Genomic DNA, 57671 nt, shown 5'->3' with positions numbered 1-57671 from the left:
TGTCCGTCTCCCCTAGCCTGGTCTCGAGATACTCCCGAAGTGGCTCCTCGTCGACTAGCTGGTCGAGATACTCCGAATCGTCCGGCATCACCACCAACTTCCGGTGCGGCGTATAAATAAATATGGGACACAGTCACAAGACCGGGGGACCGGCTTTGAAACCAGTCTTTTCACGCGGTTAGCGAGTCGACATCGAGTTCGATATCGTGGAGAATCGGATCATCCTCACGTGCGAACTCGTGATCGAAGAGGACGCCACAACCCGGGCAGAAGAATTGACGGAACTCCAGGTTTGGGTCACGCCCCAAGAGTTCTTCCGGTGGCTCGAACGCGGGGCCAGCATCCGTCACCGGTCCCGTCTGCATCGCCGAGTACTCTTTGTAGTTTTTCTCAGCGTCACAGAGAGATTTGCCACACTCTCGGCATGAGATGGTCTGTTCACCTTCGTCGAGATCGAGGTATTTGTGAATCTGCATTGTTATTCCTCCACAGGGATCGTACTCTCGGCGAGTCGAGATTCGATGATCTCATCCCGACGGTCTCCCGTCGCCGATTCGTCAACTGCCAATTCATCGCCGCTTTCGTCGAATACGACGCCGTAGATATCGTTCGCGACCTCTTCGCTAACGATTTCATCGGTCACGTCCTCGAGCACCTTCTCAGGATCGCGCTTCAGCGGATCACCGTATCCGGCAGTACCTGGAGAGCGCGTCTCCATGACGTCCATCGAGCCTTGAACGAATTCGGCCTTTGGTGGATACGTATTCATGTCCCCATCTACTTCCTCGATATCGTCAGGAATCTCCTGGTTCTCGAACCGATCGTGGATGTCGGATCCGTCGACGGTCCGACTCCGAATTGGTGCACCGGGATAGGCAGCGACCCCACGTGTATTTGGCGTGACACCACCGTTGCCGGCCACCACAGTCTGAATGGCCTCGGTGTTGTGAGGGACGAAACAGGCATCCATCCCACCGCCCCCACGGAATTCCCCGTGTCCTGCGGAGTCCATCGATTCCCGGCGGTACAGGTACAACATTGGGTAATCCTGCTCGTTGTTTTCGATGTTGGGCAGCGGACCTTTGGGAGAGAACAGGATACCTCCGACATCAATCCCGTCTTTGTCGGTCCGTGCGCCAAAGCCCGTCCCCATCACGTCAAGGTTCATCGTGCCAAACGGGTTACCCCACTGGTCCATACCGGCTTGTGAGAGAACGATAAGCCCAGCAAGGGGGTCCGTGATGATGTCCTCGCGGGTTTCATCCGACGCAGAGAGCATTCGAGTCATGACGTCGTAAATCAGGGCGATCGATAGCTCGATGCTCAATGTCCCGCCACAGCTGACTCCAGTAGGATATTCTGCTCGATTCAGGGTACCTGGCTCGGTCTCTATATCGATATGTCTGTAGGCCCCACTCGTGACCCACAGTTGGTCATAGAGCAGCATCGGGTTAACGACACAAGAGATCGCTGTCCGGAAGCCGGCGTAGGTAAGGTTCATCGACCCCTCGTTCTCCGCACTCCCTTCGTTGGTAAACGTAAGGGTGTCCCCTTCCTTAGTGAGTTGAAGTTGTGCAACGTAGAGGTCGTCGTCTCCCGTCTTCGATCCTTCCATGAACTCGCGAGAACGCCACGTACCATCAGGTAGCTCACGGAGTTTTTCGACGAACTCCGTCTCGGAGTCGTCAATAATGTTCTCCATCACACCTTTGATCGTCTGAGCGCCGTACTCGTCGATGAGGTCATGGATCTGCTCCTGTGTTACCTGAAGGCCTGCTACCTGAGCGTTGAAATCCAGGCCCACCATATCGGGCATTCGCGAGTGGCGCATGTACATCTGCTTGACGTCCTTGCGGACTTCGCCACCTTCCACTGCCTTAATCGGCGGAATAGGTGTCGATTCCTCAAAGACATCGTTTGCACCCGGGACGAAACTTCCCGCATTTTTTCCACCGATATCGTATTGGTGAAGCGTGTTGGCAATCCAGCAGAAAAGTTCTCCGTCTTTGAAAATCGGTGCAACGAAGAAGACATCGGGCTGGTGAGTACTGCCAACCCACGGGTCGTTCGAAATGAAAATGTCCCCCGGTTCGATGCCAGGATTATCGCTTCGGTTCTCCAGGATCCATTTCACTTGCAACTCGGCTATCGGCGAGAACAGTTGGACATACGGCCCATTGAACACCACCTCTCCGTCATGCGTCATCAGAGTCGGATTGAAGTCCTGTCCGAAGTATGCGACCGGTGATCCGGACACGTTTTCAAGCGTTTGGCCGTGTTCTTCATTGACCGTCCAGAGCCTGTGGCGAAGCACTTCGTACGTGACCGGGTCGATGTCCTTCGAATACTCAGTGTGTAAGTCGAGATCCGGATGGATGTCAAGATCATCCTCTGGAACGTACCCCTTCTGGAAGTCCTCCCAGACGTTTGAGCCGTCGTGACTTTGGTCATCAGTTGACATTGGCGGCACCTCGTGACTGCAGCGTTTCTTTTGTGTCGTGCATGTATCGTGGATTCATGATCGGATGATGATGTTGTTATACTCGTCAATTTCGCCCGAATCCGCACTGGGAACGGCGACGGTCGTATTGTTCAGCCGCATGACGGCTGGACCTTCGAAGGTCATACCAGGACCAATGTCGTCCTGATAGTACACCTTCGTGTCCATGTATCGATCTTCTGCCGGCCAGAAAATCTCCTCCGTCTCGGGATTCCCTCCGTCAGCCTTTACTCCCGATGTTTCGGCACGCAGGTTCGGCTTCGTTGTTTTGCCGTATCCGTCGACACGGAGAGTCACGAGCTCGAAGCCGGTTTGACTCGCACCGGCGCCTTCGCCGTAGAGTTGTTCGTATTTCTTTTCGAAGCGAGCTATTACCTCACCCGTGTCCTCCTCGGTCAGTTCGCCGGGTGGAACAGGGACTGTTACTTCGTGGACCTGTAAACCGTAGCTGAGGTTCGCATACCGCTCTAAGCGCATGTCCTCCTCATCGAATCCTTCCGCCTCAAGATCGCCACGGATCTCATCCTCAATGGCGGTGAACTGTTCCGTTAGTTCCTCGGGATCAAACGGTGCGAACGTTCGCATATTCGACATCTCGTTCCGGTGGAGAACGTCAGACGACGAAATACCCACTGCCGACCATACTGAGGACGAATCGCCCGTCGGAATGACGACCTCGTCGACGCTGAGGCGGTGTGCAATCGATGGCAGATACAGGGGGCCAGCACCACCGTATGCGTATATTGTAAAGTTACGCGGATCGTGACCCTTATTGATCGTCCGTTGGCTGATGAGATCCGCCATCTGGGCATTGGAGATTTCGACCACACCCCGAGCGACGTCCATGAGATCCATTCCCGTGGCTTTCATAAGGCCCCGTGCGGCCTCCTCGGCACTCTCGAGATCGAGTTCCTCACGCCCACCGAGGAAGTATTCTGGATCGATGAATCCACAGAGAACTGCAGCGTCTGTTACTGTAAACGCATCGCCGCCGTCCCCGTAACAGGCTGGCCCGGGGTCTGCACCGGCCGATTGGGGACCGACGCGCAGCCGCCCAGTATTCTCTTCGACCCACGCGATAGATCCGCCGCCGTTACCAATCGATTCGATGTCGATGTTCCGTATACTGTAATCATACTGGCGGACAACGTTGGTGGCCTTCGTTATCGGCTCCCCATCCGTAATGAGGCCGACGTCGAAACTTGTCCCACCCATGTCGCCGGCGATGATGTTCTCGTGATCCAGTGTATCTGCGAGGTAGCTACAACCGGTCATTCCGGCTGCTGGCCCCGAATCGATTGTTCTGACGGGCTCGCGGATCGCATCCGCTGCTGGAGCGACTCCCCCACCGACCTGCATCACCAGCAACGTTCCATCATATCCGCTCTCCTCGAGGCGATTGTCGATCTTTTCGATGTAATCAGAGGTGGTTGGTCCAATGAGGGCGTTTATTGCTGTGGCAGTAGTGCGCTCGTATTCACCCCAGGTGGGTGCAAGGTCACTACTACGAGTGAGGAATACATCCTCGTCGAGTTCCTCAGTGAGGATTTCCTCCATACGTTCCTCGTGTTCGGAGTTGAGGAACGACCACAAGCAACTGATCGCGACCGAGTCGACGTGTTCGTCTGCGATTGTTTTTGCTACGCCACGAGCCTGTTCCTCATTGAATTCGACTACCACTTCTCCTTTACAGTCGATGCGTTCGTTTAGTCCATGGATATTTTCCTTCGGAACTAATGGGTCTGGTTTGGTAACCTCTTGCATGTGGAGGTATTCCTCCACGGAGAGTCCACTTGTTCGTCCTGGGGCACCGCGCATCATCGAAATAACCGACTCAGCCCCGTGTGTGGTGATGAGCGATGTGTCGACATCGTCTCCTTCTAACACCGCATTTGTCCCAACCGTCGTCCCGTGGGAGACGAGCTCGGCCTCTTCTAACAGGCCTTCGATATCTGTCCCTAACTTCTCAGCCATTACTTCTAAGGAATCGAAAAATCCTTTTGAGAAGTCATTAGGGGTTGATGCCACTTTTCCATCAATAATCCCCCCCTGTTCATCAATTGCGACACCATCGGTGTGTGTTCCACCGATGTCAACGTTGACTAGATAACTCATTGTTCTTTGTTCATGATGGGTACACCTATCACACTACCCACGTATGATATTCATGAGCAATGTAATCAATCTTTCTCTAAAAATGGTTCTTATGGATGCTTTTTGGAAAGGGCACGTCACGTTCAAATAGTGTTAAACAATCACCGGTGAAAGGTAAGGAATCGCCACCTCACGAGTAGGCCAAATTCAATTCAATGATATTCGCGGACTGAATCAGCAACTCCGGAACCATATCCTCGAATTGCTTATTAATCGTCCGGTTCGTCGGACCATAAACGCTAATCGCTCCAACTACCTTGTCACTGTCTCGTCGAATAATCGGAGCGCCGACGCCACGCATCCCGTCCATGATCTCGCCTTGCTCGAGCGCATATTTCTTTTCTTTGATGGATTGAAGTTCTGCGTCTAGTTCTTCTCGTTCCGTTATCGTGTTCCTCGTCATTTTTGGAAGTCCGTGTTGTTCCACGATCGCATCGACGCGCTCTTCAGGAAGATTTGCCAGTATCGTTCTTCCAGGAGCGGTTGCATGGAGGGGAGTTTTGGTCCCGTCGTGAGCGACTATCTCAACGGCATCTTCGCCCATCACTGTCGACAGGAGGATTCCAAACCCATTTTCTTCGATCATCAGTGAGGCGTGTTCGCCCGTTTCCCTCGCAAGTTTCGCAATCTCCGGTTTCGCAGTTTCATAAATATCTAGCTGCAGTCGCCGACGAGTTCCATGTTCTAACAGACGAGTGCTCAGTGAGTATCCCTCGGAATCGTTGATCAGATAGCCAGTTTGCTTCAGCGATTGAAGATAGTCGTGAGCGGTGCTGTTTGGCATATCTGCCTCCGCTGCGACTTCTGAAACGCTAGCCTTCCCCCTCACGGATACTATCTTGAGTATTTCCGTGGTGTTCTTGACCGCTTTGATTTTCACTTTTTCGCCCATGAGTAGCGTGTAACTGCGGTTTCTAATAAACCTTATCCGGCATCGTCGTACACTTTTTCAGCGTCTATTCTTAATTATAAATTACATACCCCGACGCCTTCCACCATTTATGTGGTTTACGGATAAGTCGACACATCTGAATTTGAACATAGTTTATATTATGCTATCCGAGATTCTCGGATAGAGATCGGCGGGTTCCGCTACGGTGACTTATGACATGCGCCATATTGGTGCTGCATACGTCGATTGTGGAGAAATTGACGGACAAAACACGTTCCGTATCATTTTCAGCATTGTCGGATTTTATAAGATAAACTCTTTTTCTCAGAAAGCGTTCTTATGACGGTTTATGATCCGAAAAAATGTATGATGTGTCTTTAATCGACGGAGATTAACACAGATTGATTTCTTCTGAAGATTTGTCACAGAATGTGTCTACGGTATCATCACATATAATAGCTTATACGAAATAACCCCGCGAAGAATATCGGCACAAGTATATCGAAACTACGTCTCAACCTCGAGAAGATGAAGGCGAGTTCATCATCATTTCGATGGAAGCTAAAAGTTCACCAACAGGAGCCGGCGTAGTCAGGAATAACAACTCTATTCTTGTTATTTAGATGCTCGCATGATGTTCAATAACATCCTATATCGTGAAATGACAATCTGACGCCACATATATTATTCCGGCTATCACTATAGTCTGTTTTGTTACTATGTGCGCAGTCACGATTAGGAGCCGACGGACTACCAGGTCACCCAAATCCTAGTGGTCATTACAGAGAGGAAACCCCTGACTTTAAAACTGCTCCTCCCTTCTATCCATGTATAAATGTCAAGTGAAGGCGAGGGCGAGAACGACTTTGAATCGGACGAAACGGTGAAGCAAAAGCCCGACAGCAAAGTCGCGCAACTCATCGAGTCATACGACCTGGGGGCCTCGTTCGGCGATACGTTGGAGGAACTCTGGACGGCGGACGGCGAGAAGCGCGAAAGTCTACGAACTCTCGCGGATCGATTTAACAAACGACTGTTCGAAGCAGCAGTGTCGGACGCAGGAATGGCGACGCTCGATGGGGAAATCTCCAACATGTATCGACTGCTAACCGACGAAGACGTGAGCAGCGGTAATCGGATCGAGACTCGACGTCGACTCGAACAGAACGGAGTTAATATCACACAGTTAGAACAGGATTTTGTCACTTATCAGGCCATCCGGTCATACCTCAAAGAGCACCGTGGTGCACAGTACGATAATGACACTACACACACACGTGTGGATGGCGTTATCGATACAATTCAGCGTCTCAAATCACGAACTATATCTGTTGCCGAAAAGAGCCTTCTACAACTCCGGGATACGAATCAACTTGCTCTCGGTGAATTTCAGTTGTTCATCGATATCAACGTCTATTGTGAAGAGTGCGAGACACAGTATGGCTTCGTCGAACTTCTCCAACAGGGGGGTTGTGAATGTCAATTGGCGGATAACGAGTAAAAATCCACTATCTGTGAACGCCAAACATGTTATATTTTTGTGATGCGCGCATACTCATTCGGAAGTGCTTGGGCGTCCTCAGGGAGAAGAGCAACAACCAGATACCGCGCATAATCGGAGAAATATGAAATGAAATTTGCCAGCCGTTCCGAGTCGATGGCTTCCAACGAGTCCAACAGCATGAACGGGACTGTCTCGTGAACGTCATGGACGAGATACCCTGCCAGCGCAAATGTGAGTCCCGTAACCTCACGTTCACTCTCAGAAAGATGATCAACTGTATCTTCGTAGGTCGCGCCCGATTCCGTCGTTCTCACGACGTGGAGTTCAAATACGGCCTTTTCGGTCTTTTGGCGTCCTTCACGGACGGATTTCTGGACACGTTCGATCCAAATTCGTGCAAGATTCTCATATTCTAAAACGTCAAGAATTTGCTCCATGTGACGATTGAACTCCTCGACGGCCTCGCGCTCGATTCGTTCGATTTTGGATTTCTGAGCCTCGTAATCTTCTTGAATTTGTCCCCGACGTTCGGTGAGCGATTCCTCCTCCGCTAATCGGTCCTCAATCGTACTCAGTTGATCAGTTACATCATCGAGATCTGACTCGAGTTGCCCCAGTTCGAATTCAAACTGGTTCGCCTCCTTGTGTAAATCTAGAATCTCAGAGAAGCTCTCGTGTTCGAGAGCTTCGACTTCTTCCTCTGTAACCTCGATATCATTACTCAGTTGATCGCGCTTCTCACGCAAGTCCGTAAGTTGCGACTCCCGTTGATCGAGTTCGTCCGTAATGTCGTCGAGTTTACGGTCAAGTCGCTCACGATCGCGCTGTTGTTGTTCGCGTTCTCGCTTGTCTGCCTGCAACTGTTCCAACTCGTGATCTATTTCGCTAATCTCGTCGGTGTAGTCTTGCCGGACCGACCGTAGTGTATCCATGGTCGCATCTATGCGGTCACGTTCGACACTGCTCCCACATGTCCAGCAGACAATGGACTCGTCTTCGATCAACTGATCGGTGACGGTATCATACGAGTTATCGCCGGCCGCAAGCGCAGTACCGATGGCTGATTCCCCTCCATTGAGCATTTCCTCGTTGAACTGAATTACATCTTGGAGATCGGTGATCTTGGCCTCGAGTTTCTGTTTCCGCCGGCGCAAGCTTGAGATTTCCTGATCTAATTGCTCAGACTCGTCCATTGGCACGTCCGGTAACGCCTCACGTTCCTCCCTCAGCTCGGCTCGTTCGGTTTTAAGCGACGTGATACTTTCTTCCTGAAGATCGATATCAGAACGCACGCTTTCGAGGTCCGCTCGCAACTCACGGAGGCCATCCAGTTTCGATTCAAGTTCCTGCTTGTCTTCACGAGTTTCGTCGACGTTGGCGTCCATCGACTCGATCTTGTCCTCTTTGGTCGCAAGTTGGTCGCGCTTGTCCTCGATCTCGGCTTCGAGTTTTGATTTGCGCTTCTCAAGCGAAGGCAGGTCATTCTTGAGCGAATCGATTTCCTCGAGTTGTTCGTCGACTTTGCTGCGTTTCCGTTTGAGGCGCTCGATTTCGGCCTGGATCTCCTCGGTGTCTACCGGCCGCATAATCAACTCACGGAGATCGTTACCTTGAACTACAGCCCGTCGAGCTTCGTTCGATTCGAGCAGAAACGCGAACAGATCGGCAATCGTTGCATCATCGAGATATGGATCGCCAGCAAACGAAATAGCTCCATTTCTGTCATGAAGAGTTCGATGATACGTTTCATCCCCGAGCGAGAGCTCGACTGAGCCTTCGTTAGCATCACCCTTGAGCGTAACATCGTTGCTGCCCAAAACAGCCATTATCGTCTGCAGGAAGGAGGTGCGGTTCGTCGCATTACGACCAGTCAGGACAGCCACACCTGGGGGGATATCGACTTCGGTCTCAGAGATCCCACCGATATTTTTTGCCTGTATTTTAACCCTCTCTATCATTTCGGTATTCGACATATCTAGGCCAAGTAGGCCCGTAACCAAAAACCTGCTTATTGAGCAAGCGTTGTCTAAATAGTCTTGAAAAAGAAAGCGCAAGATTATATGCCTTATTTTCATTTGGAAATAATGTGTAGTGTCCAATACATTTTAGATATCGTGAGACAAAGGGGGGTCCGCTTGGGGAATCGAGACTGTGTTCGCTTCCTCCCTGGGCACGAACGACTGTGGTACCTCCGGTAGAAATCGTCACATAAGGCTACGCAGCGAAATTTACTGAATCTAGGGAGCGTGAGCGGTTGTTCGCCTCGAAAAACACAATTGATTCTTCGATTGATCGACGTTAAACGCTCTAATCAAGCAATCTATCATCGAGTACATTAGTTGTCCGACAGTGTTCCAGCTCCCGACGACCGTGAGAGAAAAACTCTCGTGCGGCCCATTAGAACGCTCTGCTTCCGAGGACGGCGAGACTGTTTCAGGTTGCCACTGACGATACCACTATCAGGATGAGTTGCGGATGATGAGTACACTCATATCACGAGTATCTGATTTGCCATCCATTGCAATAACAAGCTTGCTCTTGTTATTCTTCTCCGTCGTGAGCAGTTTGGCACTCACAACCTCCTTGCTGCAAGAGTTCGACGATTCTATACTGAGTACTGCAATCTTGACAGAGGACGCTGATTTCGACGAACAGTCAAAACTCGCCGAGTGATATTTGCCCCGTCTTTCGTAATTGGGTAAGGTTCTTTTCGGCGACAGACCGTGTTCGTGCTTGGAGTCGTTGGATAGCAGCAACCGTATCTTCGAGACGGGTGGTCTCACTGTTCCGGTGATACTCGGCGCCGCGGTAGTCCTTGAGATAGGACCGCATCGCCTGATAGGTAATGAAGTCTCGTTCGAGCTGAGCGATATCGAGACCGTTCTGCTCGAGTCGTTTTCGTGCTTCCGTTCTATTCCCACTGCTGACGTCGTCCGCCGTCAATAATCGATACATGTTGGAAACTTCGCCACTGAGCGTCGACATCCCTGCGTCGGTCATGGCTGTTTCGAGCAGTCGTTTATTAAACTGGTCTGCCAGCGATCACAAACTCTCCCGCGCTTCTCCATCTGCCGTCCAGGACTTTTCGAGTTGATCTCCAAACGCTGCTTCCAGCTCGTAGGACTCGATGAGCCGTGCGACTTTGCTGTCGGGCTTCTCAGCTGACGTCTCTCCTTCATTTCCATTTTCTGTTGCCATTCCTGAGTATACTTTGGAAAGGATCTTGCTTAAACCCAGAGGTTGCCTGATTTGGTAGCTAGGAGATTATTTCGCGGAGTGTACCTCTCTTATCTGTAGTAACAGCCCACCCGAATTCGGCTCTAACTCGGTATATTCTCCAAGAAGATGTGGAATAACAGACCTACGCTTGTTATTCTGTCTAACCATCGCCCGGTAAAAACTGGTGGCAGCACTTGCTGGACCGTTCGGAGACTGGTAATCACAATTCGACGGACGTCGTGGTTTCCACGACCGGGAATCGGCATCGGCCGTTGTCGATGCGACGTGCTGGACAAATTAGCGATGATGCCCTCGATTTCGGGCAGTTCGAGATAGTCGTAATGGCTGCCTCTGGGTTGTGGCCTCATACCATACATTGAGTTAATATAGCACGCTAATTTCGACTATTTCGAATTATGCCCCAACGTCATGCCTGTTCCCTGCTGAGGTAACCATAACATGAGCAGGCGGCCAGAATTTTCGTCCTCTTCGAAATAATCGGAACAATGATGTCAATTGCGCTATTAGGTGCCTAGCATGTCTTCACAACCACTCAAATCTCTCTGCCGTGCTAACCGTATCGTTGAAAGACTGGTCGAAATGAAGGCAGCATCTGTTCGCGAACTGGCCAGTGAGTTCGATATGCCGCTAAGCACTATGTACGAGTATATCAACACGCTTGAGACGATCAATTATATTACAAAGGGATCAGATGGCAGGTATCGTGTGAGCTCGTTTTTCCTCGAGATCGGTAACCAAGTTCGGCGCAACTGCGACATTTACACCGTCGCTGAGCCGGAGATCCGTCGGCTAGCTGAACAAACTGGTGAGTTTGCTGGCTTGATGATCGAAGAAGACAATCTCGGAGTGTTGTTATCGATGAAAAAGGGGGAGAAAGTGAAGCGACTCCAAGTCAATCGGACATATCCAGGGGTCAAATCACGGCTCAACACGACTTCATATGGCAAGGCGATTCTCGCCCAATTAAGTGATGAAGAAATCCGGGATGTAATTAATCAGTACGGCCTCTATCCACGGACAGAAAACACGATCACAGAACTTGAACCGCTCTTAGAGGAGATGGAACTCATTCGTCAACGCGGATACGCGCTTGACGACGAGGAGTGCTTCGACGGAATGCGTGGAATCGGCGTTCCGATCATAAGTAAGGAAGACGACCTCATCGCTGGGATCGCGCTGTACGGTCCGCCGAACAGACTCACTGACGATGTATTCTTCGAGGAATATCCCTCAGTAGTCCAAGAGTATGCGGATATCATCCAGGGAAATCTCGAATATTAATCTGCTGTTCTCCTCGATGGGTGGGTTATCCATGATCTCTGTCTAATTCTGATACGTGCGCCCGCTTGACCGCTGGTGAGTTGATGGAGTTTCCGGCGATGAGTGCCTCTTCGACAGCTTGGCGGACTTCTTCAGGACTCGCCGAACTACCCGCTCGACGGACGCTACCTATTGCGTTCGGATCGAAGGGGATATCCAGGTGCGTATACACCGGTTCGAGAACTTCGATGAGTTCCGCTCGGTCGCACGGAACGATGATGCCAGCCGTCAGCGCTGCGTTCCGGCGAATCCGTTGGGCGACGCCGACGATTTTCCCCGTTGCTGATAGTGAATGTGAACCGGGACAAAAGGCGGCATCAGGCTCACCGCGGTCGGCATTGACACCGACCGCATTGAGCGCCAACCAGAGTCGGTCAACAACTCGATTGTAGCGGTCGGTCAGTCCCGATCGCTCGTCAGCCACCGCATCGACATGTACAAAACAAATGGTCGTTCCAGTGTACGCCACCGCTCTGCCACCGACACTGCGCTCGTGGATGTCATATCCTAATTCCTTGGCAGCGTCACACGCCTGTGTGTACTGGTCGGTTCGAACGTCACGAGGACCAAAGGCCACGTGTCGATGTGGATGCCACACCCTGATAGTGGGCTCTGTCGATTCCGATAACAGTGTGTCAGTTATTGTATGGTCTATCGCAGTAGATGACGTACGACCGTGAAGCACACGCATACATGTGGCCTAGTGCCCCCTCTGAATAAGTATTGCAGGTGCCTTTCCGCCGTTCGCTGGGAACCGTCGTCCACAGAAGACGCTGTCACCGTCGCCGTAATGAGAGTTAATCGAGCTACCATATACAGAATCGTAGTTTCTTCCCCCCTTTTTGTCCCGCTTGTCCACGGAGTGTCTGGTAGCCAGATCTGGAAGTTTCTTTTCCAGGATCGTCGCGTCACTGTCCTCGCGTTTTTCAAACCTATCTATACCGGTTGGAAACTGCAATCATTAGTTGCCGATAGTAGTTTCAAGACTCTCTTTTTGACCGCTTCGGAGAACTATCGGTCCACAATGAGCCGAAACAGTTTTCAAGGTCAACGTAGCTCTTAGGCTTGATGGCAGAACTACCGGGAGAGAGCAACGTGAGTGAACAGACAAGTATCATCTGGAAAATCGTCAAGAGGATTGCGGAACTAGAGGGAGTTTCACCGACAGACCTAGGTCCCCTTCACACCGTCGATCCTGAAGCTCTTGAGCAACTGTTCCAACCAATTTCGAGGTCTGAGCGAGCCTGGGGACAGGTGGTCTTCGACTATTGTGGGTACCGTATCACAGTTCATGCAAACGATGACATCGAAGTCACACCAACCGATGATATCGAAGTCACACAAACAGACGATTAACTGAGCAAATGAATCCGCCTATCATCGCAGATTGTCTCTCTCTATGTTGGCCGACCCAGAGTTCGATAATGCCAACGAACCCGGTGCCAATTCTGCACTGTGCCGGCTGACATCATGAGCAGGAATGTAAGTCGCTGTCGATGGGATGAACCAGTTCGCTATTTTACGTCTCTCAACTGGATGCCATCGTCGACGAGGCGGCGATTACGCTCTCGTTCCAGATGCTTGGAGCGATCTTCGTGTTCGTGTAATCTAACGATGAGATTTGCCATCAAGTTCCTCCAGGCAATGACATAGATCGGCGACTGTCCCCAGGCACGGAGTTCAGGTACGTACCTGTCGTATGCTTGGAGATAGGCTTCTAACTCATCGATTGCGTCGAGCATGTAGCCGGCAGCTTCGTTTTTGTCGTCGCACTGGTCGATTGACAGTCGATTCGCTATCGAGCGCACCGGTGTCCGAACGGTTGTCGTCTTCGACAGTAGTCTGAGTTGCCGATTCCACTATCGTGATAATATCTGTGCGAACTCTTCACCGAAATCTGGGAGGTCGTCGATGATCCTTCTCCGTGCACCGAATTCACTGATAGTTGTCTGTAGTCCATCTACGACGGTCACGAAGTCGCGGTTGCGTTCGTGTTCACGGTAAGTGCCACCGTCCTGGCCACGATGCTGCGCCCCGAAATCGAGGCAACATCGGCCGACTCGTCCACATCGGGTCCCGGTCCTCGAACTCTCGCATTAAATCGAGCATCTCGGCGAGCGCGTCGTAGCTGTTCAGTTCTCCATCGGCGAATCCGTCGACAATCTGGTTGACCGTCTCTCGTGTCTTCGGATGTATGGCGATACGATCTATCACTACAGCATCGCCGCTGACGTACTGCGAGACGACGGCCTGCGTCACGCCGAAGTGGTCGGCGACCTCCTGTTGCGTGAAATCGCGGTCCGCCAATGCGCGCGCGAGTCGCATATCGGAGCGCCGGAGCGGTGGTAACACCCGCTCGACGACGATCTCGCTCGGAAATCGAAGTGAAATGAAAGTAGCCCTGCAGACAGTGCATATAAAGCCGCGCTCGGAATATAACTGGATTATATTCACAATTTATATTATTCAGGAGATCACACGTCAGGACATGAGTTTCACTGATACGCTGGAACCGCTTGCCGAACCGATGTGGGATGCCATTGTGGCCCATCCCATGGTCGAAGAACTCGGGGCAGGCTCCCTCGACGAGGAACCGTTTCGCTACTGGGTCAAGCAAGACTACGTCTACTTGATCGATTACGCTCGAGTGTTTGCCCACGGTGCGACGAAGGCTCCGACGCTCGAACAGATGGGGACGTTTGCGGAGTTGCTCGATTCGACCATCAACACCGAGATGGATCTCCACCGTGAGTACGCGTCGGAGTTTAGAATCTCGGAGTCGGAACTGGAGGCGACTGAACCGTCGCCCACGACGAGAGCGTACACCGACTTTCTCGTCCGCGTTGCGGCAACTGGAACGTTCGGCGATCTCGTGGCTGCACTCCTCCCCTGTATGTGGGGGTTCAATGAGACGGGGACGCAGCTCGCGGCGCAGGGGTTGCCCGACGACGAGCGGTATGCAGCGTGGGTCGAGATGTACGCCGGCGAGGAATTCACTGAACTCACCTCGTGGTGCAAAGACCTGCTGGACGATGTCGCAGCAGACAAAAGTGAACGCCAGCGCGAGACCTTTCGCTCCTTGTTTCGGACGTCCGCCCGGTACGAGTACCGCTTCTGGGACGCAGCCTGGCGACAGGAGGAGTGGTCGATATGACTCGCCGCGAGACCCAGACTGCGAACAGTCCCGACACCTTCGAAGCGTACGCCGAGACTCGCGACCGCGCCCGCTTCACCGACTGGCTCCGCGAGCGCGCGGAACCCGACTGGTCGAACGCGACGGGCCACCGCTTCACACGCGAACTCGGCACCGGCGAACTCGACGACGCGGTCTTTGAGCGGTATCTACGACAGGATTACGCCTTTGTCAGAACGCTCGTTGGCGTCTTTGGCCGTGCAGTCGGGGACGCGCCGACGATGGAAGCGAAGGCACGGCTCGTCGAGTTCCTCGGGACGCTCACTGCCGACGAGAACGACTTCTTCGAACGGTCGTTCGAGGCACTGAACGTCCCGAAAGCTGTGTACAGTGCTCCCGAGCGGACGGCCACGACGCTGGCTTTCGAGGATCTACTGGAACGTGCAGCCCGGGAGGGCGGCTACGCCGAGACGCTCGCGGTTCTCACCCCTGCCGAGTGGATTTACCTGGAGTGGGCGACCGCCGTCGCGGGCGAACCACCGTCGCAGTTCTATCTCCGGGAGTGGATCGACCTCCACTCCAACGAGCAGTTCGAGGCCTTCGTGACGTGGCTCCGTGACGAACTCAATCGGGAGGGAGCGGCTGCTTCGCCCCGTCAACAACAGCAAATCGAGCGACTCTTTCGACGCACCGTGTCCCTGGAAGTCGCGTTCTTCGAGGTGGCGTACGACCCCGACAATGCGAGCAGAGTGACGGGGGGTGACTGATGATGGTGACTTCGACCGTCGCACTTGGGCTGGCGATCGCGACGCTCACCGTCTTTACCGTGATTGGGATCGGGTTCTCACGAGGGCGAGTCGACTCCGTCGAGGATCTCATCACCGCTCGTAATTCGGCCACTGGCGGACGAACGACGGCGACCCTCATCGCGTCGGTGATGGGCGTCTGGATTCTCCTGTCGGCACCTGAAGCAGGTGCCCTATACGGAATCGCAGCCGTCATCGGCTACGGGATTGGCGAAGCGATCCCAATGTTTGCGTACTCGAAACTCGGTCCGCGGATCCGCGAGATCATCCCGGATGGCCATTCGCTTACAGAATACGCCTACGCACGATACGGGGGCGCGATGTATGCATTCGTCCTCACTGTGAGCGTTCTCTACATGTTTGTCTTCCTCGCTGCGGAGTTGACCGGCATCTCGCTGGCCTTCCAGTACGTGGCGGGAGTGCCCCAGTGGAAGACGGCGATTCTCGTCGGCGGGTTCGTCCTGGTGTACACTGGGTACGGTGGGCTCCGAGCGAGCATCGTCACCGACACGATACAGATGTTGCTCATCCTCCCGTTGCTCATCGCGAGTGTCGCGCTGGTGATTTTCGCACTCGGCGGTGCCAGCGGCGTGTACGAGGGAATCGTGACGACGGACCCCACGCTCCTCGATCCTGGATTCGTCCCGGGGATTCGGTTCGGCGTTGCGCTGATTTTCGCCATCCTCGGTGCGGAACTTCTCAACCAGACGTGGTGGCAACGGATCTACGCGGCTGACGGGGCTGACACAGTCGAACGCAGCTTCCGTATTGCAACCGTCGCGAACGGACTAATTCTCGTCTTGGCCACGCTTCTCGGCATCATTTCCGTAGGCAACGCCGACGTCGTCACCCAGTTTAGCAGCGAGAACTACAACGCTGGGACCGCCTTCTTCCTCCTTCTCGAAGGCGCCGTCGCGGAATGGATCGTTCTCGGTGTCCTCCTGCTCGCACTCGTGCTGGTGATGAGCACGACCGACACCCTGTTCAACGCACTGTCGAGTCTGGTGACAGCTGACCTCCCACGCCTTCTCGTGGATCCCGACGACCGGACACTGCGGATCGGTGCACGTGCGCTGACAGTCATCGTCGCTGTCGCTGCGATTGCGATCAGTCTCCGTGCTCGGAGCGTCCTTCGCCTCTTCTTCGTCGCTGACCTGCTCGGGACCGCCGTCGGGTTCCCACTCGTCTACGGCCTGTTCACCGGCCGTCTATCGGGTCGGAGTGCTCTCGCAAGTAGCCTCGTCGGCCTCGCCGTCGGGAGCGCGTTCTTCCCGTTCCCGTTCGGTCTGCATAGGACGCTTGATTCACTGCTTGGCGGTTCCCTCCCTGCACCTGATCCAACGTACCTGCTCCCCTTCGCTGGTGCATTCCTTGCTTCGACTGGAACGACACTGGTCACTGCACGGATCTCGAACGACCAATTCGATCTGGACCGCCTTTCTCATAAGATCCGGCGACTCGACGAACCCGCGACCGACGGCGGTACACAGATGGAGGCAGACACGGAGGTGACCGAGTAATGGCCGTGATTGGTCTGCCGGTCTTTTCGGGCGTTCTCTGGGGCAGTCTCGTCGGTGTCTTCCTGGTCTTTCTCTACGAGGTGTCAGTGCTCGCGCGCGATTACTACCTGGACCGAGTCTGAGTCCCAGAATCCATATCTATCTACTCTGCTGAATTGAAATACGGCGTCAGGGTAGGTGTGCGATAGCCACGAACGTGAGGCCGAAGGACTACATCTCAGAAATCAATCTTCCTTCGCACCTCCAAGCCAGATAAGTACGCGATTTACGGCTCCTAAACGAACTGGCCCACGCTACAGCTTTCCCTCTTTGACGAGTTGTAGAAAAACTATTCAACAGGACAGATAACCCAACTTTCAGGCCAGGGAAGGACTTTTGAGGATACCCAGAGAATCAGAGAGTGGCTGATACGTATGCCTGTAAGAACTGCTGAAGCAACCTGGGAAGGAACACTCACAGAGGGAGCGGGAACAGTCGCACTGGGAAGTGGTGCATTCGAGGGCAGCTATTCGTTCGGATCGCGTTTCGAGGACGCGACCGGGACGAACTCCGAGGAGTTGATCGGTGCCGGAGAGGCAGGCTGTTTCGCCATGGCGACTGCGCTCGATCTCGAAGAGGAAGGGTTCGAACCCCAGCGCGTCCACGCTACCGCTGACGTTCACATCGAAGAAGTAGACGGTGACTTCACGATCACGCAGATCGAACTAACCGCGGAGGGAGATGTGCCAGATGCCACTGAGGAAGAGTTCGTCGCTGTCGCCGAGAATGCGAAGCAGAACTGCCCAGTCTCGAAGGCACTGAGTGGTCCCGACATCGACCTCACTGCCACACTCGCGTAAACGAGTTCGACCTCGATTTTTATTTTAGCGAACCACACCGGGTTACAAGATAGTGTACAGAGAGTGAACCGGCTCTCACCAGTTTGGTTCTTTATTGTCGAGGGCGGTCGGTCTGTCCGGCTACTCGCTCGGTTTGACGAGGATCTTGATGTGGTCGCTTTCGGGATCGGCGAGGTTGTCAGCGCCGCAGTCTGGCGCGCGTTCGCGCCTGGCGTCCCGTGGTTCAGAGACGAATATCGTTCCAGCGTCGGCCGCTCGGGCACACTGGATCACGGCTAACTCGACCGGGCCAGCCCCGAAGACTGCGACCGCATCACCGGCACACAGTCCGGAGCGTCGTACGGCGTGCAACGCGACGCTCAGTGATTCGACCAGCGCCCCGTATTCGAACGGGACGTCGTCGCCGAGTGTTACAGCGTGTTCCGCATCTAAGACGACGCTCTCGGCGAATCTGCCACCGCCGCCTGAAAGCTCGAGGAATTCGACCGAGTCACAGATATGATAGTCCCCCTCCTGGCACTGGCGACACTCGCCGCAATAGAGAATCGGGTTAATCGCGACAGCGTCACTCCGTTCCAGCCCTGTCACTGACTCGTCGACTTCGGAGATGGTGCCGCTGAACTCGCGGCCCATTCTGATCGGCGCCGTCTCCTGAGACACCGTATGTGGCTCCTCGCCGGGAACGAAAATCGGTCCCGCGGTGTACTCGTGGAAATCTGAACCACAGATCCCGCACGAATCGATGTCAATACAGACCTGTCCCCCGCTCACGCTCTTCGGTTCGACGTCTTCGACACGGATATCTTTCCGGTCGTGGTACGTTGCTGCTCGCATATCGCCGTATGATTACCATGATCTATAATGGATATATGACACCATCGTGTGGTACTGCCTGAAAAATCGGTAATATTATATTGGGACCCATGTTAGTCATTGACGAAGTATGGCAGATTACACACTAGACTCCGAAGACGGGAGACTCGATGCCCTACGTCGCATGCTAACAATTCGTGAGTTCGACACGAAGGCCGGGCACTACTTCGCTGATGGTGAGATCCCTGGATTCGTCCACCTGTACATCGGGGAGGAGGCAGTCGGTGTTGGGACGTGCGCTGCGCTCGAACCGGACGATTACATCACCAGTACACACAGAGGGCACGGCCACTGCATCGCGAAGGGATTGGACCCAGACCTGATGATGGCCGAACTGTTCGGTAAAGCAAACGGCTACTGCAACGGCAAAGGCGGTTCGATGCACATCGCTGACGTCGACTCCGGCATGCTCGGTGCGAACGGGATCGTCGGTGCGGGCCCGCCGCTGGCAGCTGGTGCTGCTCTCTCTATCGATCATCAGGGTCGCGATCAGGTCGCTCTGGCATTCCTTGGCGACGGCGCAACCGCTCAGGGCCAGGTCCACGAAGCCATAAATATGGCGTCGACGTGGGACCTCCCAGCCATCTTCCTCATCGAGAACAACCAGTATGGGGAGGCGACGCCCGTCGAAAATCAACATAACATCGATCACCTCAGTGACACTGCGCAGGCGTACGATATCCCTGGAATCACCGTTAACGGGATGGACATCATCGCCGTCTATGAGGCCGTCAAAGAGGCTCGCAAGCGGACACGAGACGGTGATGGCCCGACGCTGATCGAAGCCGAGACTTACCGGTACCGCGGCCACTACGAAGGTGACGAGCAGAACTACCGGACCGACGAAGAACTCCAGAAGTGGAAGGACCGCGACCCGATCGACGCGTTCAAACAGCGACTCATCGACCGTGACGAACTCACCGAAGAGGAGTTCGAGGTGATGCAGGCCGAGGTCGAAGCGGACATCGCCGACGCTATCGAGTTCGCACAAGACGCAGACCTTCCAGCCCCCGAAGAAGCATACGACGACATGTTCAATGCATCAGTACCAGAAATTGAAAAGTTCGCAAACCGTCCACTCACTGACGGCGGTTCCAACGGAGGCGATTCCCGATGACCGCACAGGCAGAAATCGAGGGACAAGAAACGGAGACATTGACGCTGAGAGAGGCGATCCGAGAAGCGCTGCGCGAGGAGATGGCCCGCGACGACGATGTCTACATCATGGGCGAAGACGTCGGGGCGTTTGGTGGGGTTCTCGAAGTAACTGGCGACCTCTACGAACAGTTCGGTGACACACAGGTCAAGGACACACCCATCGCCGAGGCAGGGTACGTCGGAGCGGCAGTCGGAGCAGCTGCAACCGGCACCCGACCTGTCGCAGAACTCATGTTCTCCGATTTCATGGGCGTCTCGATGGAACAAATCATGAACCAGATGGCGAAAATGCGGTACATGTTCGGTGGGAAAACCGAGATGCCGGTCACCATTCGCGCAACCGAAGGTGGCGGGATGGGTGCTGCCAGTCAGCACTCCGGGACGGTCCACACCTGGATTTCGCATTTCCCTGGTCTGCTGGCTGTCGCACCGGGTACTGCCGCATCTGCGAAGGGCCTGACGAAAGCCGCCATCCGTTCGGACGACCCCGTGTTCGTCTTCGAGAACAAGATGATCTACGAGCAGCAGGGTGAGGTCCCGACTGACGAGGACTACGTTATCCCGCTTGGCGAGGCCGCAGTCGAACGCGAAGGCGAGGACGTCACCGTCGTCGCGACTCAGCGCCTCGTCGGCGAGTCGATCGACGTGGCAGAAAACCTGGCCGGTGACGTGAGCGTCGAGGTCATCGACCCACGCTCGCTGTATCCGCTCGACACCGAAACTATCGTCGAGAGTGTTCGGAAGACCGGACGAATGGTCGTCGCAGACGAGAGTCCGCTTTCGTACGGTACCCACGCTGAGATCGTCTCTCGGGTACAGGAAGAGGCGTTCTTCAGCCTCGATGCCCCCATCCAGCGTGTCGGGACGCCTGACACGCACATGCCGTTCAGCCCACAGCTGGAACACGAAGTCCTGCCCGAAGGCGAGGACGTCCAGAACGCTATCGAGAGGATCCTCTAACCACTCGTGTCCCACGTTGGACTTATCGTCAATCCGTCGGCTGGACGTGATATTCGCCGTCTCACCGGCGGTGCGAGTGTCGTCGATAACTACGCGAAGCGCAGCACGACCGTGTGCGTCCTAGACGGACTCACCCTCGTCGACCAGACGGTCAGCGTCGAGATCATGCCGGACAAGACTGGCATCGCCGCACACGCGATTGACGAAGCACCCAACGGACTGGACATCTCGGAGGTCGAGATGTTCATCCAGGAGTCGGCGGCTGACACCCGGCGTGCGGCAGCGCACTTCCGCGAGACAGCTGATGCCGTTGTCGTCCTCGGCGGTGACGGGACGAGCCGTGACACTGCGCTCGAACTCGGCGACGTCCCACTCGTGTCCGTTTCGACAGGGACGAACAACGTCGTGCCGACACCTGTCGATGGAACTGTCGCTGGCGCGGCCGCTGCTGTGATCGCGACTGGCATGGTCGACGCAGATACGGCGACCACTTGTCACGGAAAAATTGAGGTCCACGCTGACGACGTGAGCGGGGAGAAGCACTTCTCGGGGCTGGCGACTATCGGGATCACTGATCGGCCCTTTGTCGGAACACGGGCAATCGTTGACCCGACGGAACTACTCGGTGGTGTCGTCACGCGGGCGCACCCCGCAGCGATTGGCCTCACCAGTGTCGCGGGATGTGTGAACCCACTTGCCCCCGACGAACCTGGTGGTGTCGCACTCCGCCTCGGTGATCCTGACGAAACACCCCGGTCTGTCCGTGCAGTCCTCGCCCCAGGGATGACGACGACAGTCGGACTCGAGTCCTACGAGACGCTCGACTGGGATGAACCGGCAATCTTCGAGATCCAGGACGGTGTCATCGGTGCTGACGGAGAGCGTGAGATCGAACTCACCGACGCGACCGTCACGATGACCCCCACTGCGAACGGGCCGCGCCTCGTCGAGGTTGCTACCGCGCTTCAGGCAGCCTCGGAGACAGGTGGCCTCATCAGCGACAAGGTGCTGCCCGGAGATAGCTAACGTCAGCGTTCGTTTTTTCAGCGCAAGACGGTCCATTGTCGTCCGCAGTTCCATCGCCGTCTTCCTGCAGTTGTTTCATCTGTCGGTCACTTGTGTTTGGCCACAGAAACCGCAGGGAGAATCGAATTGCCAATCGACGCAGAAAACAGACCCGGTCGCTTACTCCTTGCCGCGGTACGAGCCAAGAATCAGTTCCGATGCCTGTTCGGCTCGCTCGAAGAACTGATCCAAGAACGCTTCGGCCTCGGTCCCATCGATCGCGTGCGTGTCGTAGGTCAGGCTCGCAGTGACGAGCGGCTGCAAATCGACGCCGTCGTCGGTCGGCACTGCTCGCTGGCCGGACGGATCGACTGCAAGCGCCGCGACACCGGGTTGATTGACGAGGAGGCCCTCGGACTCGGTGTCGGTCGTGTTTGCGAGGGTGAAGGAGGGTTGTTCGTCGCTATCATCGGCGTGTGCTTCGCGTGCCGCTACGATTTCAGTCAGTGACTTGTCGTCGACGTTCGGAATGACGGCCGTGCTCAGGTCGTCGGCAAACTCGGTCACGAGTGCGATATCCTGACTCTCCTGGAGCTGATGGGTCGATTCAGTGTAGGTTCCGTTCACGAGTGGCCGATCTTCGAGGGCTGCCGACGCAACGACGAGCAGCACGTCAGTGATTGTGACACGCTCTTCGAACGCCGATCGGACCGCTTCGGTCGTGTCGAGCAAGGCTGCCCCTGCGGTTGGGTCAGCAATGGCTGCAGCATGCTGGAACCGGAGCGAACCGGCCTGTCCGATTCCCGCCGCTTCACTTGCTGATGGGGCTTCGGCCGCTGTCTCGACGTCCTCGGCCGTGATCGAATCCATCGGCCCGGTGCCATCGACGGTTGTGAGGTCGACGTCGAGCTCTTCTGCTCGCTTTTTTGCCTTCGGGGAGGCTTTGACTGATTCCGCGCTGCCTCCGGAATCGTCGGCAGCTGCTTCGACGTCGTCGGCCGTGATCGATCCCATCGGTCCAGTTCCATCGACGGTTGTGAGGTCGACACCGATTTCCTCTGCTTGTTTCTGTGCTCGCGGAGACGCTTTCACCTCGATGGTTCCTCCGTTGGGTGACGCTGCTGCAGCAACTGCCTGGTCGTCGTCGAGTCTAGCGTCGGCATCCGAACCCGATTCCTCGGACGCTGCGGTGTCTTCCTCGGCCTCTCCCTCGAGTTCGGCTTCGACCTCGGCCTCGAGGTCGGAAATATCGGCGTCGGCTTCTGCGAGGATACCGATCGGTTTGCCGGGTGGGACAGCCTCGCCCACCTTGACGTAAATGCGACGAAGAATCCCGTCTTCGCGTGCTTCGACTTCACCGATACTCTTCTCGGACTCGACCTCTGTCATCTTGTCGCCTTCCGACACCTCGTCGCCCGGCTCGAATAGCCACTCCAGAACGGTCCCCTGTTCCATTTCGAGCCCCAGCTTGGGCATTTTGATAATGCTTGCCATTATATCACCTCCATGTATGGCAGTCCACAAAAGCGTATCTCTTGAGTGTCACTGTTTTCTAGTTCTTGGGTGACAAAAACAGTACTCCGCGCGGAAGTCGGAGTCCATCAGTGTTCTCGTAGGAAACCTATAGATGGTCAAAATCGCTGGTTGAACCACTCAGTGATACCACTCAAAAAAATATTTAGGTGATTATTGAGAACCAGCATCACATGAGCGGTGAAACACGTTTCAGTATATGGACGGTCGATTTTAGAAACGTCGGAGAATACCTGCGTGAGATGGGCCCGTCGTGGGTTGCCGGTGCGATAGCAGCGGGGCCAGCGACGATGGCCAGCCTCATCACTGCAGGCGCGACGTTCGGATACGATATGCTCTGGGTCGTCGTTCTCTCTGCAGTTCTCGGTGGACTGACCCAGTACTTGGCGATGCGACTGGGCTTGTTCACCGAGTCTGGTATCGTATCAGTCGTCGAATCTACGCTCGGGGAAACGTGGGCAACACTTCTCGTCATCGATGCCGTACTCGCGTCTGGACTGGCACAGCTAATCATCATGAAGACGGTTGCAGACATCTCCGCGACGGTAACCGGCATCGATGCACGGATCTGGGGCCTCGTCTGGGCAGTCACCCTCGCAGTGGGGTTAGCCGGTCGGGGCTACAGGTTTCTGGAACTACTCGCGAAAGGGCTCGTCTCAGTCGTGGTGGTCGCGTTCGTCGTGTCCCTCTTCCTCGTTCCGATCGACGCTAGGGCGGCAGCAACGGGCCTCGTTCCGACAGTACCAGGAGGGCTCAACGGAGCTTTAGTCGCCGCCGGTATCCTCGGTGGAGCGGTACACATCACCCTCATCACGATGCAGTCATACACGATGCGCGCCCGGGAGTGGACTTCGAGAAATTACGCGCTTGCTACGTTCGACATCGGCGCGTCGATGCTCGTCGCCTTCGGCGTCTATAGTCTCGCCATCTTCCTCGTCACCGCTTCAGTGCTTCACACACCGGCAGTAGAGGCGGCGACGTTGACGGCGATCCAGGCCGCACAGACGCTCGGCCCACTCGCCGGCGCGAACGCGAAGTGGCTGTTCCTGCTCGGACTGTGGGGCGCAGCAGTGTCGACGCTCGGTGGCAACACAATCGTCCCGCCGTACCTCGTTGCCGATAAACTCGGCTGGGACACTGACATTTCAGACAACAGGTACCGGGGACTTCTCGTGGCCGTGTCTCTCCTTAGCGCTGGTGGCGTCTTCGTCGGGGGTGCATTCTTCCCGTTGCTCGTGCTCGTCCTTGCCTTCGGTCTCGTCGGGACGCCCTTTGCACTACTGCTAGTTCTCCTCTTGTTGAACGATCCCGACGTCGTTCCCGAGACAAATTCCCTCTTAGCCAACCTCGGTGGGCTCGTCGTTCTCGTAATTGCGTCAGTTCTAGCCGGCTCGTTCGTCCGCGAACAGGCTGCTGGAGGCCTGTCAGACCCAGTTACCGTCTTTGTCGTCGGCTTCGCCACCGTGTTCGCGCTCGCGAGCATCGGATTGATTCTTGCCTTCGGACGGAGAAGGGGTGGGAAGTGACTGCCACTGATCTCCCCTTTCCCCGCTCGGGATCGACGGTTATCACCGGGCCGTCCAATGTAGGCGAGACGCGACTTACGGCCAGGGCGCTCGATGCCTGGGTTGAATCGAACGGTACAGAGGGCGTTGTTCTCTTCGACTTTGGCCCCGAGTTCGAACACGACGATCGGATCCTCGGTCGCCATCTGGAACGGTTTACGGAACTCTCGGACGAGAACTGACAGGGCGTTCTCGATGCACGAGCGCCACGTGCTGAAGGATCGACGACGGACGAACCTGTGCGTCTTACCGGCGGTAACGCGGAACGCGCCGCGTCACTGATTTCGCCCGCACCTGACTCGCCGGTTGCAGTATTTATCAACGAAGATATAATTTCCTCACAGCGGTGCTGTCTAGCGATCCTACAGAGCACTGCAATTAGATCGACGTCGCGGTCCTGAACGCCTTCGAAAGTGACGAACTGGGAGAGACCGACCCTGTCTCTCGGAAGGAACAAGGGGCAGTCGATACCATGTGGCAAAGCTGTAACCGGTCGATTCGCCTCGACGATACCTAATCGAACCGTCAATACAACTGCTCTGGACTGCTCTCACTGCGCGACCAAACTAGATTACTCGAGAACACTTCGGACAGCGTCACCGATCTCCTCGATTGCTTCGTGTGCACGATCTAGCTCTGGATCGTCGAGCATCGTCAGGAATCCGTGAATCATGTCGTCGTACTGCACGTGCTGGGTCGGGACGCCGGCTTCGGACAGTCGATCAGCGAATTTGCTGCCGTCGTCGCGAAGCGGGTCGAATCCACATGTGAGGACGAACGACGGCGGAAGTCCCTCGAGGTTCTGGGTGCGAAGGGGCGATGCGTAGGGATGCTGGCCGTCCAGTTCACTCCGGAGGTACCCGTTCCAGAATCGTTCCATGTCCTTTCGCGTGAGGAAATACCCCTGTGCGTTCTCCTCGTACGAGTCCGTGTTGAACGAGTAGTCCGTGGCTGGATAGGCGAGCACTTGATAGTCGATCTCTGGGCCATCCCGACCACGCGCGAGCAGTCCGACGCCGACTGTGAGGGCCCCGCCGGCGCTGTCCCCGGCGATGGCCAACGTCCCGGGTTTCGCACCGACCGACTCAGCGTTGTTCGCGACCCACTGGGTCACAGCGTAACAGTCCTCGAGTCCGGCCGGGAACCGGTGTTCGGGTGCAAGTCGGTAGTCGACGGAGATCACGACGCATTCGGTCGCGTTCGCGAGTGCCCGGCACAGTGCGTCGTGCGTATCCAGATCTCCGAGCATCCATCCACCACCGTGGAAGAACACGAGTGGCGGTAGCGGGCCATTCTCATTCGGCGTGTAAATTCGAACCAGGATGTCTTTCGCTGGTCCCGGCACGGTACGCTCCGTCACAGAGGCGACCGTATTCGGTGGCTCGTCAGGCACGCTGAGTTCACGGTATGTTTCACGGGCTTCCTGCAGGGACAGCCGGTACAGTGGCGGTAATCCCTGCTCTGAGAGGCCATGGAGATACCCTTCGACCTGGGAATTGAGCGTCGATGACATTGCTTCAGTTACTCCATTAGTCTAGAACGGTATAATTGTACCCTTCACTACGCGGTAGGGGATAGTGATATCCCCGAAAAAGGGTCACACTTTTTACGTACTCGTGTGATGGCTCTAGAAGATGGCCGCAAAATCTCCCCCAACAGAGACAGATGTATTAGTTATCGGTGCTGGCCCTGGCGGATATGTAGCTGCGATTCGAGCAGCCCAGTCTGATCTCGATGTGACGCTTGTGGAAAAAGATGCATACGGTGGGACGTGTCTCAACGTCGGCTGCATTCCCTCAAAAGCGCTTATCACAGCAACTGACGTCGCACACGAAGCCAGACACACCGAGTACATGGGCATCCGGGCTGAAATTGATGTGGACTTTTCGACGATGATGGGTTGGAAAGACGATGTTGTAACGCAACTCACTGGCGGCGTCGAGAAACTTTGCAAGGGGAACGGCGTGACGGTGGTCGACGGCACCGCGGAGTTCACGAGCGAACAGACGGTGCGAGTCACACGGAATGGAACCGAGCAGGGCTCAATTTCTTTCGCTCACGCTATCATCGCCACCGGCTCACGCCCGGTAGAACTCCCCGGGTTTGTGTTCGATGGCGACCACGTCCTCTCTTCGACACACGCGCTCGAACTCGAGCCACTCCCCGACCAGTTGCTCGTTATCGGAGCAGGGTACATTGGAATGGAACTCTCGACAGTGTTCGCCAAACTGGGTGTCGACGTAACGGTCGTCGAGATGCTCGACCAGGTCTTGCCGGGGTACGAGCGTGATATCTCCCGCGTTGTGAGACAGCGTGCCGAGGACCTCGGCATAACGTTCCGCTTTGGCGAAGGTGCCGACAGCTGGGAATCGACGAACCACGGCGTCCGGCTGTTAACCGAAACCGAAGACGGCGACCGTTCTGAGTATTCCGCTAATCGCGTCGTCGTCGCCGTCGGCCGAAAACCCGTTACCGAGACGCTCAACCTGCCGGCAGCAGGGATCGAAACTGACGACTGGGGATTCATCCCAACTGACGACCAGGCACGGACGGCCGTCGAGCACGTGTTCGCGGTCGGTGACGTTGCTGGCGAACCGTTGCTCGCGCACAAAGCGAGTAAAGAGGGCGAAGTCGCAGCGGACGTTATCGCCGGCGAACCTGCGACGCTCACCACCCAGGCAATCCCAGCTGCGGTGTTCACTGATCCCGAAATCTGTACGGTCGGGATGACCGAAGCCGAAGCGGAAGAAGCAGGCCACGAACCCGTCGTTGGGCGCATGCCCATGCGGGCATCGGGACGTGCGCTCACGCTCGGCGAGACCGATGGATTCGTGCGAATCGTCGCGAACGGGAACTCAGAGACCATCCTCGGTGCACAGATGGTCTGTCCCGACGCCTCGGAGCTCATCGCTGAGCTTGCGCTGGCTATCGAAATGGAAGCCACTCTCGCAGATGTCGCCACGACGGTTCACACGCATCCGACACTCAACGAGGCCGTTATGGAGGCGGTTGCGAACGCTCGCGGTGAAGCCATCCATACGCTCAACCGATGAATCACGGCAGTATTCCTGCTGGCACATCTCTCGTCGGATCCCGCTGCACTCGAAACAGTGTAGGCGACGACTCTTACCGAAAGTGTTCGTGATCACGGTTCTCTGGTGACCGTGCATATCTTTTTTACCTTCCTCTTCTAGCCAGTTACGTATGAGCCGTTCTCGGAAGCCAGCCTGGTTAAAGATGCGACCGCCGGCTGGTGAACGCTTCACCGACATCAAGTCCACACTCCGCGAACACGATCTCCACACGGTCTGTGAAGAAGCGAACTGTCCCAATCTGGGCGATTGCTGGAGCGGTCGCGATGGTCCTGGTACCGCGACCTTCATGCTGATGGGTGACCGTTGCTCCCGGGGCTGTAACTTCTGCAACGTCAAAACCGGTGGGATGGACGCCCTAGATCCGAACGAGCCAGAGAACGTCGCTGACGCCGTCACAGAAATCGGGCTCGACTACGTCGTTCTGACGAGTGTCGATCGTGACGACCTCCCAGATCAAGGCGCGAGCCACTTTGCACGCACGATTCGTGCGATACGACGGCGCGATTCCAATATCCTCATCGAAGTCCTCATTCCGGATTTCCAGGGGGTACCTGACCTCGTTCGCAAGATCATCGACGCTGAGCCCGACGTTATCGCCCACAACGTCGAAACAGTCGAGCGGCTCCAGTGGCCCGTCCGCGATCGCCGGGCATCGTACGAACAGTCATTATCGGTATTACGCCAGGTGAGCTCTGAGTCGGATATATACACGAAAACGTCACTCATGCTTGGCGTTGGCGAGTACGATCACGAGATCTATCAGACGCTCAGCGACCTTCGAGCCGTCGACGTCGACATCGTCACGTTCGGTCAATATCTCCAACCGTCCACCCGCCATCTCGAAGTATCCGAATACGTCCACCCAGATAAATTCGACGTATGGAAACAGGCCGCCGAAGAGGAGCTCAACTTCCTCTACTCGGTGTCGGGACCGATGGTCCGCTCCTCGTTCAAAGCCGGAGAATTCTTCGTCGAAGCTCTTCTCCGAGACGACGTTTCGATCGAGGACGCGAGGACCGCGGCTGATCATGCTGAGTCTGCTTGACGACGGGTTTCACCGGGACTTGACGTCCTCCACACGACTACAGTCGCGGGCTTTCTCCTGCACTCCATGTAAACGAGGACGACTGCGCCTCGGGCCGCGGCGGAACTGGCTGCGTGATGGGCAACAGGAACCTCAAAGCTATCGTGGTCAAATCCACGACGAAGATCCAGATGCCGGCCGACAAAGAGACCTTCCAGAAGGGACACCGCGCGAGCTAATGCGCCTCAGTATCCAATTCCAACTGTATGACACATCATTTCCGCTATTATATCTATAATCTATATATTCGTCTTGAACGGGCTCGATCCACCGTCCACAATTAGGTGCAAAAAGTATAGTTACCGCCTGTGGGCTGTAACTCGCCGGTCATCGCTACTGGCTGTATGCTTCAGTCGATCCTGAAACTAACGAATTTCTGCACGCACGGCTGTTTCAAACACAAAATACCGCTGTTACGTCGATCTTCCATTCCGGACTCTCCGAGAAACACGGCGTCGGAGACGTCGTATTTCTCGTCGATTCTACACCGTGGTTACACGCCGCACTCCACCACCACGGGCTCCGATTTCGATATGAACTCCACGGAAATCGGAACGCAGTCAAACGTGTCTTTCAAGTAGCAATACGACGAACCTTCTCGCTTGGAAACTGTTTCAGAACGGTCGATCCAGCAACTGCTGAAACCTGGCTACAGAGCTATGCATACTGCTTGAACCTTCTTGTCTGAACAATTCCCGTCACCAGCGCCGCGACATCTACTGAGGTGGACCTCCGCTTACTGTCGCTGTTCTCGTGTCGTGAACAGGCTTCATTGACGGGTTGTCACACGGACTACCAGACTGTCGGTTTGCCTCTCGTTTCCAGCGGACAGCACCCGTATTGGGGATACAAAACCCGGTTTTCACCGCACGGTCTGACCGAACGTGAGAGTAACACCCGCACGGATGGTCTTTTATCCGATAGGCTCGGCCACTCTCGAATGCGTTCTCGCATCGAGAACAGGACCGCAACTGGCCACCAATTGAGTCGGTTGTGGTCCGCTCACCTCTCGTGTTGTCAACGTCCGCAGGGACCTCAGCGAAGTCGCTGAAGCCGTCGACCGAGGGTGTCAGACGCTGAAAACGTCGGCTAGATCTTGAGTATAATATTGAAACCCCCGCTGTCGTCGACGGGACCACCGAGCGTCAACACAAATTCTTGCGTATCGAGGACTCCTCGCAGTTACGCAGGCTGGTCGACGTGATCCGAAACGACGTCCCAGTCGTCCGGCGAGAGCACGTGTCCATCGAACTCGCCAGCCTCGGGGTAGGCAGTCGTGACGAGGTAGTCCGTTCGGGCTTCGAGATAGGTGACGAGGGTGTGAACGTGTTCGCTGGCCAGTCCGCCGAGATCGTCGAGGAGGATACACGGAACCTGATCAGCGACGTCGAACGCTTCGTGGCCGGCAAGTGTCGCGATGAGTCCAATCAACTCCACCTCACCTTCCGAGAGTGCATCGACAGAAATCTCGCGGCCGTCTCGAACAATGATCAGTTCTAGTCGTTGAGTCCCTCCCGAGTCGGGGTCGACGTGATTTTTCAGACGCGCATGCTCGAAGCTTGGATTGAACTTGGCGACGACGTCTTCGAGCGCCTCATCGAACGCTGTACGTGCCGTCCTGATCACTCGGTCACGGCGCGATCGCAGGTCGTCTATTTTCTCGGAAAGAGAACTAAGTCTCTCCTGGAGTTGCTCACGCTGTTGTGCCTGGGATTCCAGTTGTGTCTGTTCTGTACGATGCCGCTCTAGTTTCGTCTCCGTCCGTGCGATCTCTTGGTCGAGTGACTTCCGTCGGTCGCCGGTTTCCTGCACGCGGCTTTCCAGTGTGTCGATACGTTCGTCGTGCGCCGCCAGTTCCTTTTTCGCGTGCGTTAACTCCTCTCGAGAGTCGACCAGATTCGTCTGGAGCGCATCCAATCCATCTTCGAGCGATCGTTTCCGCCGACGCTTTTGCTCGGTTTCGCGCTGTTTGTCCTGGAGATCGGACACCGTCGATTGAAGCTCTGAGTGCTGCTCCCGACGGTCGGAGATTCCATCACTCAGCCCGTCCATCTGTCGTTCGATGTCGTCGCGTGTGGAGTCGCTGCCACAGACCCAGCAGGTCAAATGATCACTGTCGATCCGACGGTCCACATCCGCGACGACGTCAAGAAGTCCCTTATCAAGTACTTGTTTCGTGGCGTTGTACAGTGCCTCTAGCGTTTCGATCTCCTGATCGAGTTCTCGGAGTGCGGTCTGCTTTTGTTCTAGCTTCCCGGATAGGCCGGGTGCAACAGATACCGTCAGGTCTTCTAGGACGCTCTCTTTGTCCTCGATCTGTGATTCCAACGACTCGATTTTTCCTTCGAGTCGGTTGATCCGCTGGCTGACCCGTTCCCGCTCGCGTCGGGCCTGTGTGAGTTCCTCGCGCAACTCTGTCTGCTCACCACTATCCGTGGTATCCCCTTCCAGTTCGTCGAGTTCTGCCTCCAACTCCGCAAGCTCGGTTTCCAGCCGACTGATCGCTTCTGTTTTCGCCGGCAGTTTCTCGGCTGCCTGTCGAGCCCGTTCGAGTTCTGAGTCGACTGATTCTCGTTCGGATTTGAGACGCCTGATCTGCCCCTCGATGTCCTCTCGTTCCAAGGGTTCGATGAGATGCGGTGTCAGATCTTCGCCCTCGCGAACAGCGGTTCGAATCCGGTTACGCTCGTCCAGAAAGGCAAACAATTCGGCAGCGGCCTGATGTTGTTCGTCAGTGAGATACGGCTGTCCATCCGCGGTAACGGTCCTGTCGGTCCGCTGGAGACGGCGCTCGTACACCTGGTCTGAATCGGGTGTCTGCAGCCGAACGCGACCGGCGTCCGCACCGTCAGTGAGCGTTGTCGACGTGACTGACCCACCGAGTACTGTTCTGATTGCGGTTACCAGCGACGTTTTGCCCTGCCAATTACTCGCCTGGACAGCGTTGATTCCGGGCTTGACGGTCGGTTCGCCGTCGCGGATCCCGGAAATATTTGTAATGTCGAGTTTCCACATATACATCAGTACTGGAGAGTGATGACTTAAATTGGTCGCCTAGCTGGGATTCGTCCCGATCATGCCGAGTCGTCACGATGGTCGGCACAGACATACCCACGCTCGTACGCCCGTTCAACGGTGACACGAGCCGGGCACTCCGGACAGGAGAGGTAGGCCTGGATCTGCAACTCTGCCTCGTCGACACCACTAATCTGATCTTTGTTTCCGAGTGACTGCAGTGCCGATTCCAGATGGGATCGGTACGTGTTGGTCGTGACGCGGACCCGGTCGATCTCCCATTCAGTCTCCGCTTCGGGTGTTTCCTTCGTCGCGTCGAGACACCCTTTTAGATGGCGTGACAGTGTACTTTTGCCGATAAACTGCTTCGTCGTGACCTCACTATCGATGCCATCGTCGGCCAGTTCCGAGACGAGTTCCGCTCGTTCGTGCTCCGGGATGTCATCGCCCTGCAGCGCTTCGTAATCCGAATTGAGACGAATACTCGAATCGGAGCGCCCGTGGTCACGATAGATCTTCTTGAGGACCTGCTTGTTGAACCACTCCGAAAGCGTGCGAACGCCGGCCGGTTCGGTCTCGCCTTCGCCAATCCATCTGGCGACGAGATATGAGTCAAGATCCCCATCCATACGGCTCGGTGGTGAAATACCGTGGGCAGCACGAACGCGGTCGACTTTACAACAGTGCTCTGATGGCATCACTCTTAGTATATCTAAGTCTGCTTTCCTAAACTTTGTGCTCTCGGCGGTAGACTGCTCACAGATCCACATTCTGAGACGGTACTAGTGGTGTCCCAACCTGGGACGGTACTAGTGGTGTCCCAACCGCCGTCGCCATCCTATCATGTGATAGACGTTCTCGAAATTCGAAAAATTGCGGTGTTCCGGGCACAGGGTTCAATCGGATCTCGTAGTCGGTAGCGCGACTGTCGGCTCGGTCGACGCTTCAGGATCGAATTGATACCATACATTGAAGAGGATGACACTGAGACTCACCGGTATGAAACGGACATTCGCCGCGCCTGGTCGGTACACCCAGTCAGCGGGCGTGTTGGCCCAACTTGGCGATCAGGCAGTGCAACATGGGACCTCAGCGTTCATGGTTGCCGACGACACGGTCTGGGAACTGACGTCAGAGACGGTCGAAAAGAGCTTCGACGCCACTGCTGGAACGTTCGAGCGTGGGAGGTTCGGGGGTGAGTGCAGCGCCGACGAGATAGACCGGTTAACCGCCGCTACGGCGCGATCCGGCGCGGACGTTGTCGTCGGCATCGGCGGCGGTAAATCCCTCGACACGGCAAAATCGGTCGCTGCTCGACTCGACGTACCGGTCGGCACGGTACCGACGATCGCGTCGAACGATTCACCAACCAGCAGCATCTCGATCGTTTATGGAGAGGATGGGGCGTTCGCCGATGCCGAAACGCACTGCCGTCATCCGGAGTTCGTGTTGGTCGATACGGCCGTCATCGCGGAAGCACCGACCCACTGGTTCCTCTCTGGGATCGGGGACGCGTTGGCGACGTGGTACGAGGCGAAGACGACGTGGGAAAGCGGCGGGACGACGGTGTTCGACGATCGCCCGACCTACACGGGTCGTGCGCTCGCGCGAACGTGTTATCGACTGCTCCGCGAGCACGCCACGGGGGCGGTTCGGGGGGTTGAATCGGGATCGGTGACCGAAAGCGTCGAAGCCGTCACGGAAGCTATCATCCTACTGAGCGGACTCGGCTTCGAGAACGGCGGATTGGCAGCAGCACACGCGGTTCACGATGGCCTGACAACCCTCCCTGGTGCTAGTTCAGCGACACACGGCGAGAAGGTAACGGTCGGATTGCTGGCACAATTGGTCCTCGAAGGAGCGACCGACAGGACTATCGACGATGTCGTGACTTTTGCCACGTCGGTCGGACTACCGACCGGGCTTGCCGATCTCGGCGTGAGCGATCCCTCTAGCGAAGAACTGCTAGAAGTCGGACGCGTCGCTGCTGACTCTGCGGGACCGATGGCGAATGAGCCGACCGACATCTCGGCGGAGCGAATCGCTGACGCCCTCCGAGTCCTCGACGACTTCGAGTCAGCTATCCGGTAGCCGGTTTCAATCGCCTGCTCCATCGGTAGCGCTCCGCGCGATGTAAAAATAGTGCACTCGCTATTGGAAACCCTGGAGAACATACTGGAATAGTGGCCTATATAGCGGAACACAGACTCTCATCGTTCTGCATGGGGGGACAAACTGGCATGCTGTTCTCCTATGGGAAAAGTATATCATCAACGATTGTAACGTATACGTATGTCTTCAGACGAGAGGGCTGGGAAGGCGCCTCGAACCGTACAAGCTGTCGAGACCGCTTTCGAGATTCTAGCGTATCTCGAAACCCACGGGCAAAGTGGTGTCACGGAACTCGCAGACGCCCTCGGCACTTCGAAAAGCGCCGTTCATCGACATCTGGCTACGTTGGTCGAGGCTGATCGGGTGACGAACGTCGACGGAACCTACAGACCAACGACACAGAACGTCCGTGGCGTCGGCCCTGTCTTCGAGATAATCGAGACCCTAAACGAGATGGATAGCGCGACTCCCGAAGAAGTCGCTGCATCGACAGATCGATCCGTGTCCGCGGTGACCGCATACCTCGATCGACTCGAAGAGTTAGCGTACGTCGTTGAGCAAGACGGCACGTATCGAAACGGACTCAAGTATCTCGATATCGGTGAGCGTGTCAAGTACAACACCGGAATCTTCGACATCGTCGCCGAGGAGGTCGACAAGCTTGCGGCCGAAAGCGGGGAACTCGCCTTGTTCAGTGTGATCGAGCATGGACAGAACGTCCTGCTTTACAAGGCACACGGGGAGGATGCGATTCAGACGACACACGAGATCGGACTCCGTGAACCGATGCATATCAGTGGCCTCGGAAAGGCGATCCTCGCCGAACTATCCGACGAACGCGTCCGGCGAATCGTCGACCGGCACGGACTTGCTTCGTTTACTGAGCACACGATCACCGACCGTGAGGCGCTGTTCGACTCGCTCGGGGACATCAGAGAACGGGGATACGCACTGGATATGGAGGAAGCGAAACCAGGGCTGCGGTGTGTCGCAGCATCGGTTTCCTGCGAGAGTGGCCCGCTACACGGAGCAGTTAGCATCGCAGCGCCAAAGAGCCGGATGCAGGGCGACCGACTCGAGAGGCAAATCCCGGAACTGGTCAAGGGTGCGGCGAACGTCATCGAACTGAACTCGATCTACGTCGAATAACGAGGCTGGCGAGAACTACAAGGCTGATTCGGCTGTCTGGGTCGTCGTACGTTCCGGCTGTGCGAACACGTTCCGTTCCGTTTCCGTATCGAACAGGTGGATGTCGTCCTCGTCGAACTGGACGGAGACCGTGTCACCGACCCCGGGCTTTACATCGGCCGGGACGCGGATCGTCAACTCCTGTCCGGCGAGTTGCGCATAGATGTAGTTGTCACTGCCGACCGGCTCGACGACGTCGACCGTCGCTTGGATGGTTTGTTCGGTCGGCGACTCCAGGATGCTGAGGTCCTCTGGCCGCACGCCGAGTTTCAGATCTGAGGTCGTCGTCGAGTCCCGGACGGTCTCGACGGTCCCATTCGAGAGCTTGTACTCGAAGCCCTCGCCCGCGAGCGATGCCCCATCGAGACGGACATCGAAGAGGTTCATCGCCGGACTCCCGATGAAGTCCGCGACGAACAGGTTGGCGGGACGATTGTATATCTCGTCGGGCGTCCCAACCTGCTGAAGGACGCCCTCGGCGAGGATGACGATCCGGTCGGACATCGTCATCGCCTCCTCCTGATCGTGGGTCACGTAGACGGTTGTCGTCCCGAGTTCGTCGTGAATCCGCTGGAGTTCGGTCCGCATGTGCATCTTCAGCTTCGCGTCGAGGTTCGATAGCGGCTCGTCCATCAGGAACACCTCGGGCTCCCGGACGATAGCACGACCCGTGGCGACGCGTTGCTGTTGCCCGCCGGAGAGACCGGACGGCTTCTTGTCCAAATGGTCCTCGATACCCAACATTTCAGCTGCGGTTTCGACCCGCTCGGCGATAGTACTATTCGACAGGTCCGAGGTCAACTTGAGTCCGTAGGAGAGATTATCCCGAACCGTCATGTGCGGATAGAGCGCGTAGTTCTGAAACACCATGGCGATACCACGGTTGCGTGGGTGAATGTCGTTGATGACTCGGTCACCGATGCTAATTTCACCACTGGTAATGTCTTCGAGGCCGGCGATCATCCTGAGCACGGTCGACTTGCCGGATCCCGACGGCCCGAGCAGGGAGACGAACTCACCGTCCTCTATCTCTAAATCTATTTTTTCGACGGCACGGATGGTTCCGTACATTTTCTCAACGTCGCTGAAGCGTACTCTACTCATGTGCGGCTATGACAATGTCTCACTATGTCGTATTTATACCTTCCCATCTATCGTGATAGTCTCGCCCCACTCAACCGTGGCGTTCTACAGACTCATCACAACTCGAATACTACCGCTTATCACGTCTCTCGCCGGTGATACGTGGTAGTGATACTTTTTGCCAGCGGAAGAAAAACAAAAACAATTAAGTTTAAGTGTATGCTACTCACTGGTCTCGGTGATGTCTAGCAAGTGGCAAGCAGCAACTCTGTCAAGTAGACGCCAGTTTATGAAGGTAGCAGGTGCGGCTGGTATCGCCGGCCTTGCAGGCTGTACCGGTAGCGGTGGCGGTAGCTCCGACGGGACAGTCACGTTCTGGACCCCGTTCGCTGGCGGGGATGGTGAGGCGATGAAAGCGCTCGTCACCCAGTTCAACGAGGAACACGACAGTATCCAGATTGAGCGGCAGCGACAGCCGTTCGACGAGTACTACGACAAACTGTTCACGTCGATGACCGGGAGCAACGCGCCCGATCTTGCCGTGTTTCACACAACCGAGATTCAGCGATTTAGCGACGCGCTCCAACCGCTTGGTGGACTGCTCAGCGATGGAACCGCCGACGCGTACGTCGACTCCATCTGGCAGGAAACTGAATTCGACGGTAACCGACTCGCGCTCCCGCTGGACACACACCCTAACGGGCTGTACTATAACAAGGATATCTTCAAAGAGGCAGGACTTGATCCCGAGAGTCCACCGACGACCTTCGAGGAGCTGAAAACGGCCGCCGACACGATCACCGCCGAAACCGACAAACAGGCGTTCAATCCCGATCCGTATCTCCGGTTTTTCGTCCGGCAGTTCATCGCGTGGCAGCACGGTCGCGGTGGCAAGTTCCTCACCGCAGACAACACGGAGGCTGCCTTCGGCGGCGCGGATGGCGTCGCTCTCGCCGAGTTCTACCACGACATCGCCAACGAGTGGGACTGGGACGAGGTCGACGCGACCGCCGACCGCGGGACGAAAGCATTCCGCTCGGGTGATCTTGCCATGACGATCAATGGAACGTGGTACTTCGGCGTACTCCAGCAGCAGGACTACGACTGGGGTATGACGAAGCCATTCGTCGCCCCCGGCCAATCGGAACCGCAGACGTGGGCCAACAGCCACACGCTCGGCGTCCCGAACACTGGTCAGAAACAAGAGGCAGCGGCTGAAGCCGCCGAATGGCTCACACAGAACAGCCTGTTGTGGGGAACCGATGCCGGTCATCTGCCCGCCGCCCAGGACGTTCTCGATTCGAGCGAACTCCGGAGTGCGACCGTCTGGGAGAAGACGCTCTCGACGTTCTCGGAGATGGCACAGAACGGCGAACTCTCGTACATGCCGAGCACCGAGAACAACGAGAACTACAAGCGTCCGGTGAACCAGGCGATCGCACAGATCTACTCGGGGCAACTCGACCCCGAGGAGGGAATCAAACAGGCTGCCACCGACGTCACGAACAACTTGCAGGGATGACCACCAAAAGGAGTATCTAATGGCAATCAAAGATACAGGATCAGTCCTGAGCCGACTCCCCGGAGTCGACGCCGTCGATTCGGAGACACGGGACGGCGTGCTATTCGCCATTCCGTACCTGCTGGTCTTTGCCGTGTTCCTGCTGTACCCGCTGTTGAAGGGGTTCTACATGAGCCTCTTCGACTGGAACGCATTCAACCCCTCGCAGTCGGAGTTCATCCTCGTCGAGAACTATGTCCGGATGGTCCAGGACCCGACGTTCTGGAAGGCTGTCCGAGCAACCGTGTTCTTCGTCCTGTTGACGGTGCCAACGCTGGTTGGTCTCGGCCTCGCGCTCGCACTCGGAGTCAACCAAAACATCAGAGGCAAGCGCTTCCTCCGGACGGTGTTTTTCAGCCCGTACGTGCTGACCGTCTCGGTCGTGTCACTCATGTGGGCCGAGCTGTATGCCCCCGAATACGGGCCGTTCAACTATTACCTGGAGTTCTTCATGAGCAACCCGCCGGCCTGGCTGAACAGCTTCACGTTCGCCATGCCAGCGGTGGCGTTGGCCACGATCTGGTGGACCGTCGGGTTCAACTTCGTGATCCTCCTGGCCGCCAGACAGGGCGTCCCCGAGCGACTGTACGAGGCCGCACGAATCGACGGTGCGAGTACGTGGCGTGCGTTCAAGGACATCACGCTCCCGCAGATGCGGTCGGCGATCATGTTCGTGACCACCGTCCAGCTCATCGCCTCGTTTCAGGTGTTCGGACAGGTGTACATCATGACTAACGGCGGGCCGGGCGACTCGACACAGACGCTCGTGATGTATCTGTTCCGGGTCGCCTTCCGCCAACAGGAGTTCGGCTACGCGGCTGCGATCGGCTACTTCCTGTTCGCAGTGCTCGTGAGCGTATCGCTAATCAATTACAAGTTCATCGGAGGAAGCGACCAATGAGTGCTGAAACAAGACTGCATCTCCCACGCTTGAAGACAGTTGGCCTGTACGTGACACTGTACGGAGCGGCGTTCCTGTTCATCGTTCCGTACCTGTATATGCTGTCGACATCGTTGAAAACCGAACAGTTCGCGTTCTCCAAACAGCCGTACTGGATCCCACCCGAGATATCCTTCGAGTGGTACCAGGTTGTCCTGGATGGGACACCGATCGTGCAGTGGTTCCTCAACACGCTCGTCATCGCCGCGACGACGACGGTCCTCGTCGTCGTCCTCGACTCGATGATCGCATTCTCGCTCACCAAACTCGACTGGCCGGGCAAGCGCATCGTCTTTACGATCATCATCGCGAGTTTCATGGTACCGATCTACGCGAACATGGTGCCGCTGTACACCATCATCTCCGAGTTCGGGCTGATCAACAGCCCGCTCGCGGTGATCCTCCCGTTCAGCGCGATTCCGATCGGGGTGTTCCTGTTCACGCAGTTCTTCAAGGATCTCCCCGATTCAGTAATCGAGGCGGCGAAACTCGACGGCTTTAGCACATTCCAGATCTACCTGCGAATCGTGCTACCACTAATGAAGCCGGCGATTGCCGCGCTGTCACTCTACACCTTCGTCTACACCTGGAATCAGTTCCTCTGGCCACTGATCGTGCTCCAGGGGTCGACGTCGTTCACGCTGCCGGTCGGTATCGTGACGATGCAACCAACCCAGGTATTCCAGCCTGGTGCCGAGATGGCCGGGACGCTCATCGCGGCCGCACCGCTGTTCATCGTGTTCCTCATCCTGCAAGAACAACTCGTGAACGCGGTTCAGATGCAGGGGACGACAGGATAATGTCGGGCCACGACTCTGGGGGAGACACCGACGCTGGACCCACACACAAGCGAACCCTGCGGTTCGTTTACCGACACAGCGTGACTCTCGTCGCGGTGAGTATCGCGTGGTTCGTCGCCTCACTTCCGCTAGTCACGATCGGCCCGGCGACGCTCGGTGCGTACGCCGCCATCCAGTCGCTTCGTGACACTGGTCGACTCGACCGTGGCTATGTCGTCCGCATACTTCGGACGAACGGCGTCCACGCGGCACTGCTTAGCTTCCTGCCGGTAGTGTTCGCTGCCCCTGCAGGGCTCTCCCTTCGCGGGGGGGCGACGCTCGCGGGATTCGAACCGATCGTCGCCGTCATCGGCCTCTATGTCGCGGGCTACCTCGTCATCGCCCTGATCCCGACGTCCGTTGCGATGGCGAACGGTGCATCCCCCAGTCCTGCACTCAAGCAGGCGTACGTCTGGACGGCCACCCATCCGACGGCTGCGCTGTCGCTCGCGATCGTCACTGCCGTTGTCTTTGCGGTGACGGCACTGTTGACGATCGGGTTCGCCCTGTTGTTTCCGGCAGTGGCGTTCTCCTACCACATCGAATATCTGGCCGACGACATCGACGCAGCCACCGCAACGGACGCATCGACTCCGGTATCGAACTCGCCTGCCTGAGGTCGCGTCGATCCGGCACACACAGTACCAACACTCAAATCCGGAACATTAGAACCTAATCGCAGTACAATAATACACATATGAAACTCAATAATTCACTGAAAACCGTCGCCGGCCGCTCTAGTCGGTCGTTGAACGGACGCTGGCAGCTTCGGCGAGATACCCAAGACGTCGGCATCGCCGACGAGTGGGACGACGTCGCCGAGTGGCCTGACGACGGTGATTGCTTCTCGGTTTCAGTACCCTCGGCGTGGCAAGAAATTGATGAACTCGCCGAGTACACCGGTGTCGTCTGGTACCGGAAATCGATCGATCTCGATGCAGTTCCCGACGGAAAACAGATCTTCCTCAGATTCGGCGCGGTCGACTACCGTGCGACGGTCTACGTCAATGGCATCGAATGCGGCAGCCACCGCGGTGGCTATCTCCCGTTCGAGATTGCCGTCACTGACGCACTCGAACCCGGCGAGAACGTCGTTACCGTTCGGGTCGAAGACCCCGAGGACATCAGCGAGATTCCGCACGGCAAGCAGGGCGAGCCGTGGTACACACGCGTCAGCGGTATCTGGCAGGCCGTCACCCTCGAAACCCGGCCGCTGATCCGCGTCTCGGATCTGAAGGTGACGCCGGATCTCGACGATGACATCGCCCACGTGGAGTTCACGACAGTCGCCGAGAGCCACCCGCCCGAGGACCTCGCCGCAACCGTACGGGTGGAGCGCGACGGCGAGCTCGTCGCGAAGACGAGCTGTCAGGCCGACCCGGAGGCTCCGACGGCGGTCTCGGTACCGATCCCGAATGCCGTCTACTGGACCCCCGACCAGCCCGCCCTCTACGATGTGGAGGTAGCCCTCTCGACCGACGGCAGCACCGTCGACAGCTACACCGACTACTTCGGAATGCGGGAGATCAGCAGCGACGACGGGCATCTCTACCTTAACGGCGAACCACTCTATGTCCGCGGCGCCCTCGACCAGGGCTACTACCCGGAAACGCTGTACCGCCCCTTCGACGAGGACCTTTTCGAGCAGGAGATCCGGATCGCCAAAGAACTCGGGTTCAACCTGCTCCGCAAACACATCAAACCGGCCCACCCTGAGTTCGTCGAACTCGCCGACAAAATGGGCATCCTCGTCTGGGAGGAGCCCGCCAACCCTGCCCGGTACACGGAGCGATCACGGACGGAAGTCCGCCAGCAGCTCCGGGACCTCATCGACCGGGACTTCAACCGCCCGAGCGTCGTCGTTTGGAGTCTTTACAACGAGGAGTGGGGGATCGGTCACGCCGAGGGAGAGCCGTTCATCTGGGACGACGAAGACAAACAGTCGTACCTCGCCGAGTTCTACGAGACGGCGAAAAACTGGGACCCGACGCGACTCGTCTGTGACAACTCCGGGTGGGCCCACGTCGCAACCGACATCAACGACTACCACCGATATTTCGCCAGTCCCGACCGGTCGGACGCGTGGGGCAATGACCTCGACGCGATGGTGTCCCGTCCCGAAGACAACTACGCCGCGACTCACACCGACCCCGAGTCGGCACCTGTCATCGTCTCCGAGTTCGGTATGTGGGGGCTGTCGGATACCGAGGCACTCGAAGCGTTCTACGGTGGTGAACCCGACTGGTACACTCACCCATTCCTGACGGATTCCGAGGGATCGGTGAACGAACGGCAAGTCCACCTCGAATCGAACCTGCGGTCGCCCGCCGGGTTCGACAAACGCTTCCAGGAGTCGATGCTCTCGACCATCTTCGACGGACTCTCGGAACTCGCCGAGGTCTGGCAGTGGCGGGAGTATCACTCTATCAAGGATGTCATCGAACAGATGCGGGTCCACAGCGGTATCTCGGGGTACATCATCACTGAGTTCAGTGACATCGAGTGGGAGTTCAACGGCATCCTCGACTACCGCCGGGAAGAGAAGGCGTTCCACGACGAGTTCGCTGCGATCAACAACGACCTGCTCGTCGTCGCCGATCCCGAACACCACGTCGTCTGGGGCGGCCACGAGGTTACTGCCTCGGTGACCGTGGTCAACGACAGCCACGATGTCTACCGTGGGACCGTCGAGTGGGCGCTCCTCGCCGATGCAACCGACAAAACAGTCGACGAGGGGCGTTTCGAGGTCGCAGTCGATGCTCACGCGCGGTCACGCCCGCGGACGGTCGAGGCACTGACGCCACCGGCCGCCGAAACCGGTACCTATACGCTCGAGGTGACGTTCACGAGCGAGTCGGCAGGCGAGGGCGAACCGGAGACGGCGAGCAACGAGGTGCCCGTGACGGTCGTCGAACCAGCACGGACGCCAAACCACGACGTGACGGTGTTCGTCCAGGAGAACTACGTCGCCGACCGCCTCATCGGCTCCCGGCACGACGTGACCCGCGAACTGACCGACGAGGTCGACATTGCGGTCGCCTCGACGCTCGACGCGACAATCCGTGGCTACGCGGAAACCGGCGGCACCGTCCTGTTGTTGCCACGGTTACACGAGGTGACTCCCGCCGACGACCTCTTCGAGTACCGGGAGCTCCCGCGGGGCGAAGACTGGAACCTCTGTTCGGCGCTGTACACCCACGACAGTCCCCTCATCGAAGATCTGACCGGGAGCAAACGGCTGGACTGGGCCTTCGAGGGCATTTATCCAAACGCGCTAGTGACGGACCTCGATACCGAACACGACGATATCCACGTCGAGTACGTTCAGGGCTGGATCGCAAACTGGGGGAGCCCACTACTCACCCGGTCGGTCGGCGACGGCCAGGTTTGTGTGACGACCTTCCCCCTCGGGCAATCCCACGGCGAACACCCCGTGGGAACGGTGCTCCTCGAACGACTCATCGCTGAGCGAAGCGATACCTCGTCCTTCGAACCCAACCAGCTATGACAACGATCACCAACTACGAGCTGTTCGAGGTGCCGCCGCGGTGGCTGTTCCTCCAACTGGAGACTAGCGACGGCACTGTCGGCTGGGGCGAACCGGTGGTCGAAGGGCGGTCCCGTACCGTCCGCGGGGCTGTCGAGGAACTCCTGGATACGTATCTGCTCGGCGAGAGCCCACACCGCATCGAGGACCACTGGCAGGCGATGTATCGCGGCGGCTTCTACCGCGGCGGCCCGGTGCTGATGTCCGCAATCGCCGGGATCGACCAGGCGCTCTGGGATATCAAGGGCAAGCAGTTCGGTGCCCCGGTCTACGAACTGCTCGGTGGGCCGGTCCGCGACCGCGTCCGCGTCTACCAGTGGGTCGGCGGCGACCGTCCCGCCGATGTCGGGGCGGCAGCAGCAGCGAAAGTCGACGCCGGGTTCACCGCGCTCAAGATGAACGCGACGGCGGAGCTCCGCCGCGTGGATACGCCGCAGGCCGTCGCCGAGGCAGTTGACCGCCTCGGCGAAGTCCGCCAGCAGGTCGGCCCTGCGGTCGACATCGGGGTGGACTTCCACGGCCGCGTCACCAAGCCAATGGCCAAACGTCTCGCCAGTGCGCTCGAAGAACACGAGCCGTTCTTCATCGAGGAGCCAGTGTTGCCGGGGCACAACGACGCACTTCCACAGATCGCGGCCCAGACTTCGACGCCCATTGCGACCGGCGAGCGGATGTACTCGCGGTGGGATTTCAAACAGGTCTTCGAGAACGGGGCCGTCGACGTCATCCAGCCGGATCTCTCGCACGCTGGCGGCATCACCGAGGTACAGAAGATCGCCGCGATGGCCGAGGCTTACGACGTGGCGATGGCACCACACTGTCCGCTCGGCCCTATTGCGCTCGCGTCGTGTCTGCAGGTCGACGCCGTTGCCCCGAACGCGCTGATCCAGGAACAGAGCCTGGATATCCACTACAACGAGGGCAACGACGTCCTCGACTACCTCAGCGACCCGTCGGTCTTCGACTACGACGAGGGGTTCGTCGACCTGCCTGACGGGCCGGGACTCGGCGTCGAGATCGATGCCGACTACGTCCGCGAGTGCGCCGACGAGGAGGTCGACTGGCACAACCCAGTCTGGCGACACGACGACGGCAGCGTCGCTGAGTGGTGACACCGGGCGTCTTGCCGTCTCACAGCACTGCGTACGAACAATCCGACGACGATACAACGAACACGATACATGACAACCGAACGCTGGAGCAAAGAAGATGCATGGGACTGGTACGGCCAACAGGACTGGCTCGTCGGGTGTAACTACCTGCCGAGTACGGCGGTCAACCCGACGGAAATGTGGCTGGCCGACTCCTTCGACCCCGAGACCATCGACCGAGAACTCGGGTGGGCGAACGCGGCCGGCATGAACACCCTCCGGGTGTTCCTGCAGTACGTCGTCTGGGAGGACGACCCGGAGGGACTCAAACAGCGAATGGACGAGTTCCTCGGTATCGCCGATCGAAACGGGCTCACGACGATGTTCGTCTTCTTCGACGACGTTGCCTTCTCGGGTGACGAACCCTATCTCGGGCCGCAGAAGGAGCCACTGTCGAACACACACAACAGTCAGTGGACGCCGAGTCCCGGCCACGAGCGGGCCGTCGAACGGTCGGCGTGGCCACGGCTCGCTGACTACGTCCGTGATATCGTCGGTGAGTTCCGCGAGGACGAGCGGGTCATTATCTGGGACGTCTACAACGAGCCGGGCAACAGCGAGATGGGCCAACAGACACTGCCACTACTCCGGGAGTCCTTCGACTGGGTCCGAGAGGCTGACCCGACACAGCCGGTCACCGCCGGCGTCAACTGGGACCCAAACCGAAGCACGCAGAACCAGATCGGGAGCGAACACGCCGACGTGATCTCGTTCCACGACTACAGCGAACTCTCCTTTACCAGGGAGCGGCTCGAGGACCTCGAAGCCTACGACCGACCACTGCTGTGTACGGAGTGGCTGGCCCGGACGCGGGATAACCACGTCCAGACACACCTCCCCTACTACAAGGAACGGAACATCGGCTGTTACACGTGGGGGTTGGTCAACGGGAAGACCCAGACCAATCTCCCCTGGAGCACGGCAAAGACCTCAATCGCGGAGGCAATCGAGGACGAAGACCCCGAGACGTGGTTCCACGACCTCTTCCATGAGGATGGCACCCCATACCGCTGGACGGAAGTCGAACTGCTGACCAAGTACACCGGTCGGGGCGACCCGAGCGCCTTACCGGTGACAGCTGATGACTGATCCCGAGTCGGCGCGACACGCCGACGAAATTGCCATCGTGACCGGTTCGACAAAGGGTATCGGTGCGGGCATCGCGAAGCGACTCGCTTTGGAGGGCGCAACGGTCGTCGTCACCGGTCGGTCGGGAGACGCCGGTACGCAGGTCGTCGATGCGATCCGCGGAGACGGCGGCGAGGCGATCTTCATCGCAGCCGACATGCGCGACCCGGCGGCGATTGCGGCGCTCGTTGAGGAGACGGCCGAGAGGTACGGTCGGATCGATGTCCTCGTCAACAACGCCGGGGTACAAACCGAGACGACGGCGACCGAAGCGGCGATCGAAGACTGGGAGTTCGTCGTCGAGACCAACTTCCGGTCGTTCTGGCTCTGTGTCAAACACGCTGTCGACCACATGCCCGAGGGGAGCTCGATCCTCAACATGTCCTCGAACCACGCGTTCCTGACGATGCCCGGGCTGTTCCCCTACAACGCAGTGAAAGCGGGCATCAACGGCATGACCCGCGCGCTCGCGCTCGAACTCGGCCCGCTGGGCATCCGCGTGAACACGATCAATCCAGGCTGGATCGAGGTCGAACGTACCCGGGAGGAACTGAGCGACGACGACCGCGAGCGGGTCGAAGCAATGCATCCACTGGGCCGTATCGGCACCCCGGAGGATGTCGCCTCGACTGTGGCGTTCCTGACGAGCGACGAAGCTTCGTTCATCGCTGGGACGAGTCTGCTCGTCGACGGTGGCCGGACTGCAGTCATGCAGGATCACACTTTCCTCGAATACAAACAGGACCGCTGAATCGATAGCGTCGCTGGCTTTTCCCTGCCTAAATCATCCGTGTTCGGTTAAGACAAGAAACCGAGAGACTGCGCTCGATTGACGAAGCTATCGTTGTAGACCGCGTGGGGAGAGAATGTGTTCAATACGCTCTCCCCGGACCTCATACGACGGCGGCTGACTTCCCTGTTTCCAGCCGAACGTATCGAAGACATCGCGCGAGAGCGCGATGTCGTCCAACGCCACCGGACAATCGACATCACGATGCTCGTCTGGACGCTCATCATGGGCTTCGCCGTCGACGGCGAAGCCCGCACGATCGCCGGATTTCAGCGGGCCTACTCCGCAGCGACTAACCAGACTGTTGCTCGCTCCAGTTTCTATGACCGGTTCACACCAGCACTTGGTGCCCTGTTGAGCGACCTCCTCGAGCACGCTCTCGAGGAGGTCGCGGTTCCCCACACGATCGCACCACAGTTCGAGTTATTTCGTGATGTGCTGATCGCCGATGCAACCGTTTTCCGGTTGCATCGGCTCCTTAGCGAGTTTCCAGCGACTCACTCGGATCAGTCCGGCGCGAAGCTTCACCTCGTCCATAACGCTACTACTCAGAGCCTCGAACAGTTCCAGCTCACCGACGAACGCACCCAAGAGAGCAGCCAGCTCCGCACAGGGAGCTGGCTGCGAGACCGGTTGTTACTGTTCGATCTCGGGTTCTACAGTTTCCGCCGGTTCGCGTTGATCGAGGAAAATGGCGGGTTCTTTTTGACGCGGCTGAAGTCAAACGCGAACCCGTTGATCGTCGGGGAGCGGCGGAAATGGCGCGGGCGCGCCATTTCCTTGCCAGGCCGTCGCCTCCAGGACGTTCTGGGCGACCTCACACGCGAGATCGTAGACGTGACTGTGGAGATCACGTTCAAGCGACGGCCGTACGCAGGGAAACAGTCAACCGACACGATGGAGTTTCGCGTCGTCGGTGTCCGCAACGAGGACACCGACGACTACCATCTGTACGTTACGAACCTGCCCGATGAGTTCACTCCGAGGCAAGTTGCGGCGCTGTATGGGTTGCGGTGGGAAGTGGAATTGCTATTCCGGGAGTTAAAATCGCTGTATGGGCTGGAGAAGTTCCAGACAAGCGATCCAGCAATCGTGGAACTGCTGGTTGTGGCGGCTCTGCTGACGCTCGTGGTCAGCAGAGCCTTGCTCGGTATATTTCAGGAGCTGTTTCCTGAGACGGTGTTCCCTCGGGAACGCTGGGCGAGGACTTTCAGGTCTCTCGCCCAGCTCATCCTCGAAGAGTTGGCCCAGTCGTTCGGGCATCCACCGCCGAACCTGCCGGAGTTGCTGTTTCGTGACGCTCGTCAACCAGAGAAATCACGCCTCTTACTTAGTGAACGAGTGGCTGAAGCCTACACGAGGTGATCCAGTGTTTAACCGAACACCAATGCTGCCTAAATAGTACGCGTCCGTCCTGTTATCGCGCGATTCCGCTGCCCTCGTTTTCCAGCACCTGTTCGACCTCGTTAGCAGTCACGACTGCGAGGTCTCCCTCGATAGTTCGTTTCAGTGCGGCCGTCGCTGCCGCATACGATAGTGCATCGGAGACGCTGTCGCCTGCAATGTGTCGCGCGAGGTAGCCGCCGACGAAGGAGTCACCGGTCCCGATGGCGTCGACGGTGTCGGTCTCGAAGGCTGGCTGCTCGTACGTCGTCCCGTCGTGGATCGCAAGTGCCCCGTCTTCACCGCAAGTGATAATGACCGTCCTGAAGTCGAAATCAGATACCAACCCTTCAGCGAGTGTTCGAGCCTCCCCGTGACGGTCCAGGACGTTGTGAACGTCGCGTTCGGCTGCGACGAGAATATCGATGTCTGCAAACAACGATTCGGACGCCCGTCGTGCCTCAGTTGTCGACCACAGCTTCGATCGGTAGTTGAGATCGAACGCCGTCGTCGTTCCGGCCGCCTGCGCAGTCGCCAGGATGTCGGCCGTCGTCTCGGCGAGTGTCGACGATAGCGCGGGAGTGATCCCGCTCGTGTAGAAGACGGCGGCATTACGGATTGCTTCACGGTCGAGTTCGGCTGGACGGGCAGTCGTGATCGCCGCATCGGCACGATCGTAGATGACCGTCGTCGGTCTCGGGGCCGACCCCTGTTCGATGTAGTACGATCCCTGTCGTCCGCCGTCGTCCCATGCGATGCGCGGCTCGACACCATGTTGTCTGACCTCGTTCGTGACTCGCCGACCGAGCGGTGAGTCGGGGAGCTTCGAGAGCCATACTGACGACGTGCCAAGATGCGCGGCCGCGATGGCGACGTTGCTCTCGGCACCAGCTGTTCGGAACTCGAGTGTCGATGCAGTCTCCAGTCGCGTCCCTGACGGCGGGTTCAGGCGGAGCATCGTCTCACCGAACGTCACGAGCTCGGCCGTCATCGGTTCTCCTCGGCCAGTTCGACGAACTCACTGGCTGTCTCGGTCAGGGAATTGAACTCCCGGGCCTCGATCGCATCCGAATCGGTGATCGCACTGCCAACACCGAGGGCGACAGCGCCCGCCTGGAAAAACGCCGCCGCGTTATCAGGGGTGACACCACCGGTCGGAATGAGCGGTACCTGCGGGAGTGGTCCGTTGATGGCGCTCACCTGAGCAGGACCCGTGGTCGAGGCGGGGAACAGCTTACAGAAGTCTGCACCCGCCTCCGTCGCGGTCAGTGCCTCTGTCGGTGTCATCACACCGGTTGCGATGGGTGTCTCGTACCGGTTACACATCTCGATGACGTCGGTGTTGACCGTTGGCGTGACGATGAATTCCGCACCGGCCAACTGAACAGCCCGGGCAGTTTCGGGATCCAGAACCGTTCCTGCACCGATGATGACATCATCGACCTCGTCGGAAACGTGCCGGATCATCTCGGCTGCACCGGGTGTGTCGACGGTTATTTCGATCGCGTCGACACCCCCGGCCGCGATGGCTTGGACGACCTCCGTCGCGAGATCCGACTCGACACCACGAACGATCGCTATAATCCCGGAATCTACGACACGCTGGTGAACCTCGGCTTCGCTCATGCTTCGCCTAATGCTCTAAGAGGAAATATATAACTTTGATCATAGTGGTGATATTGGTCAGATCGGAATCACGGATTTCGGCGGGATTTGGCCATTCATGGCCTCTTTCTATTCTTTAGCTGTAATTGAGGGCGCTCAGCCCCCTTCTGCTCACGGCGACGCCGTTCGCATGGTCATCGGGACCAACGGTCCCGCGCTATCCTCAGCGAGCGCCGAAGGCCCGAGCAGGGAGGGGAGACAGCGCCCGCACGTCTTGGTTTCGTGTGAATCGGCACCCTTATTATCTTTTCGGTTGAAGGTGGTAATAAAATGCTCACCACGCCTCCGGCGGTGTTCAAACGCAACAACAAGCGTGCATCGTCGGTTGTGGCCGAGTGTCCAACCGGTAGGAGTGGGACACTCCGAACCACCTGTCAAGGGAAGTCGCCTGTGGAGTCTGGAACCGTCCGCAGAACGCCAACAGCGTTCTGCCGGGCCGCACGAGACGCTCCGCGTCTTGTGGACGCTGTGGGGACGTTCCCTGCACGTTCCGACACCGAAGCAGGAAGCCCTGTCCGTAACAAGCGAGGGCTGGGTAAGCCCGAGCGCGGTAGGGCAGGGTAGTTCACCGGGGGGATTTCACTTCGATGGCGGGGTGTGTACTCTGGGTTGCTCGTCTGATACACTCTTGATCAGGGGTGTCTACTTTCCTCACCTTCCGGAGAAGTCAGGAAATACAGTCGTGATCAGGGGTGTGAAGTCGAGTCGGGAACGGAACTACGCCAACTCTTCGAGTCGACTGTCGCGGAGGACGGATTTCAGTACGATATCGGTATCCTGAACGAGTCGATGCTCCAGATAGCTTCCCTCACCACGACCACCTCCAGTTCGGGTTGATTCCACGACGCCGAGGAACGCCTGCTCCTTCAGCAGTTCATAGACACGGTGTTCGCTCAGAACCTTTGCATCGACCTTTTCAGCTGTTTTCTGGTAGCGCTCATAGATACGGCTAGTCGAGAACTCGTCCTCGTTCGGTTTCTCCTCGGTCAGCAGCGCAAGTGAGTAGAGAATGAATTTAACCTGGGTCGTCGATCCGCGAAGCAGTTCCTCGAACCGATCGATTTCCGCCCACTCCTGAGCATCGCGGACGTGCTCTTCGACGACCTGGTCGGCGTTCTCTCGTTCAGCGAGTTCGCCAGCGTGTCGGAGAATCTCGATTGCCTTTCTGGCATCACCATGTTCCTGCGCAGCGAGAGCCGAAGTCAACGGGATGACGTCACCAGAGAGAACGCCGTCGTGGAACGCATCGCGGCGATGCTTCATAATTTCGCGAAGCTGATTCGCGTCGTAGGGCTGGAAGACGAATTCTTCTTCGCGAAGACTGGACTTGACACGCTCGTTCAGCTGATCACGGTACTCAATCTTGTTGCTCACCGCAATCACGCCAAGATGACAGTCGGCTTTCCCGGATTCACGGGCTCGGGAGAGCTGCATAAGAATATCGTCGTCCTCGAGTCGATCGACCTCGTCAAGGATGATGATAACCGACTCGTAGGCGAGATTGAGAATTTCCCAAAGGTAGTCGTAATACTCCCCGCTACCAATCCCTGCTCGTGGAACATCGAAGTCAGACCCTTCCGTCTCGTTGAGTGTCCGTGTTACAGTTCGAGCGACACGCGTCTGCGTATTGTGCTGAGCACAGTCGACGTAGACCGTGCCAACGGACATTCCATTTGATTCCGCAGCCCGACGGGCCCGATCCGTGACGTGGCGAGCAACCAGCGACTTGCCCGTGCCCGTCTTGCCGTAGATCATGACGTTATTCGGCGGGTCGCCCTGAACGATTGGCCTGAGTTCAGCAGCAACATCCTTAATTTCCTTGTCACGGCCGACGATTCGGGCACTTTCCGGGACGTGCCCGACCTTCAGGAGTTCCTTGCGAGCGAATATGTCGGCGCGGTTGGGATCGTTTTCATCGATATCGAACAGCGGATCCTTGGATGGGTCTTCATATTGATCGTTGAAGTCAGAGAGTCGTGACGATTCCTCAACCATCGATACGAGATATCGTGCTCTCCGGCTACTTAATAATTCGCCTACCTCGCCCAGAGTGTAAATCATCCTATGACTGGCATCTGACGTTGAGTGTACACCGTATCAGTCGACGAAAGTGACGAGGTAATCTCGAGTGAAAGACGTCCATCACGCGCAGATGCTTCGGATGACGTGACACCCCTCGTCAAGAGTGTAAACACCGGATAGAGGCCGATTTTTGACCACCCCTCGTCCAGAGTGAACCGGCCCAATTTTTCCGATGGCCTCGGAGGGTTGGGGTACACCCCTGATATAGAGTGTAACTTGAACAGGATCTAAACAATCAACTATCATATGGGAAACAGCAATAAGAAGCATAGTAGTAAGAAACGTCTGACGGGCGGAAACACCCCTCGTCCAGAGTGAAAACCAGTCGTGACGTGTTCGTTGTACGGTCGAACCACCCAGAACGTAACTGTTGACTCGTTTCCCACCCGCGTCAAGAGTGTATCCTGTAGAGATAGACGAGTCTGAGGCGACTGGGGATCAGATCCCCAATTTTTTCTCTCAAGGGTATTGCGTGGATCACGACCAACCGCCTTATCAACGACGTCCCCGGTCAAATCTTTCGGAAGTTCGGGAGATATTGGGAAGTTTCATACAACGGGCACGACAAACGAAAGACCCACACACCCCTCATCAAGAGTGAAACGGCACGAGAGTGGGCCGGAGGAACACGGTGAATCACATGATGGAGCGGGGTAAAGATGACACGAATCACGGGACAGGAGGCGGATACACTCACGAAGGGTACCTCCAAAACTAGCCGACCACCTAAAATTGACATATATTTTAGTATTATATGGAAGTTTTATTACCATCCCCGTCTAATCGTTCCTCAAGTGCATTTAGCATAATGAGGAGGACGAAGGCGGCATTCGTCCGATGTCTCGCGAACTGTTGCTTCTAATAATTTTTCATTCTGCTGTATCTACCTGTCTTAGCTGCTCTTTCCGTGATTTCTTGCGTCTCTTCTTCTCGTGTACCTCTGTTTCATGTGGACCTCGCCCCACCCTCTCTTCCAGTTTTCACTCTGGACGGGGGGTGTGTGGGCCCACGAATTTCCTCTCTATCTGTGGTGCTCGGGAAGTACCGAAAGTGTATGGCTGAAGTGATCGTTCTACTTGTCTACTTGACCTATACGTCACCTGCTTCACGACGAGTAGCCGCAGTGACGCCGTTCACCGGTGTTTCTCGTCAAGATTCACGGTAATGTTTTTCGTTTGAACATACGAATCGAGCACTTCGAGCCCTTTCTCACGACCGATCCCGCTCTTTTTCGTTCCGCCGAACGGCGTTTCGATCGAGCCGCCGAACCACTCATTTACCTAGACGCTGCCCGCGTCGATATCGCGAGCCAGACGCAATGCCCGCCTGATATCTCGGGAGAACACGCCGCCCGTGAGTCCGTACTTGACGTCGTTCGCAATACTGATTGCCTCCTCGCGATCCGAGAACGGGATCACCGAGAGGACGGGACCGAAGATTTCCTCCTGACCGATCCGCATCTCGGGATCGACGTCGGTGTAGACCATCAGCGGGAGGAAATAGCCGTCTCGATCGAGCGGTTCGCCGCCGGTCTCGAGGGTGGCTCCTTCGGTTATGCCGGTATCGATGTAGTCCAGAACGGTCTAGAAGTGGTCGGGTTGCTTAAGCGGTCCCATATCCGGATCGTCTATTCCGGGCCCGAGTGCGTACAATTCCGCTCGGTCGACGAGTCGATCGACGCCTGTACGAACTCACCGTCGATAAACAGCCGATAGCGCTCTTCTGTTTCGATCGTAATAGGTACCTCAAACAGCGGGTTAATTTGGACCCTGTCCAAACCGTCCGCTGTAATTGAATCAATAAAAAGCCCTTACTAATACTATTCGTACTCGCCCGTCAGCAGTAACCAGAATCAGTTTCAAATGTCGATATCTCGGCCTGTAGTCGCTGAGCGGGCCCGATGTTACTCCGCGAACTGGCGTTCGACGAGTGTGACAAGAAGGTATGCCGCAAGTGTCTGCGTCGACCGTGTCGGATCGTATTCGGGGGCGACCTCCATGAGGTCTGCGGCCCCGACCGCGTTATGTGCCCCGAGGGTCTCCATTATCTTGAGTGCCTCATGGCTATCCAGTCCGCCGGGTTCTGGCGTGCCCGTTCCCGGGGCGACGTTTGGATCGACTGAGTCAATATCGAACGTGACGTATACCGCGTCCGTTTCCGCGGCCGCCTGCTCGATCGCGTCTGTGACAACTTCGTCGATTCCATTCGCCCGGACGTCCCGCATCGTGTAGAGGTTTAATCCGGTCTCATCAGCGAACTCGAAGAACCCTGGCGATTCGTACCCGCGGATCCCGATCTGACTGATGTGCTCGTAGTCCGAGTAGTCGGATTCGGCGATCAGCCGGGTGGGCGACCCGTGGAAGTGCTCCCCAAAAATGGGACTTTCCTCGGCGGTGTCCGTGTGCGCGTCGATCTGGACGAGGCCGACGCTGTCGGCGTCGGTGGCCTCAGCAAAGCCGCGAAACGCTGGATATGTACAGTAGTGGTCTCCACCCAACAGGACGGGAAATGCCCGCTCGGCGGCCGTCGCCACGTGCGCGGTAATGCTCTCGGCGGATTTCTCTTGATCGAGCGGGAACACCGGGACGTCGCCGCAGTCGGCGACTGTCACATCGCTGAAATCGATCTGCGCTCGAGTGTTCATGTTCGTCAATCCACCTTTGTACCCCGACAGATAGGCCCACCAAGTACTCGCTTCACGGACGGCCGTCGGCCCGTAGCGCGCACCCGGCCTGTTACTCGCTGCCGCATCGAGGGGCGCCCCCAACACTGCGACGTCGGCGTCCGCGAGGTCCTCGACGTCACGGGGCTCGCCTTTGAGGAACGTCTGCCTGCCAGTGTAGGCGAGTTCGACGTCGGTCCCCTCGTATCGGTTGTGGAACGCCTCGGCGCGCGACTGCTCGTCACTCATCGTCGGTCTCTGCAGCGATGGCCCTGCGGAGTGTCTCTACGGTCCGATCGAGATTGTCCCGGTCGATCGTCAGCGGCGGCTGGAATCGCATGACGTTCTTATAGTAGCCGCCGACGCCCATAATGATCCCCAGCTCACGGAGTTCGGCAGCGATGGACCCGGCCAGCGCCTTGTCCGGAGCTGGAGCGATGCCGCGCGGACCTGTTTCCGACGGATCGACGAGTTCGACGCCCTGCATGAGGCCAAGCCCTCGAGTCTCGCCGACTGCGTCGAACTCGGCCTCGAGTTCGGCGAGTCGGTCGGCGAGCCACGCTCCCTGCTCGCGAGCATTCTCGACGATGCCGTCCTGAAGTTCGTCGATCGTCGCGAGCGCTGCGGCACACGCGACGGGATTGCCGCCGAACGTGGAAAGGTGATCACCGGCCTCGAAGGCGTCTGCGATTTCCGCGGAAGCGGTAAACGCGCCCAGTGGTAGTCCGTTCGCGATCCCCTTCGCCTGCGTCAGAATATCGGGCACAACATCGAAGTGCTCGCTGGCGAACAACTCTCCTGTACGACCGTACCCGGTCTGGACCTCGTCGACGATCAACAGCGCGTCGTGTTCGTGAGCGATTTCCTGGACGCGTTCGAGCCACCCTTCCGGCGGCACGATAATACCGCCCTCCCCCATCACCGGTTCGACGACGATGGCGGCGAGATCGTCGCTCGTATGGGTGCCGATGACGTGTTCGATCTCGGCTGCGGTTCGAGCGGCAAACGTCGCGTCGGAGCCGTTGTTGGCCCAGCGATAGCGGTAGGGTGCCGGGGCGTGGACCGCGTCGTTGATCGTCGGTCCCATCTCGTGCTTGTAGGTGTGGTTGCCGGTGAGCGCGAGACTCCCCAGCGTTCGGCCGTGGAACCCCATCTCGAGTGCGACGACCTCCTTACTACCCGTGTGCTTGCGGGCGAGCTTCACCGCACCCTCGACGGCTTCGGTTCCGGAGTTACAGAAGAAACTCTTCTGAAGGTCACCGGGCGTCACGTCTGCGAGGCGCTCGGCGAGGTCGGCGACCGGTTGGTTAGGATGGACGTACGAACACCCGTGAACGAACTCCTCGAGTTGCGTTTTCGCAGCGTCGACGACGGCGTCGTTCCCGTGGCCGACGTTCGTCACCGAGATGCCGGAAAAGACGTCGAGGTATTCGTTTCCGTCCAAATCCTCGACCAAGCACCCCTCTGCCCGCCGAATGGGAACGTTCAGCGACTTCCAGATCGGCATCAGGTATTCGTCGTACCGTTGCGTGACCCGTTCGTTCGACTGCATCTGTTGTGACATCGTGGCTTCTCGTAACTACCCTTCGATGACGTTGCCGACGTTCGCTGGGAACCCGACTGTTACTCGGTCTCCGACATCGAAATCGGCAGTTTTCTCGTTGATCTGCCGTTCGATCTCTAGCGTCTGCGACCCGATATCGACGTGATAGTTCTTCAGCGACCCCTTGTAGATCGTTTCGTCGACGACTCCGTCCCACTCGTTGTCGAAGCCGGGACTCTCGTTCGGGCCGACTACTGTTATCTCTTCGGGCCGGACCGAGACGATGGCACGGCTTCCGCTGAGAGCCGGCTGTGCTTCGATGCGCACATCGATGTCGTCGCTTCGAACGCTCGTCCCATCGGACGAGACGGTCCCCTTGAAGAGATTCGTTTCGCCGAGGAACGTCGCGACGAATTTCGTCGCTGGATCCTTGTACAGTTCCTCGACCGGCCCGACCTGCTCGATCTGGGCGTCGTTCAGGACGGCGATCCGATCCGACATCGTCAGCGCCTCCTCCTGATCGTGCGTGACGTAGATGAACGTGATTCCCAATTCTTCCTGAATCTTCTTGAGTTCGACCTGCATGTGTTGTCTGAGCTTGCGGTCGAGACTCGCAAGGGGTTCGTCGAGCAGCAATACATCAGGTTCACGGACAATCGCACGCGCCATCGCGATCCGCTGTTTCTGCCCGCCTGACAGCTCCGTCGCCTTCCGATCTTGGTACCCAGGAAGTTCTACTAACTCCAGCGCTTCGGTGACTTTCTCCTTCCGCTCGTCGGCCGGGACGCCATCCATCTCCAGTCCAAACGAGATGTTCTCTTCAACGGTCATGTGCGGGAAGAGCGCCCACTCCTGAAACACCATACTGGTGTTGCGCTTGTTCGCGGCCGCGCTAGTGGCTCGCTGACCGCTGATGTACACGTCACCGGACGTCGGCGTCTCGAGACCGCTGATCATCCGAAGCGTGGTTGACTTGCCACAACCGGACGGGCCGAGCAACGTAAGGAACTCGCCCGGATTAATCCGAAGATCGACTCCGTCGACGGCGGTTATGTCCCCGAATTCCTTCCGTAATCCGTCGAGTTCCACGGTGCCAGTTTCCACGGTGCCAGTTTGAGTATTGTCCGACTCGCCACGTTCGCCAACCGCCGATCCCGCGTCGTCGACTGCTGTTTCTTCCATCATGGGCTCGCTTTTCGAGGATGTTCTGGTATCGCTTTCCATTTACACGTCGCTTTCTGCTTTCGCATCTTCCCACATGTCCGTCCACTTATCTGTGTTCTCCGCGAATTCGTACGGCGTCGTCTGTTCTGAGATGGTCTCCGCGGCGTCAAACCCGTCCTCGTTGAACATGAGCGCCTCTTGCTGGTCCGCATCGAACTGATCGAACGAGGCGCTGTTCACCGGCGGACTCTTCGCTGCGGGCTCCCAGGCGATGCTGTACTGTCCCTTCGGGGAAGTCACCTTGTTCATGTACTCGATAGCAAGGTCGCGGTTACTGGGATCCTTGACCATGCACATCCCTTCGGTCCATAGCATTCCGCCCTGCTCTGGGATGACAACATTGACCCATTCGTTGCCCTCTGCGCGGAGTTCGGACATCGTGAAATTCCCGACGGGAGAGATGACGATGTCTTCCTGCAGGAACGCCTGTCGGATCGCACTGGTCCCGCTGTAGATCGCTCCCATGTTGTTGAACATATCGACGAGCTTCTCCATAATGTCGTTGAGTTGCTCCTCATTCTGTTCGAATGGCGGGTAGCCCAGCGTCTGCGCAATCTTCGGAATGTTCCATGTCGGC

General features: G+C 57.2%; 48 protein-coding genes and 4 pseudogenes (2 of these 52 running past the window's edge). 27 read left to right on the top strand and 25 right to left on the bottom strand.

Features of this window, described 5'->3' with window-relative positions; all coding sequences use genetic code 11:
- The 5 genes from NJU76_RS20235 to NJU76_RS20215 form a co-directional block, all read right to left on the bottom strand.
- On the bottom strand, nt 1-88 hold the beginning of the coding sequence (locus tag NJU76_RS20235; protein ID WP_254533600.1) for a phosphotransferase family protein. The gene continues 983 nt to the left of window position 1, outside the view; 88 of the gene's 1071 nt are visible here — the first part of the coding sequence; the start codon lies at nt 86-88; the stop codon falls past the left edge of the window.
- Nucleotides 89-170: 82 nt separating this feature from the next.
- Nucleotides 171-476 carry an acetone carboxylase subunit gamma gene (locus NJU76_RS20230; protein ID WP_254533598.1) on the bottom strand — a complete coding sequence of 102 codons (306 nt, stop codon included), beginning with the start codon at nt 474-476 and terminating at the stop codon, nt 171-173.
- Between the two features lie 2 nt (nt 477-478).
- The gene (locus NJU76_RS20225; RefSeq protein WP_254533596.1) at nt 479-2461 is read right to left on the bottom strand and encodes a hydantoinase B/oxoprolinase family protein; all 1983 of its coding nucleotides are present in this window, start codon (nt 2459-2461) and stop codon (nt 479-481) included.
- A 54-nt stretch (nt 2462-2515) separates the two neighbouring features.
- Nucleotides 2516-4615 (bottom strand): hydantoinase/oxoprolinase family protein, encoded by a 2100-nt coding sequence (locus NJU76_RS20220; RefSeq protein ID WP_254533595.1) that lies wholly within the window; start codon nt 4613-4615, stop codon nt 2516-2518.
- A gap of 169 nt (nt 4616-4784) precedes the next feature.
- Nucleotides 4785-5546 (bottom strand): IclR family transcriptional regulator, encoded by a 762-nt coding sequence (locus NJU76_RS20215; protein WP_254533594.1) that lies wholly within the window; start codon nt 5544-5546, stop codon nt 4785-4787.
- An 835-nt stretch (nt 5547-6381) separates the two neighbouring features.
- On the opposite strand from NJU76_RS20215, the gene rdfA (NJU76_RS20210) reads away from it, so the two are divergent.
- Nucleotides 6382-7047 carry a rod-determining factor RdfA gene (rdfA, locus tag NJU76_RS20210; RefSeq protein WP_254533593.1) on the top strand — a complete coding sequence of 222 codons (666 nt, stop codon included), beginning with the start codon at nt 6382-6384 and terminating at the stop codon, nt 7045-7047.
- 29 nt (nt 7048-7076) lie between these two features.
- On the opposite strand, the gene NJU76_RS20205 is transcribed toward rdfA (NJU76_RS20210), so the two are convergent.
- On the bottom strand, nt 7077-9023 hold the full coding sequence (locus NJU76_RS20205) for an archaea-specific SMC-related protein (protein WP_254533592.1): 1947 nt from the start codon (nt 9021-9023) through the stop codon (nt 7077-7079).
- Between the two features lie 568 nt (nt 9024-9591).
- Nucleotides 9592-10089 (bottom strand): annotated as a pseudogene (rdfA, locus tag NJU76_RS20200) (rod-determining factor RdfA).
- 717 nt (nt 10090-10806) lie between these two features.
- Between rdfA (NJU76_RS20200) and NJU76_RS20195 the strand changes: the two are divergent.
- Nucleotides 10807-11571 carry an IclR family transcriptional regulator gene (locus tag NJU76_RS20195; RefSeq protein ID WP_254533589.1) on the top strand — a complete coding sequence of 255 codons (765 nt, stop codon included), beginning with the start codon at nt 10807-10809 and terminating at the stop codon, nt 11569-11571.
- A 25-nt stretch (nt 11572-11596) separates the two neighbouring features.
- Here the strand turns inward: NJU76_RS20195 and NJU76_RS27150 are convergent, their stop codons facing one another.
- Nucleotides 11597-12301: a lipoate--protein ligase family protein gene (locus NJU76_RS27150; protein ID WP_425604329.1), complete on the bottom strand. Its 705-nt coding sequence runs from the start codon at nt 12299-12301 to the stop codon at nt 11597-11599.
- 377 nt (nt 12302-12678) lie between these two features.
- Between NJU76_RS27150 and NJU76_RS20185 the strand changes: the two genes are divergently transcribed.
- On the top strand, nt 12679-12966 hold the full coding sequence (locus NJU76_RS20185) for a HalOD1 output domain-containing protein (RefSeq protein ID WP_254533587.1): 288 nt from the start codon (nt 12679-12681) through the stop codon (nt 12964-12966).
- 158 nt (nt 12967-13124) lie between these two features.
- On the opposite strand, the gene NJU76_RS27355 is transcribed toward NJU76_RS20185, so the two are convergent.
- The 3 genes and pseudogenes from NJU76_RS27355 to NJU76_RS20175 all read right to left on the bottom strand — a co-directional run bounded on the left by NJU76_RS27355 (nt 13125) and on the right by NJU76_RS20175 (nt 13935).
- Nucleotides 13125-13418: a DUF7971 family protein gene (locus NJU76_RS27355; RefSeq protein WP_486642025.1), complete on the bottom strand. Its 294-nt coding sequence runs from the start codon at nt 13416-13418 to the stop codon at nt 13125-13127.
- A gap of 51 nt (nt 13419-13469) precedes the next feature.
- Nucleotides 13470-13640 (bottom strand): annotated as a pseudogene (locus NJU76_RS20180) (cell division control protein Cdc6); the annotation flags it as partial.
- The gene (locus tag NJU76_RS20175; RefSeq protein ID WP_254533586.1) at nt 13606-13935 is read right to left on the bottom strand and encodes a transcriptional regulator; all 330 of its coding nucleotides are present in this window, start codon (nt 13933-13935) and stop codon (nt 13606-13608) included. The pseudogene NJU76_RS20180 and the gene NJU76_RS20175, both read right to left, overlap by 35 nt.
- Before the next feature lie 163 nt (nt 13936-14098).
- Between NJU76_RS20175 and tenA the strand changes: the two genes are divergently transcribed.
- From tenA to NJU76_RS20155, 5 genes are all read left to right on the top strand, one after another.
- Nucleotides 14099-14764: a thiaminase II gene (tenA, locus tag NJU76_RS20170; protein WP_254533584.1), complete on the top strand. Its 666-nt coding sequence runs from the start codon at nt 14099-14101 to the stop codon at nt 14762-14764.
- Complete coding sequence (locus NJU76_RS20165; RefSeq protein WP_254533583.1) at nt 14761-15510, top strand: TenA family protein; 750 nt, start codon at nt 14761-14763, stop codon at nt 15508-15510. The genes tenA and NJU76_RS20165 overlap by 4 nt, the downstream gene beginning before the upstream one ends.
- Before the next feature lie 2 nt (nt 15511-15512).
- A complete protein-coding gene (locus NJU76_RS20160) occupies nt 15513-17069 on the top strand; it encodes a sodium:solute symporter family transporter (RefSeq protein WP_254533911.1) in 1557 nt (518 codons plus the stop codon).
- Nucleotides 17069-17191, top strand: a complete 123-nt coding sequence (locus NJU76_RS26615; protein WP_256566983.1) for a hypothetical protein — start codon at nt 17069-17071, stop codon at nt 17189-17191. The genes NJU76_RS20160 and NJU76_RS26615 overlap by 1 nt, the downstream gene beginning before the upstream one ends.
- 291 nt (nt 17192-17482) lie before the next feature.
- Nucleotides 17483-17908 carry an OsmC family peroxiredoxin gene (locus NJU76_RS20155; RefSeq protein WP_254533582.1) on the top strand — a complete coding sequence of 142 codons (426 nt, stop codon included), beginning with the start codon at nt 17483-17485 and terminating at the stop codon, nt 17906-17908.
- Nucleotides 17909-18028: 120 nt separating this feature from the next.
- On the opposite strand, the gene NJU76_RS20150 is transcribed toward NJU76_RS20155, so the two are convergent.
- Entirely contained in the window at nt 18029-18742 is a 714-nt protein-coding gene (locus NJU76_RS20150; RefSeq protein ID WP_254533581.1) for an alcohol dehydrogenase catalytic domain-containing protein, read from the bottom strand.
- A gap of 109 nt (nt 18743-18851) precedes the next feature.
- Here NJU76_RS20150 and NJU76_RS20145 point away from each other — a divergent pair, with 109 nt between their 5' ends.
- The 3 genes from NJU76_RS20145 to NJU76_RS20135 are packed head-to-tail and all read left to right on the top strand — an operon-like array spanning nt 18852 to nt 21925.
- Complete coding sequence (locus NJU76_RS20145) at nt 18852-19898, top strand: thiamine pyrophosphate-dependent dehydrogenase E1 component subunit alpha (protein WP_254533580.1); 1047 nt, start codon at nt 18852-18854, stop codon at nt 19896-19898.
- Nucleotides 19895-20899, top strand: a complete 1005-nt coding sequence (locus tag NJU76_RS20140; protein ID WP_254533579.1) for an alpha-ketoacid dehydrogenase subunit beta — start codon at nt 19895-19897, stop codon at nt 20897-20899. The genes NJU76_RS20145 and NJU76_RS20140 overlap by 4 nt, the downstream gene beginning before the upstream one ends.
- Nucleotides 20900-20905: 6 nt before the next feature.
- Nucleotides 20906-21925, top strand: a complete 1020-nt coding sequence (locus NJU76_RS20135; protein ID WP_254533577.1) for an NAD(+)/NADH kinase — start codon at nt 20906-20908, stop codon at nt 21923-21925.
- Nucleotides 21926-22084: 159 nt separating this feature from the next.
- Here NJU76_RS20135 and NJU76_RS20130 read toward each other — a convergent pair whose 3' ends face one another.
- Entirely contained in the window at nt 22085-23398 is a 1314-nt protein-coding gene (locus NJU76_RS20130; protein WP_254533575.1) for an E3 binding domain-containing protein, read from the bottom strand.
- Between the two features lie 212 nt (nt 23399-23610).
- On the opposite strand from NJU76_RS20130, the gene NJU76_RS20125 reads away from it, so the two are divergent.
- On the top strand, nt 23611-24963 hold the full coding sequence (locus NJU76_RS20125; protein WP_254533573.1) for an NRAMP family divalent metal transporter: 1353 nt from the start codon (nt 23611-23613) through the stop codon (nt 24961-24963).
- On the top strand, nt 24960-25184 hold the full coding sequence (locus NJU76_RS20120) for a hypothetical protein (protein ID WP_254533572.1): 225 nt from the start codon (nt 24960-24962) through the stop codon (nt 25182-25184). The genes NJU76_RS20125 and NJU76_RS20120 overlap by 4 nt, the downstream gene beginning before the upstream one ends.
- 389 nt (nt 25185-25573) lie before the next feature.
- Here the strand turns inward: NJU76_RS20120 and NJU76_RS20115 are convergent, their stop codons facing one another.
- Nucleotides 25574-26515 carry an alpha/beta hydrolase gene (locus NJU76_RS20115; RefSeq protein ID WP_254533571.1) on the bottom strand — a complete coding sequence of 314 codons (942 nt, stop codon included), beginning with the start codon at nt 26513-26515 and terminating at the stop codon, nt 25574-25576.
- Nucleotides 26516-26636: 121 nt separating this feature from the next.
- On the opposite strand from NJU76_RS20115, the gene lpdA reads away from it, so the two are divergent.
- From lpdA to NJU76_RS20100, 3 genes and pseudogenes are all read left to right on the top strand, one after another.
- Nucleotides 26637-28055, top strand: a complete 1419-nt coding sequence (gene lpdA, locus NJU76_RS20110; RefSeq protein ID WP_254533570.1) for a dihydrolipoyl dehydrogenase — start codon at nt 26637-26639, stop codon at nt 28053-28055.
- 115 nt (nt 28056-28170) lie between these two features.
- Nucleotides 28171-29142 carry a lipoyl synthase gene (lipA, locus tag NJU76_RS20105; RefSeq protein WP_256567113.1) on the top strand — a complete coding sequence of 324 codons (972 nt, stop codon included), beginning with the start codon at nt 28171-28173 and terminating at the stop codon, nt 29140-29142.
- A gap of 68 nt (nt 29143-29210) precedes the next feature.
- Nucleotides 29211-29351 (top strand): annotated as a pseudogene (locus tag NJU76_RS20100) (aldehyde ferredoxin oxidoreductase N-terminal domain-containing protein); the annotation flags it as partial.
- A gap of 1012 nt (nt 29352-30363) precedes the next feature.
- On the opposite strand, the gene NJU76_RS20095 reads toward NJU76_RS20100, so the two are convergent.
- Together NJU76_RS20095 and rdfA (NJU76_RS20090) are read right to left on the bottom strand one after the other, a co-directional pair.
- On the bottom strand, nt 30364-32196 hold the full coding sequence (locus tag NJU76_RS20095) for an archaea-specific SMC-related protein (protein WP_254533569.1): 1833 nt from the start codon (nt 32194-32196) through the stop codon (nt 30364-30366).
- A gap of 59 nt (nt 32197-32255) precedes the next feature.
- On the bottom strand, nt 32256-32894 hold the full coding sequence (gene rdfA, locus NJU76_RS20090) for a rod-determining factor RdfA (protein ID WP_340681259.1): 639 nt from the start codon (nt 32892-32894) through the stop codon (nt 32256-32258).
- A gap of 301 nt (nt 32895-33195) precedes the next feature.
- Here rdfA (NJU76_RS20090) and NJU76_RS20085 point away from each other — a divergent pair, with 301 nt between their 5' ends.
- Nucleotides 33196-34287, top strand: coding sequence for a glycerol dehydrogenase (locus tag NJU76_RS20085; protein ID WP_254533567.1), 1092 nt, complete (start codon nt 33196-33198; stop codon nt 34285-34287).
- Nucleotides 34288-34488: 201 nt separating this feature from the next.
- The gene (locus tag NJU76_RS20080) at nt 34489-35457 is read left to right on the top strand and encodes an IclR family transcriptional regulator (protein ID WP_254533566.1); all 969 of its coding nucleotides are present in this window, start codon (nt 34489-34491) and stop codon (nt 35455-35457) included.
- 15 nt (nt 35458-35472) lie between these two features.
- Here NJU76_RS20080 and NJU76_RS20075 read toward each other — a convergent pair whose 3' ends face one another.
- Nucleotides 35473-36600: an ABC transporter ATP-binding protein gene (locus tag NJU76_RS20075; protein WP_254533565.1), complete on the bottom strand. Its 1128-nt coding sequence runs from the start codon at nt 36598-36600 to the stop codon at nt 35473-35475.
- 268 nt (nt 36601-36868) lie between these two features.
- Between NJU76_RS20075 and NJU76_RS20070 the strand changes: the two genes are divergently transcribed.
- From NJU76_RS20070 to NJU76_RS20030, 9 genes are all read left to right on the top strand, one after another.
- Nucleotides 36869-38101, top strand: a complete 1233-nt coding sequence (locus tag NJU76_RS20070; protein WP_254533564.1) for an ABC transporter substrate-binding protein — start codon at nt 36869-36871, stop codon at nt 38099-38101.
- A gap of 19 nt (nt 38102-38120) precedes the next feature.
- Nucleotides 38121-39041 carry a carbohydrate ABC transporter permease gene (locus NJU76_RS20065; protein WP_254533563.1) on the top strand — a complete coding sequence of 307 codons (921 nt, stop codon included), beginning with the start codon at nt 38121-38123 and terminating at the stop codon, nt 39039-39041.
- A complete protein-coding gene (locus tag NJU76_RS20060) occupies nt 39038-39880 on the top strand; it encodes a carbohydrate ABC transporter permease (RefSeq protein WP_254533562.1) in 843 nt (280 codons plus the stop codon). Before NJU76_RS20065 ends, NJU76_RS20060 begins: the two co-directional genes overlap by 4 nt.
- Complete coding sequence (locus NJU76_RS20055) at nt 39880-40536, top strand: hypothetical protein (RefSeq protein ID WP_254533561.1); 657 nt, start codon at nt 39880-39882, stop codon at nt 40534-40536. The genes NJU76_RS20060 and NJU76_RS20055 overlap by 1 nt, the downstream gene beginning before the upstream one ends.
- 80 nt (nt 40537-40616) lie before the next feature.
- A complete protein-coding gene (locus tag NJU76_RS20050; protein ID WP_254533560.1) occupies nt 40617-43427 on the top strand; it encodes a glycoside hydrolase family 2 TIM barrel-domain containing protein in 2811 nt (936 codons plus the stop codon).
- Nucleotides 43424-44578, top strand: coding sequence for a galactonate dehydratase (gene dgoD, locus NJU76_RS20045; protein WP_254533559.1), 1155 nt, complete (start codon nt 43424-43426; stop codon nt 44576-44578). The genes NJU76_RS20050 and dgoD overlap by 4 nt, the downstream gene beginning before the upstream one ends.
- 69 nt (nt 44579-44647) lie before the next feature.
- A complete protein-coding gene (locus NJU76_RS20040; RefSeq protein ID WP_254533558.1) occupies nt 44648-45706 on the top strand; it encodes a cellulase family glycosylhydrolase in 1059 nt (352 codons plus the stop codon).
- Nucleotides 45699-46496, top strand: coding sequence for an SDR family NAD(P)-dependent oxidoreductase (locus NJU76_RS20035; protein ID WP_254533557.1), 798 nt, complete (start codon nt 45699-45701; stop codon nt 46494-46496). The genes NJU76_RS20040 and NJU76_RS20035 overlap by 8 nt, the downstream gene beginning before the upstream one ends.
- A 117-nt stretch (nt 46497-46613) precedes the next feature.
- Entirely contained in the window at nt 46614-47900 is a 1287-nt protein-coding gene (locus NJU76_RS20030) for an IS4 family transposase (RefSeq protein WP_254529671.1), read from the top strand.
- A 52-nt stretch (nt 47901-47952) separates the two neighbouring features.
- On the opposite strand, the gene kdgK1 is transcribed toward NJU76_RS20030, so the two are convergent.
- The 8 genes and pseudogenes from kdgK1 to NJU76_RS19990 form a co-directional block, all read right to left on the bottom strand.
- The gene (kdgK1, locus tag NJU76_RS20025; RefSeq protein WP_254533556.1) at nt 47953-48909 is read right to left on the bottom strand and encodes a bifunctional 2-dehydro-3-deoxygluconokinase/2-dehydro-3-deoxygalactonokinase; all 957 of its coding nucleotides are present in this window, start codon (nt 48907-48909) and stop codon (nt 47953-47955) included.
- Nucleotides 48906-49544: a bifunctional 4-hydroxy-2-oxoglutarate aldolase/2-dehydro-3-deoxy-phosphogluconate aldolase gene (locus NJU76_RS20020; protein ID WP_254533555.1), complete on the bottom strand. Its 639-nt coding sequence runs from the start codon at nt 49542-49544 to the stop codon at nt 48906-48908. Before NJU76_RS20020 ends, kdgK1 begins: the two co-directional genes overlap by 4 nt.
- Before the next feature lie 756 nt (nt 49545-50300).
- Nucleotides 50301-51578, bottom strand: coding sequence for a Cdc6/Cdc18 family protein (locus tag NJU76_RS20015; protein ID WP_254533554.1), 1278 nt, complete (start codon nt 51576-51578; stop codon nt 50301-50303).
- A gap of 1220 nt (nt 51579-52798) precedes the next feature.
- Nucleotides 52799-53344 (bottom strand): annotated as a pseudogene (locus NJU76_RS20010) (aldehyde dehydrogenase family protein); the annotation flags it as partial.
- Between the two features lie 224 nt (nt 53345-53568).
- A complete protein-coding gene (gene speB, locus NJU76_RS20005) occupies nt 53569-54576 on the bottom strand; it encodes an agmatinase (RefSeq protein ID WP_254533553.1) in 1008 nt (335 codons plus the stop codon).
- Complete coding sequence (locus NJU76_RS20000) at nt 54569-55891, bottom strand: aspartate aminotransferase family protein (protein ID WP_254533552.1); 1323 nt, start codon at nt 55889-55891, stop codon at nt 54569-54571. The genes speB and NJU76_RS20000 overlap by 8 nt, the downstream gene beginning before the upstream one ends.
- 15 nt (nt 55892-55906) lie before the next feature.
- The gene (locus tag NJU76_RS19995) at nt 55907-57055 is read right to left on the bottom strand and encodes an ABC transporter ATP-binding protein (RefSeq protein ID WP_254533551.1); all 1149 of its coding nucleotides are present in this window, start codon (nt 57053-57055) and stop codon (nt 55907-55909) included.
- Nucleotides 57056-57094: 39 nt separating this feature from the next.
- On the bottom strand, nt 57095-57671 hold the 3' portion of the coding sequence (locus NJU76_RS19990) for an ABC transporter substrate-binding protein (RefSeq protein ID WP_254533550.1). 587 nt of this gene lie beyond the right edge of the window; 577 of the gene's 1164 nt are visible here — the last part of the coding sequence; the start codon falls outside the window, past its right edge; its stop codon occupies nt 57095-57097.

This window comes from Natrinema gelatinilyticum, assembly GCF_024266705.1.
Lineage (GTDB): Archaea > Halobacteriota > Halobacteria > Halobacteriales > Natrialbaceae > Natrinema > Natrinema gelatinilyticum.
This window is presented reverse-complemented; position numbering and strand designations above follow the sequence as displayed.

Excerpts from the sequence above, each read along its gene's own strand:
- kdgK1 (WP_254533556.1), bottom strand. The coding sequence starts at position 48,909 with ATGACGGCCGAGCTCGTGACGTTCGGTGAGACGATGCTCCGCCTGAAC.
- NJU76_RS20205 (WP_254533592.1), bottom strand. The coding sequence starts at position 9,023 with ATGTCGAATACCGAAATGATAGAGAGGGTTAAAATACAGGCAAAAAAT.
- NJU76_RS20095 (WP_254533569.1), bottom strand. The coding sequence starts at position 32,196 with ATGTGGAAACTCGACATTACAAATATTTCCGGGATCCGCGACGGCGAA.
- NJU76_RS20075 (WP_254533565.1), bottom strand. The coding sequence starts at position 36,600 with ATGAGTAGAGTACGCTTCAGCGACGTTGAGAAAATGTACGGAACCATC.
- NJU76_RS20195 (WP_254533589.1), top strand. The coding sequence starts at position 10,807 with ATGTCTTCACAACCACTCAAATCTCTCTGCCGTGCTAACCGTATCGTT.
- NJU76_RS20175 (WP_254533586.1), bottom strand. The coding sequence starts at position 13,935 with ATGCGACTCGCGCGCGCATTGGCGGACCGCGATTTCACGCAACAGGAG.
- NJU76_RS20080 (WP_254533566.1), top strand. The coding sequence starts at position 34,489 with ATGTCTTCAGACGAGAGGGCTGGGAAGGCGCCTCGAACCGTACAAGCT.
- NJU76_RS20165 (WP_254533583.1), top strand. The coding sequence starts at position 14,761 with ATGACTCGCCGCGAGACCCAGACTGCGAACAGTCCCGACACCTTCGAA.
- NJU76_RS20015 (WP_254533554.1), bottom strand. The coding sequence starts at position 51,578 with ATGGTTGAGGAATCGTCACGACTCTCTGACTTCAACGATCAATATGAA.
- NJU76_RS20130 (WP_254533575.1), bottom strand. The coding sequence starts at position 23,398 with ATGGCAAGCATTATCAAAATGCCCAAGCTGGGGCTCGAAATGGAACAG.
- NJU76_RS20185 (WP_254533587.1), top strand. The coding sequence starts at position 12,679 with ATGGCAGAACTACCGGGAGAGAGCAACGTGAGTGAACAGACAAGTATC.
- NJU76_RS26615 (WP_256566983.1), top strand. The coding sequence starts at position 17,069 with ATGGCCGTGATTGGTCTGCCGGTCTTTTCGGGCGTTCTCTGGGGCAGT.
- NJU76_RS20040 (WP_254533558.1), top strand. The coding sequence starts at position 44,648 with ATGACAACCGAACGCTGGAGCAAAGAAGATGCATGGGACTGGTACGGC.
- NJU76_RS20060 (WP_254533562.1), top strand. The coding sequence starts at position 39,038 with ATGAGTGCTGAAACAAGACTGCATCTCCCACGCTTGAAGACAGTTGGC.
- NJU76_RS20225 (WP_254533596.1), bottom strand. The coding sequence starts at position 2,461 with ATGTCAACTGATGACCAAAGTCACGACGGCTCAAACGTCTGGGAGGAC.
- NJU76_RS20065 (WP_254533563.1), top strand. The coding sequence starts at position 38,121 with ATGGCAATCAAAGATACAGGATCAGTCCTGAGCCGACTCCCCGGAGTC.
- NJU76_RS20055 (WP_254533561.1), top strand. The coding sequence starts at position 39,880 with ATGTCGGGCCACGACTCTGGGGGAGACACCGACGCTGGACCCACACAC.
- NJU76_RS20160 (WP_254533911.1), top strand. The coding sequence starts at position 15,513 with ATGGTGACTTCGACCGTCGCACTTGGGCTGGCGATCGCGACGCTCACC.
- tenA (WP_254533584.1), top strand. The coding sequence starts at position 14,099 with ATGAGTTTCACTGATACGCTGGAACCGCTTGCCGAACCGATGTGGGAT.
- NJU76_RS20125 (WP_254533573.1), top strand. The coding sequence starts at position 23,611 with ATGAGCGGTGAAACACGTTTCAGTATATGGACGGTCGATTTTAGAAAC.
- NJU76_RS20150 (WP_254533581.1), bottom strand. The coding sequence starts at position 18,742 with ATGCGAGCAGCAACGTACCACGACCGGAAAGATATCCGTGTCGAAGAC.
- dgoD (WP_254533559.1), top strand. The coding sequence starts at position 43,424 with ATGACAACGATCACCAACTACGAGCTGTTCGAGGTGCCGCCGCGGTGG.
- NJU76_RS20050 (WP_254533560.1), top strand. The coding sequence starts at position 40,617 with ATGAAACTCAATAATTCACTGAAAACCGTCGCCGGCCGCTCTAGTCGG.
- NJU76_RS20000 (WP_254533552.1), bottom strand. The coding sequence starts at position 55,891 with ATGTCACAACAGATGCAGTCGAACGAACGGGTCACGCAACGGTACGAC.
- NJU76_RS20140 (WP_254533579.1), top strand. The coding sequence starts at position 19,895 with ATGACCGCACAGGCAGAAATCGAGGGACAAGAAACGGAGACATTGACG.
- NJU76_RS20020 (WP_254533555.1), bottom strand. The coding sequence starts at position 49,544 with ATGAGCGAAGCCGAGGTTCACCAGCGTGTCGTAGATTCCGGGATTATA.
- NJU76_RS20035 (WP_254533557.1), top strand. The coding sequence starts at position 45,699 with ATGACTGATCCCGAGTCGGCGCGACACGCCGACGAAATTGCCATCGTG.
- NJU76_RS20215 (WP_254533594.1), bottom strand. The coding sequence starts at position 5,546 with ATGGGCGAAAAAGTGAAAATCAAAGCGGTCAAGAACACCACGGAAATA.
- NJU76_RS20085 (WP_254533567.1), top strand. The coding sequence starts at position 33,196 with ATGAAACGGACATTCGCCGCGCCTGGTCGGTACACCCAGTCAGCGGGC.
- NJU76_RS20115 (WP_254533571.1), bottom strand. The coding sequence starts at position 26,515 with ATGTCATCGACGCTCAATTCCCAGGTCGAAGGGTATCTCCATGGCCTC.
- rdfA (WP_254533593.1), top strand. The coding sequence starts at position 6,382 with ATGTCAAGTGAAGGCGAGGGCGAGAACGACTTTGAATCGGACGAAACG.
- speB (WP_254533553.1), bottom strand. The coding sequence starts at position 54,576 with ATGAGTGACGAGCAGTCGCGCGCCGAGGCGTTCCACAACCGATACGAG.
- NJU76_RS20155 (WP_254533582.1), top strand. The coding sequence starts at position 17,483 with ATGCCTGTAAGAACTGCTGAAGCAACCTGGGAAGGAACACTCACAGAG.
- NJU76_RS27150 (WP_425604329.1), bottom strand. The coding sequence starts at position 12,301 with ATGCGTGTGCTTCACGGTCGTACGTCATCTACTGCGATAGACCATACA.
- NJU76_RS20070 (WP_254533564.1), top strand. The coding sequence starts at position 36,869 with ATGAAGGTAGCAGGTGCGGCTGGTATCGCCGGCCTTGCAGGCTGTACC.
- NJU76_RS19995 (WP_254533551.1), bottom strand. The coding sequence starts at position 57,055 with ATGATGGAAGAAACAGCAGTCGACGACGCGGGATCGGCGGTTGGCGAA.
- NJU76_RS20220 (WP_254533595.1), bottom strand. The coding sequence starts at position 4,615 with ATGAGTTATCTAGTCAACGTTGACATCGGTGGAACACACACCGATGGT.
- lpdA (WP_254533570.1), top strand. The coding sequence starts at position 26,637 with ATGGCCGCAAAATCTCCCCCAACAGAGACAGATGTATTAGTTATCGGT.
- NJU76_RS20230 (WP_254533598.1), bottom strand. The coding sequence starts at position 476 with ATGCAGATTCACAAATACCTCGATCTCGACGAAGGTGAACAGACCATC.
- NJU76_RS20145 (WP_254533580.1), top strand. The coding sequence starts at position 18,852 with ATGGCAGATTACACACTAGACTCCGAAGACGGGAGACTCGATGCCCTA.
- rdfA (WP_340681259.1), bottom strand. The coding sequence starts at position 32,894 with ATGCCATCAGAGCACTGTTGTAAAGTCGACCGCGTTCGTGCTGCCCAC.